This window comes from Streptomyces sp. H27-H5 (assembly GCF_026627505.1).
In the GTDB taxonomy this organism is placed as follows: domain Bacteria; phylum Actinomycetota; class Actinomycetes; order Streptomycetales; family Streptomycetaceae; genus Streptomyces.
Map to the genome: position 1 here is coordinate 1 of NZ_JAPNLK010000047.1, position 57671 is coordinate 57671.

The 57671-nt window shown below is 72.2% G+C and carries 50 protein-coding genes, 1 pseudogene and 1 riboswitch (1 of these 52 running past the window's edge); of the genes and pseudogenes, 39 read left to right on the plus strand and 12 right to left on the minus strand.

Features of this window, described 5'->3' with window-relative positions; all coding sequences use genetic code 11:
• The first annotated feature begins 182 nt into the window (after positions 1-182).
• From OTB19_RS23050 to OTB19_RS23070, 5 genes are read left to right on the plus strand one after another with little or no spacing between them, the layout of a single operon-like run.
• Positions 183-1355, plus strand: a complete 1173-nt coding sequence (locus OTB19_RS23050) for a CaiB/BaiF CoA transferase family protein (RefSeq protein WP_267800255.1) — start codon at positions 183-185, stop codon at positions 1353-1355.
• Complete coding sequence (locus tag OTB19_RS23055) at positions 1355-2380, plus strand: LLM class F420-dependent oxidoreductase (protein WP_267800256.1); 1026 nt, start codon at positions 1355-1357, stop codon at positions 2378-2380. Before OTB19_RS23050 ends, OTB19_RS23055 begins: the two co-directional genes overlap by 1 nt.
• 11 nt (positions 2381-2391) lie before the next feature.
• Positions 2392-3534: an acyl-CoA dehydrogenase family protein gene (locus OTB19_RS23060; RefSeq protein ID WP_267800257.1), complete on the plus strand. Its 1143-nt coding sequence runs from the start codon at positions 2392-2394 to the stop codon at positions 3532-3534.
• A 59-nt stretch (positions 3535-3593) separates the two neighbouring features.
• A complete protein-coding gene (locus tag OTB19_RS23065) occupies positions 3594-4808 on the plus strand; it encodes an acetyl-CoA C-acetyltransferase (protein ID WP_267800258.1) in 1215 nt (404 codons plus the stop codon).
• A gap of 56 nt (positions 4809-4864) precedes the next feature.
• Positions 4865-7036 (plus strand): 3-hydroxyacyl-CoA dehydrogenase NAD-binding domain-containing protein, encoded by a 2172-nt coding sequence (locus OTB19_RS23070; RefSeq protein ID WP_267800259.1) that lies wholly within the window; start codon positions 4865-4867, stop codon positions 7034-7036.
• Positions 7037-7108: 72 nt separating this feature from the next.
• Here OTB19_RS23070 and OTB19_RS23075 read toward each other — a convergent pair whose 3' ends face one another.
• A complete protein-coding gene (locus OTB19_RS23075) occupies positions 7109-7786 on the minus strand; it encodes a maltokinase N-terminal cap-like domain-containing protein (protein WP_267800260.1) in 678 nt (225 codons plus the stop codon).
• A gap of 10 nt (positions 7787-7796) precedes the next feature.
• Entirely contained in the window at positions 7797-8522 is a 726-nt protein-coding gene (locus OTB19_RS23080; protein ID WP_267800261.1) for a MerR family transcriptional regulator, read from the minus strand.
• Between the two features lie 143 nt (positions 8523-8665).
• On the opposite strand from OTB19_RS23080, the gene OTB19_RS23085 reads away from it, so the two are divergent.
• On the plus strand, positions 8666-10498 hold the full coding sequence (locus OTB19_RS23085; protein WP_267800262.1) for an AMP-dependent synthetase/ligase: 1833 nt from the start codon (positions 8666-8668) through the stop codon (positions 10496-10498).
• A 204-nt stretch (positions 10499-10702) separates the two neighbouring features.
• Here OTB19_RS23085 and OTB19_RS23090 read toward each other — a convergent pair whose 3' ends face one another.
• Positions 10703-11092, minus strand: a complete 390-nt coding sequence (locus OTB19_RS23090; protein WP_267800313.1) for a hypothetical protein — start codon at positions 11090-11092, stop codon at positions 10703-10705.
• Here OTB19_RS23090 and OTB19_RS23095 point away from each other — a divergent pair.
• Entirely contained in the window at positions 11076-11654 is a 579-nt protein-coding gene (locus tag OTB19_RS23095; RefSeq protein ID WP_420716891.1) for a hypothetical protein, read from the plus strand. The two genes, OTB19_RS23090 and OTB19_RS23095, sit on opposite strands and share 17 nt — an antisense overlap.
• On the plus strand, positions 11647-12225 hold the full coding sequence (locus tag OTB19_RS23100) for an HD domain-containing protein (protein WP_267800263.1): 579 nt from the start codon (positions 11647-11649) through the stop codon (positions 12223-12225). The genes OTB19_RS23095 and OTB19_RS23100 overlap by 8 nt, the downstream gene beginning before the upstream one ends.
• 78 nt (positions 12226-12303) lie before the next feature.
• Here OTB19_RS23100 and sph read toward each other — a convergent pair whose 3' ends face one another.
• Positions 12304-13293 carry a sphingomyelin phosphodiesterase gene (sph, locus tag OTB19_RS23105; RefSeq protein WP_267800264.1) on the minus strand — a complete coding sequence of 330 codons (990 nt, stop codon included), beginning with the start codon at positions 13291-13293 and terminating at the stop codon, positions 12304-12306.
• 130 nt (positions 13294-13423) lie between these two features.
• On the opposite strand from sph, the gene OTB19_RS23110 reads away from it, so the two are divergent.
• Positions 13424-14320 (plus strand): oxygenase MpaB family protein, encoded by an 897-nt coding sequence (locus OTB19_RS23110; protein WP_267800265.1) that lies wholly within the window; start codon positions 13424-13426, stop codon positions 14318-14320.
• Between the two features lie 96 nt (positions 14321-14416).
• Here the strand turns inward: OTB19_RS23110 and OTB19_RS23115 are convergent, their stop codons facing one another.
• A complete protein-coding gene (locus OTB19_RS23115) occupies positions 14417-15919 on the minus strand; it encodes a M1 family metallopeptidase (protein ID WP_267800266.1) in 1503 nt (500 codons plus the stop codon).
• Between the two features lie 382 nt (positions 15920-16301).
• Here OTB19_RS23115 and OTB19_RS23120 point away from each other — a divergent pair, with 382 nt between their 5' ends.
• The 5 genes from OTB19_RS23120 (at position 16302) to OTB19_RS23140 (ending at position 22573) form a co-directional block, all read left to right on the plus strand.
• Positions 16302-17165, plus strand: coding sequence for an SCO6745 family protein (locus tag OTB19_RS23120; RefSeq protein WP_267800267.1), 864 nt, complete (start codon positions 16302-16304; stop codon positions 17163-17165).
• 117 nt (positions 17166-17282) lie between these two features.
• On the plus strand, positions 17283-19820 hold the full coding sequence (locus OTB19_RS23125) for a Tex family protein (RefSeq protein ID WP_324290536.1): 2538 nt from the start codon (positions 17283-17285) through the stop codon (positions 19818-19820).
• 244 nt (positions 19821-20064) lie between these two features.
• A complete protein-coding gene (locus tag OTB19_RS23130) occupies positions 20065-20568 on the plus strand; it encodes a hypothetical protein (protein ID WP_267800268.1) in 504 nt (167 codons plus the stop codon).
• The gene (locus OTB19_RS23135) at positions 20558-21742 is read left to right on the plus strand and encodes an MAB_1171c family putative transporter (RefSeq protein ID WP_267800269.1); all 1185 of its coding nucleotides are present in this window, start codon (positions 20558-20560) and stop codon (positions 21740-21742) included. The genes OTB19_RS23130 and OTB19_RS23135 overlap by 11 nt, the downstream gene beginning before the upstream one ends.
• Before the next feature lie 48 nt (positions 21743-21790).
• A complete protein-coding gene (locus OTB19_RS23140; RefSeq protein ID WP_267800270.1) occupies positions 21791-22573 on the plus strand; it encodes an SDR family NAD(P)-dependent oxidoreductase in 783 nt (260 codons plus the stop codon).
• A gap of 69 nt (positions 22574-22642) precedes the next feature.
• Here OTB19_RS23140 and OTB19_RS23145 read toward each other — a convergent pair whose 3' ends face one another.
• Together OTB19_RS23145 and OTB19_RS23150 are read right to left on the minus strand one after the other, a co-directional pair.
• Positions 22643-24280: an ABC-F family ATP-binding cassette domain-containing protein gene (locus tag OTB19_RS23145; RefSeq protein ID WP_267800271.1), complete on the minus strand. Its 1638-nt coding sequence runs from the start codon at positions 24278-24280 to the stop codon at positions 22643-22645.
• A 59-nt stretch (positions 24281-24339) separates the two neighbouring features.
• A complete protein-coding gene (locus OTB19_RS23150) occupies positions 24340-25602 on the minus strand; it encodes an ArsB/NhaD family transporter (RefSeq protein WP_267800306.1) in 1263 nt (420 codons plus the stop codon).
• A 279-nt stretch (positions 25603-25881) separates the two neighbouring features.
• Here OTB19_RS23150 and OTB19_RS23155 point away from each other — a divergent pair, with 279 nt between their 5' ends.
• Together OTB19_RS23155 and OTB19_RS23160 are read left to right on the plus strand one after the other, a co-directional pair.
• Entirely contained in the window at positions 25882-26847 is a 966-nt protein-coding gene (locus OTB19_RS23155) for a GlxA family transcriptional regulator (protein WP_267800272.1), read from the plus strand.
• Positions 26848-26963: 116 nt separating this feature from the next.
• Positions 26964-27602 carry a DJ-1/PfpI family protein gene (locus OTB19_RS23160; RefSeq protein WP_267800273.1) on the plus strand — a complete coding sequence of 213 codons (639 nt, stop codon included), beginning with the start codon at positions 26964-26966 and terminating at the stop codon, positions 27600-27602.
• On the opposite strand, the gene OTB19_RS23165 is transcribed toward OTB19_RS23160, so the two are convergent.
• The gene (locus OTB19_RS23165; RefSeq protein WP_267800274.1) at positions 27577-28326 is read right to left on the minus strand and encodes an enoyl-CoA hydratase/isomerase family protein; all 750 of its coding nucleotides are present in this window, start codon (positions 28324-28326) and stop codon (positions 27577-27579) included. The two genes, OTB19_RS23160 and OTB19_RS23165, sit on opposite strands and share 26 nt — an antisense overlap.
• A 298-nt stretch (positions 28327-28624) precedes the next feature.
• Between OTB19_RS23165 and OTB19_RS23170 the strand changes: the two genes are divergently transcribed.
• Positions 28625-29137, plus strand: a complete 513-nt coding sequence (locus OTB19_RS23170; protein ID WP_420716893.1) for an ATP-binding protein — start codon at positions 28625-28627, stop codon at positions 29135-29137.
• 44 nt (positions 29138-29181) lie between these two features.
• On the opposite strand, the gene idi is transcribed toward OTB19_RS23170, so the two are convergent.
• Both idi and OTB19_RS23180 read right to left on the minus strand, forming a co-directional pair.
• Positions 29182-29781: an isopentenyl-diphosphate Delta-isomerase gene (gene idi / locus OTB19_RS23175; RefSeq protein WP_267800276.1), complete on the minus strand. Its 600-nt coding sequence runs from the start codon at positions 29779-29781 to the stop codon at positions 29182-29184.
• Between the two features lie 159 nt (positions 29782-29940).
• The gene (locus OTB19_RS23180; protein WP_420716894.1) at positions 29941-31236 is read right to left on the minus strand and encodes a GNAT family N-acetyltransferase; all 1296 of its coding nucleotides are present in this window, start codon (positions 31234-31236) and stop codon (positions 29941-29943) included.
• A gap of 424 nt (positions 31237-31660) precedes the next feature.
• Between OTB19_RS23180 and OTB19_RS23185 the strand changes: the two genes are divergently transcribed.
• The 15 genes from OTB19_RS23185 (at position 31661) to OTB19_RS23255 (ending at position 49038) form a co-directional block, all read left to right on the plus strand.
• Positions 31661-33442 carry a DUF5941 domain-containing protein gene (locus OTB19_RS23185; protein ID WP_267800308.1) on the plus strand — a complete coding sequence of 594 codons (1782 nt, stop codon included), beginning with the start codon at positions 31661-31663 and terminating at the stop codon, positions 33440-33442.
• Positions 33439-34191: a phosphocholine cytidylyltransferase family protein gene (locus OTB19_RS23190; RefSeq protein ID WP_267800277.1), complete on the plus strand. Its 753-nt coding sequence runs from the start codon at positions 33439-33441 to the stop codon at positions 34189-34191. Before OTB19_RS23185 ends, OTB19_RS23190 begins: the two co-directional genes overlap by 4 nt.
• Positions 34179-35240, plus strand: a complete 1062-nt coding sequence (locus OTB19_RS23195) for an iron-containing alcohol dehydrogenase family protein (protein ID WP_267800278.1) — start codon at positions 34179-34181, stop codon at positions 35238-35240. Before OTB19_RS23190 ends, OTB19_RS23195 begins: the two co-directional genes overlap by 13 nt.
• Entirely contained in the window at positions 35218-35997 is a 780-nt protein-coding gene (locus tag OTB19_RS23200) for a CDP-alcohol phosphatidyltransferase family protein (protein ID WP_267800279.1), read from the plus strand. The genes OTB19_RS23195 and OTB19_RS23200 overlap by 23 nt, the downstream gene beginning before the upstream one ends.
• 8 nt (positions 35998-36005) lie before the next feature.
• Positions 36006-36878, plus strand: a complete 873-nt coding sequence (locus OTB19_RS23205; protein WP_267800309.1) for a glycosyltransferase family 2 protein — start codon at positions 36006-36008, stop codon at positions 36876-36878.
• 97 nt (positions 36879-36975) lie between these two features.
• Positions 36976-37905: an ABC transporter permease gene (locus OTB19_RS23210; protein WP_267800280.1), complete on the plus strand. Its 930-nt coding sequence runs from the start codon at positions 36976-36978 to the stop codon at positions 37903-37905.
• A complete protein-coding gene (locus OTB19_RS23215; RefSeq protein WP_267800281.1) occupies positions 37898-38680 on the plus strand; it encodes an ABC transporter ATP-binding protein in 783 nt (260 codons plus the stop codon). The genes OTB19_RS23210 and OTB19_RS23215 overlap by 8 nt, the downstream gene beginning before the upstream one ends.
• A gap of 371 nt (positions 38681-39051) precedes the next feature.
• Positions 39052-39981: a squalene synthase HpnC gene (gene hpnC / locus OTB19_RS23220; protein WP_267800310.1), complete on the plus strand. Its 930-nt coding sequence runs from the start codon at positions 39052-39054 to the stop codon at positions 39979-39981.
• Positions 39978-40937 (plus strand): presqualene diphosphate synthase HpnD, encoded by a 960-nt coding sequence (hpnD, locus tag OTB19_RS23225; protein WP_420716892.1) that lies wholly within the window; start codon positions 39978-39980, stop codon positions 40935-40937. Before hpnC ends, hpnD begins: the two co-directional genes overlap by 4 nt.
• Positions 40938-41067: 130 nt before the next feature.
• Entirely contained in the window at positions 41068-42441 is a 1374-nt protein-coding gene (gene hpnE, locus OTB19_RS23230) for a hydroxysqualene dehydroxylase HpnE (protein WP_267800283.1), read from the plus strand.
• A gap of 56 nt (positions 42442-42497) precedes the next feature.
• Complete coding sequence (locus OTB19_RS23235) at positions 42498-43592, plus strand: polyprenyl synthetase family protein (protein WP_385638184.1); 1095 nt, start codon at positions 42498-42500, stop codon at positions 43590-43592.
• Positions 43593-43971: 379 nt separating this feature from the next.
• Entirely contained in the window at positions 43972-45924 is a 1953-nt protein-coding gene (gene shc / locus OTB19_RS23240) for a squalene--hopene cyclase (protein WP_267800311.1), read from the plus strand.
• Positions 45921-46589 carry a 1-hydroxy-2-methyl-2-butenyl 4-diphosphate reductase gene (locus OTB19_RS23245; RefSeq protein WP_267800285.1) on the plus strand — a complete coding sequence of 223 codons (669 nt, stop codon included), beginning with the start codon at positions 45921-45923 and terminating at the stop codon, positions 46587-46589. The genes shc and OTB19_RS23245 overlap by 4 nt, the downstream gene beginning before the upstream one ends.
• Positions 46590-46594: 5 nt before the next feature.
• The gene (gene hpnH, locus OTB19_RS23250) at positions 46595-47626 is read left to right on the plus strand and encodes an adenosyl-hopene transferase HpnH (protein ID WP_267800286.1); all 1032 of its coding nucleotides are present in this window, start codon (positions 46595-46597) and stop codon (positions 47624-47626) included.
• On the plus strand, positions 47623-49038 hold the full coding sequence (locus OTB19_RS23255) for an aspartate aminotransferase family protein (protein WP_267800287.1): 1416 nt from the start codon (positions 47623-47625) through the stop codon (positions 49036-49038). The genes hpnH and OTB19_RS23255 overlap by 4 nt, the downstream gene beginning before the upstream one ends.
• Before the next feature lie 39 nt (positions 49039-49077).
• Here OTB19_RS23255 and OTB19_RS23260 read toward each other — a convergent pair whose 3' ends face one another.
• On the minus strand, positions 49078-49893 hold the full coding sequence (locus OTB19_RS23260; protein WP_267800288.1) for a tyrosine-protein phosphatase: 816 nt from the start codon (positions 49891-49893) through the stop codon (positions 49078-49080).
• A 311-nt stretch (positions 49894-50204) separates the two neighbouring features.
• Positions 50205-50392, plus strand: a riboswitch (cyclic di-AMP (ydaO/yuaA leader).
• A gap of 4 nt (positions 50393-50396) precedes the next feature.
• Between OTB19_RS23260 and OTB19_RS23265 the strand changes: the two genes are divergently transcribed.
• The 7 genes and pseudogenes from OTB19_RS23265 to OTB19_RS23295 all read left to right on the plus strand — a co-directional run bounded on the left by OTB19_RS23265 (position 50397) and on the right by OTB19_RS23295 (position 57357).
• Positions 50397-51431, plus strand: coding sequence for a LysM peptidoglycan-binding domain-containing M23 family metallopeptidase (locus OTB19_RS23265; RefSeq protein WP_267800289.1), 1035 nt, complete (start codon positions 50397-50399; stop codon positions 51429-51431).
• Between the two features lie 162 nt (positions 51432-51593).
• Positions 51594-52379, plus strand: coding sequence for an SGNH/GDSL hydrolase family protein (locus OTB19_RS23270; protein ID WP_267800290.1), 786 nt, complete (start codon positions 51594-51596; stop codon positions 52377-52379).
• Positions 52380-52549: 170 nt separating this feature from the next.
• Positions 52550-53764: an MBL fold metallo-hydrolase gene (locus OTB19_RS23275; protein WP_267800291.1), complete on the plus strand. Its 1215-nt coding sequence runs from the start codon at positions 52550-52552 to the stop codon at positions 53762-53764.
• Between the two features lie 274 nt (positions 53765-54038).
• Complete coding sequence (locus OTB19_RS23280; RefSeq protein WP_267800292.1) at positions 54039-55805, plus strand: sensor histidine kinase; 1767 nt, start codon at positions 54039-54041, stop codon at positions 55803-55805.
• Positions 55806-55876: 71 nt separating this feature from the next.
• Positions 55877-56311 carry a roadblock/LC7 domain-containing protein gene (locus OTB19_RS23285; protein ID WP_267800312.1) on the plus strand — a complete coding sequence of 145 codons (435 nt, stop codon included), beginning with the start codon at positions 55877-55879 and terminating at the stop codon, positions 56309-56311.
• On the plus strand, positions 56308-56727 hold the full coding sequence (locus OTB19_RS23290) for a DUF742 domain-containing protein (RefSeq protein ID WP_267800293.1): 420 nt from the start codon (positions 56308-56310) through the stop codon (positions 56725-56727). Before OTB19_RS23285 ends, OTB19_RS23290 begins: the two co-directional genes overlap by 4 nt.
• Positions 56728-56780: 53 nt before the next feature.
• A pseudogene (locus tag OTB19_RS23295) lies at positions 56781-57357 on the plus strand (GAF domain-containing protein).
• Between the two features lie 143 nt (positions 57358-57500).
• On the opposite strand, the gene OTB19_RS23300 reads toward OTB19_RS23295, so the two are convergent.
• Positions 57501-57671, minus strand: partial view of a hypothetical protein gene (locus OTB19_RS23300; RefSeq protein WP_267800294.1) — the final stretch only. 1740 nt of this gene lie beyond the right edge of the window; only the last 171 of its 1911 coding nucleotides appear in the window; the start codon falls outside the window, past its right edge; it ends in the stop codon at positions 57501-57503.

The following is a 57671-nucleotide window of genomic DNA, read 5'->3' on the forward strand; positions in this document are numbered from 1 at the left end:
CGCCAAGATGGACGACTACATGATCAAACGGAACGAGACCGCCCGCCCCTTCAAGTGGACCTACGCCGCCAGCCCCCTCCAGGAAGCCTGAACCCCCCTCCACGAACTTTCGCGGAGCAGCACTAGCATCGCTGGTGTTACATCAGTTGTGTCACACCACGCACCAGGATGCTGGGGGCTCGATGGCAGCGACAGGTACCGGGCACGGGACCGCCGAGGGGACCGGCGACGGTGGCCGGAACGGCCCGCTCGCGGGCGTGCGCGTCGTCGAGCTGGCCGGCATCGGGCCGGGGCCGTTCGCCGCGATGGTCCTCGCGGACCTCGGGGCGGACGTCGTCCGGGTGGACCGGCCCGGGGGCGGCGGTCTCGCCGTCGACCCGGCCTACGACGTCACCAACCGCAACAAGCGGTCCGTCCTGCTCGACCTGAAGTCCGCCGAGGGCCCCGCCCGCGTCCTGGACCTGGTCGAGCGGGCCGACGTGCTCATCGAGGGGTTCCGTCCCGGGGTCGCCGAGCGCCTCGGCGTCGGCCCCGACGCGTGCCTCGCCCGCAACCCGCGACTGGTCTACGGCCGGATGACCGGCTGGGGCCAGGACGGGCCGCTCGCGCACACGGCCGGGCACGACATCGCGTACATCGCCGTCACCGGTGCGCTCGGCATGATCGGGAACCCGGGCGAGCCCCCGGCCGTCCCCGCCAACCTCGTCGGGGACTACGCCGGCGGCTCCCTCTACCTGGTCATCGGGATCCTCGCCGCGCTCCGCCACGCGGGCACCCCCGACGGCACCGGGCAGGTCGTCGACGCGGCCATCGTGGACGGCACCGCCCACCTCACCTCGATGATCCACGGGATGATGGCCGCCGGCGGCTGGCAGGACCGGCGCGGGGCCAACCTGCTCGACGGCGGCTGCCCCTTCTACGGCACCTACGAGACCTCCGACGGGCAGTACATGGCCGTCGGCGCGCTGGAGCAGCAGTTCTACGACACCTTCGTCGAACTGCTCGGCATCGAGGACCGGGCCCCGGCCCGCAAGGACCTGGCCAGCTGGGGCGAACTCCGCGAGACGGTCGCCGCCCGCTTCAAGTCCCGTACCCGGCAGGAGTGGACGGCCGTCTTCGAGGGCAGCGACGCCTGCGTGGCGCCGGTCCTGTCCCTGGGCGAGGCCCCCGCGCACCCGCACCTCGCCGCCCGCGGCACCTTCACCGAAGTCGGCGGGATCACCCAGCCCGCGCCCGCACCCCGCTTCTCGGCGACCGGCACGGCCGTCACCCGCGGGCCCGCCCTGCCGGGCGCGCACACCGAGTCCGTGGCGGCGGACTGGGACCTGCCGGCCCTGCTCGGGAAGGACGCCTGATGGAACTGTCCATGATGCTCGACTACGCGGGCGACCCGCGCCGGGCCGCCGACGAGGCGGCCGCGCTGGAGTCGGCCGGACTCGACGCCGTCTGGGTCGCGGAGGCCTGGGGCTTCGACTCGGCCACGATCATGGGGTACCTGGCCGCCCGCACCGAGCGGATGAAGATCGGCTCGGCGATCCTCAACGTCTACTCGCGCACCCCCGCCCTCATCGCCCAGACCGCGGCCGGACTCGACGCGATCTCCGGCGGCCGGGCCCTGCTGGGCCTCGGCGCCTCCGGCCCGCAGGTGGTCGAGGGATGGCACGGGAAGCCGTACGACAAGCCGATCGGTCGGACCCGCGAGACCGTCGAACTGTGCCGCCGCATCTGGCGCCGCGAGACGATCGACCACCACGGGATCACCGACATGCCGCTCCCGCCCGAGAAGGGCGGCCGACACGGCAAACCACTGAAGATCCTCACCCGACCGGTCCGCGACACCGTCCCCGTCTACGTGGCCTCGCTCGGCCCCGCCAACGTGGCGATGACCGCCGAGATCGCCGACGGCTGGCTCCCCACGCTCTTCCTCCCCGAGAAGGCCGCGGACGTGTGGGGGAGCGCCCTCGCCCGGGGCGCGGCCACGCGCTCCCCGGACCTCGGTCCGCTGGAGACCGTCGCGGGCGGCCTCCTCGCCATCGGCGAGGACGCCGCCGCCGTACGCGACCTGGCGCGCCCGCAGATCGCCCTGTACGTCGGCGGGATGGGCGCACCCGGCAAGAACTTCTACAACGACCTGGCCGTCGCCTACGGGTACGAGGAGGAGGCCCGGAAGATCCAGGAGCTGTACCTCTCCGGGCGCAAGCGCGACGCCGCGGCGGCCGTGCCCGACGAGTTCTGCGAGCTGATGACGCTGTGCGGCCCCGAGGGCTACGTGCGCGAGCGCGTCGAGGCCTTCCGCGCCGCCGGGGTCACCATGCTCAACGTGACGCCCGTCGGACCCGAGCCGGCCCGGCTCATCGAGACCGTCAAGAACTGGCTGTGAGGAGTCCATCCATGAAGCGCCGGATCTTCGACGCCGACCACGAGGCGTTCCGCGACACGGTGCGCACCTTCCTGAACAAGGAGGTGCTGCCGCACTACGACGCATGGGAGAAGGACGGCATCGTCAGCCGGGAGGCCTGGCTCGCGGCCGGCCGGCAGGGCCTGCTGGGCCTCGCCGTCCCGGAGGAGTACGGCGGCGGTGGGAACACCGACTTCCGCTACGCCGCCGTGATCGCCGAGGAGTTCACCCGGGCGGGAGCCGCCGGACTCGCGATCGGCCTGCACAACGACATCATCGGCCCGTACCTGACCTCGCTGGCCACCGAGGAGCAGAAGCGCCGGTGGCTGCCGGGCTTCTGCAGTGGCGAGATCGTCACCGCCATCGCGATGACCGAACCGGGCGCCGGCTCCGACCTCCAGGGGATCCGGACCACGGCCGAGGACGCCGGCGACCACTGGGTGCTCAACGGCTCCAAGACGTTCATCTCCAACGGGATCCTCGCCGACCTCGTGATCGTGGTCGCCAAGACCACCCCCGAGGGCGGAGCGCACGGCATGTCCCTGCTGGTCGTCGAGCGGGGAGCGGAGGGCTTCGAGCGCGGCCGCAACCTCGACAAGATCGGCCAGAAGGCCCAGGACACCGCCGAACTGTTCTTCCACGACGTCCGCGTCCCGAAGGAGAACCTCCTCGGGGAACTCAACGGCGCGTTCGTCCACCTGATGACCAACCTCGCCCAGGAGCGGATGGGCATCGCGATGGCCGGCATAGCCGCCGCCGAGTACCTGCTGGAGATCACCACCGCGTACGTCAAGGAACGCGAGGCCTTCGGCCGGCCGCTCTCCAAGCTCCAGCACATCCGGTTCGAGATCGCGGAGATGGCCACCGAGTGCGCCGTCACCCGTACCTTCCTCGACCGCTGCATCACCGACCACTCCAACGGGGAACTGGACCACGTCCACGCCTCGATGGCCAAGTGGTGGGCCACCGAACTGCAGAAGCGGGTCGCCGACCGCTGCCTGCAACTGCACGGCGGCTACGGATACATGACCGAGTACCGGGTGGCACGGGCCTTCGTCGACGGCCGCATCCAGACGATCTACGGCGGCACGACCGAGATCATGAAGGAGATCATCGGCCGCTCCCTGCTGGGCTGACGCTCCTCTCCGACCGACCTCCCCGACCCACCCCTCCGGACCCTCGAAAGGCTTGACCAGTGAGCACCGAAGCGTACGTATACGACGCGATCCGCACGCCGCGCGGACGCGGCAAGGCCAATGGCTCCCTGCACGGCACCAAGCCGATCGACCTGGTCGTCGGCCTCATCCACGCCCTGCGCGAGCGCAACCCCGGCCTGGACCCGGGCACCATCGACGACATCGTCCTCGGTGTCGTAGGCCCGGTCGGCGACCAGGGATCCGACATCGCCCGCATCGCGGCCATCGCCGCCGGGCTGCCGGACACCGTCGCGGGCGTCCAGGAGAACCGCTTCTGTGCCTCGGGCCTCGAAGCCGTCAACATGGCCGCCGCCAAGGTCCGTTCCGGCTGGGAGGACCTGGTCCTCGCCGGCGGCGTGGAGTCCATGTCCCGCGTCCCGATGGCCTCCGACGGCGGCGCCTGGTTCGCCGACCCGATGACCAACTGGGACACCGGCTTCGTCCCGCAGGGCATCGGCGCCGACCTGATCGCCACCATCGAGGGCTTCTCCCGCCGCGACGTCGACGAGTACGCGGCCCTGTCCCAGGAGCGCGCCGCCGCCGCCATCAAGGACGGCCGCTTCGCCAAGTCGGTCGTGCCCGTCACCGACCGCAACGGCCTGGTCGTCCTGGACCACGACGAGTTCGTCCGCCCGGGCACCACGGCCGACACCCTCGCCAAGTTGAAGCCGTCCTTCGCGGACATCGGCGACCTCGGCGGGTTCGACGCCGTGGCCCTGCAGAAGTACCACTGGGTCGAGAAGATCGACCACGTCCACCACGCCGGCAACTCCTCCGGCATCGTCGACGGCGCCTCCCTCGTCGCCATCGGCTCCCGCGAGGCCGGCGAGCGCAACGGACTCGCGCCCCGCGCCCGGATCGTCTCCGCGGCGGTGTCCGGCTCCGAGCCCACCATCATGCTCACCGGTCCCGCCCCGGCCACCCGCAAGGCCCTCGCCAAGGCCGGCCTGAGCATCGACGACATCGACCTCATCGAGATCAACGAGGCCTTCGCCGGCGTCGTGCTGCGCTTCGTCAAGGACATGGGCGTCTCCCTCGACAAGGTCAACGTCAACGGCGGCGCGATCGCGCTCGGCCACCCGCTGGGCGCCACCGGCGCGATGATCCTCGGCACGATCGTCGACGAGCTGGAGCGCCAGGACAAGCGCTACGGCCTCGTCACCCTCTGCGTGGGCGGCGGCATGGGCGTCGCCACCATCGTCGAACGCCTCTGAACCGTCCCTGTATCCCAGACCCCGCCCCTGACACGGCCGACACGGAAGTAGCGAACATGAGCGAGTCCACCACGATCCGCTGGGAACAGGACGAGACCGGCGTCGTCACCCTCGTCCTCGACGACCCGGACCAGTCCGCCAACACGATGAACCAGGCCTTCAAGGACTCCATCGCGGCCATCGCCGACCGCGCCGAGGCCGAGAAGGACTCCATCCGCGGCATCGTCTTCACCTCCGCCAAGAAGACCTTCTTCGCCGGCGGCGACCTCAAGGACATGATCCGGCTCCGCCCCGAGGACGCCGGACTGGCCTTCGACACCGGCACCGAGATCAAGCGCTCGCTGCGCCGCATCGAGACCCTCGGCAAGCCCGTCGTGGCCGCCATCAACGGCGCGGCCCTGGGCGGCGGTTACGAGATCTGTCTGGCCTCCCACCACCGGATCGCACTCGACGCCCCCGGCTCCAAGATCGGCCTGCCCGAGGTCACCCTCGGCCTGCTTCCCGCCGGCGGCGGCGTCACCCGCACCGTGCGGCTGATGGGCATCGCCGACGCGCTCCTCAAGGTGCTGCTCCAGGGCACCCAGTACAACCCGCGGCGCGCCCTGGAGAACGGTCTCGTCCACGAACTGGCCGCCACGCCCGAGGAGATGCTCGCCAAGGCGCGCGCGTTCATCGACGCGAACCCCGAGTCGAAGCAGCCCTGGGACGTACCCGGTTACAAGATCCCGGGCGGCACGCCGTCCAACCCGCGCTTCGCCGCCAACCTCCCGGCGTTCCCCGCGAACCTCAAGAAGCAGCTGGGCGGCGCCCCCTACCCGGCGCCGCGCAACATCCTGGCCTGCGCCGTCGAGGGCTCCCAGGTCGACTTCGACACCGCGCTGACCATCGAGGCCCGCTACTTCACCGAGCTGGTCACCGGACAGACCGCCAAGAACATGATCCAGGCGTTCTTCTTCGACCTCCAGGCCGTCAACGCGGGCCGCAGCCGCCCGCAGGGCATCGGGCCGCGCACGGTCCGCAAGGTCGCCGTCCTCGGAGCCGGGATGATGGGCGCGGGCATCGCCTACTCCTGCGCCCGCGCGGGCATCGACGTGGTCCTCAAGGACGTCACCGTCGAGGCCGCCGCCAAGGGCAAGGAGTACTCGCGCACGCTGCTGGACAAGGCGGTCTCCCGGGGCCGGACCACCGAGGACCAGCGCGCCGAGCTGCTGGCCCGGATCACCCCGACCGGCGACGCCGCCGACCTCGCCGGCTGTGACGCCGTGATCGAGGCCGTCTTCGAGGACACCTCCCTCAAGCACAAGGTGTTCCAGGAGATCCAGGACGTCGTCGAGCCCGACGCGCTGCTCTGCTCCAACACCTCCACCCTGCCCATCACGGGCCTGGCGGAAGGGGTCTCGCGCCCCGACGACTTCATCGGCCTGCACTTCTTCTCGCCCGTCGACAAGATGCCGCTGGTCGAGATCATCAAGGGCGAGCGCACCGGAGACGAGGCCATCGCCCGCGCCTTCGACCTGGTCCGCCAGATCAACAAGACCCCGATCGTGGTCAACGACTCGCGCGGCTTCTTCACCTCGCGCGTCATCGGCCAGTTCATCAACGAGGGCGTGGCGATGGTCGGCGAGGGCATCGAGCCCGCCTCCGTCGAACAGGCCGCCGCCCAGGCCGGTTATCCGGCCAAGGTGCTCTCCCTCATGGACGAGCTGACCCTGACCCTGCCCCGCAAGATCCGCAACGAGACCCGCAAGGCCTTCGAGGCCGAGGGCCGCGCCTGGGCCGAGCACCCGGCGGACACGGTCATCGACCGTATGGTCGACGAGTTCGACCGCCCCGGGCGCAGCGGTGGCGGCGGCTTCTACGAGTACGACGAGGCGGGCAAGCGGGCCCGGATCTGGCCCGGCCTGCGCGAGCACTTCACCAAGCCCGGCGCCGAGATCCCCTTCGAGGACATGAAGGAGCGGATGCTCTTCTCCGAGGCGCTGGACACCGTCCGCTGCCTCGACGAGGGCGTGCTGACCTCGATCGCCGACGCCAACATCGGCTCCATCATGGGCATCGGATTCCCGGCCTGGACCGGCGGCGTGATCCAGTACGTCAACGGCTACGAGGGCGGGCTGCCGGGCTTCGTCGCCCGCGCGCGGGAACTCGCCGAGAAGTACGGCGAGCGCTTCACCCCGCCGGCGTCGCTGGTGGCGAAGGCCGAGCGCGGCGAGACGTACGCCGACTGATCGGCCGCCGACTGATCGGCCGCCGCGCGGCCGCGGGGCGACACCCCGGGGCCGCGCGGCGCGTTGCCCGCGTCAGGCGTCCTCGGGTGCGGGGGAGTCCAGCGAGGCGAACACGCCCCGGTGCGCGGCGCCGTCCGGCGCGGTCCACCCCGCGGTGACCCCGCCGGTGGCCTCGGCCGGTCCGGCGTCCGGGGCCAGTGGTGTCAGGACCCGTGCGACGGCGAGCCGGGTCCGCCCGGGGCCCGCCACCCGTACCCGCGTGCCCCGCGCGGAGTCGGACACCTCGGGTCGCTCCGCCGGGAGCAGCGCCGGCAGCGCCGGGCCGTCGAACCGGGCGGTGACGGACGGGTCGGGAGCGTTGGACTCGCTCTGCCGCTGTGGCACCGCGCGGCCCTGGAACAGCGCCAGCAACGCGGCGACGAGCACCGGGTCGTGGGCCCCGTCGTACACCCAACGGGTCCCGAGCACGCCGTGCTCGGAGGTGCCGATCAGGCCCGCGTCGGCGCCGTCGAGCGGCGCTCCCCGGTAGGTGAGGGGCACGTGGTACGCGATCGGGCGCTCGCCCGAGTCGTCGGTGACCACCATGAACTCGATGCCCACCTCGCCCGCCGGATCGTCGAGCCGGAAACCGCCGGCCCGTGCCAGCTCGGGTGCGGCGCCGGTGGGGAGGTACCACGGGCGGTCCGGCAGCCAGGCACCCAGGAGCTCCAGCTTGCCGGGGCTCATCGTGGTCTTGTGGATGATCGCCATGCGTTCGAACCTACCCCTCCGGTACGAACGCCGCCCGAAGTTCTTGCTTCAGTGAGCGTTGGAAAGCTGTCACCAGCGCCTGGACGACCATGGGTTGCATGTGCGCGGACAGCGCCTTCATGGACTCCACCCGCTCCGGATCGCTCTCGCCCTCGGTGAACGGACCCCACACCTCGTCGCGGAACAGCGCCGTCAACTCGTGCGCCGCGGTCCGCGCGTGCTCCAGCAGCACGGTGCGGGCGGCCAGGATCGTCTCGTACGCGATCGGCACGTCCAGCAGGGCCACCCCGAGCCGCAGCAGCCCCACGTCCACCCGGAAGCCCGCCGCGGTCGGCGCCAGCACGTTCATCGCGGTCAATCGGCGCAGGTCGGTGTCCGTGAGCGGCCGTCCGGCCCGCTTCTCCAACTCCTCCCGCGAGGACTCCAGCGGCGCGTCGGGCGCCCAGGTGGCCACCAAGGCCCGGTGGATCGCGAGGTCGTCGGCGCTGAGGTCGTCCGGCAGCGCGTCCAGGTACCGCTCGATGGCCGACAGGGTCATGCCCTGGTGCTGCAACTCCTCGATCAGGGCCAACCGGGACAGGTGTTCCGGCCCGTAGTGGCCCACCCGACGGGGGCCGATCACGGGAGGGGGCAAAAGCCCGCGCGTGCTGTAGAAACGTACGGTGCGGACGGTCACACCCGCCCGGGCGGCCAGCTCGTCGACGGTGAGCGTGGGTTCCGGTGCCTGGGTGGTCATGGTCGCCGCCTCGCTCTCTGATCAGCACAGCCTGTTTGGCACGACCCGTTCATGCACAGCCTGCTTTCGGCACAGCCCTTTCGGTACCGAGGTTCAACAGTATTGCTGTCGCACCAACGATGTGAAACGGCCAGGAGCTGCCCATGACCACGAACCTGCGACTGCCCGGACGACCCGAGGAACTCACCCTCCCCACCCTGCTGGCCCGCAACGCGGCCGAGCACGGCGACCTGCCCGCCCTCTCGTGGCGCGAGGGCCCCGGTTGGAAGACCCTCGACTGGAGCGAGGTCCGCCGCGAGGTCGCCGTCCTCGCCGCCGGCTACGCCGCCCTGGGCGTCGGGCGCGGCGAACACGTCCTGCTCATGATGGGCAACCGCCCCGAGCACTGGCTCACCGACCTGGCACTCGTCCACCTCGGCGCGGTCCCCGTCACCGTGTACGGGACCTCCGCGCCCCAACAGATCGCCCACATAGCCCGCCACAGTCGGGCGCGGGTCGCCGTCGTCGAGGGCGCCCGCGAACTCGCCCGCTGGGAACCCCTGCTCGCCGACGGCGCCGTCCCCCTGGAGCGGCTCGTCGTCGTCGAGGCCGCGGACGCCGGCCCCCACCACACCTACGCCTCCCTGTACGCGGGCGGCGCCCGGCTGCACCGCGCCGACGCCTTCGAGAAGGCCTGGCAGGAGACCCGACCCGAGGACCCGCTGACCGTCGTCTACACCTCGGGCACCACCGGCGACCCCAAGGGGGTCCGGCTGACCCACCGCAACATCGTGCTCCAGGCCGTGCGCCTGGACGGCAACGTGGACCTGCCCGAGCACGCCGAGCACATCTGCTACCTGCCCTTCGCACACATCGCCGAACGGGTCCTCGGCATCTACCTCCCCCTCCTGCGCGCCGCGCACGTGCGGCTCTGCGCCGATCCCACCGCCGTCGCCGCGGCCGTGCGCGAGCTGCGGCCCGTGCAGTTCTTCGGGGTGCCCCGGGTGTGGGAGAAGCTCGCCGCATCCGTACGGGCCGTCCTCGCCCGGCTCCCCGAGGAGCAGCGCCGCGCCATCGAGGCCGCCAACGACCTGGCCCGGGAGCGCGCCGGCCACCGGGAGCGCGGCGAGGAGGTCCCGGCCGCGCTCGAAGCCTCGTACGCCGTCGCGAAGGAACGGGTCCTGGACCCGCTGCTGGGGACGGCCGGGATGGACCGGCTCGTCTGGACGGCCAGCGCCACCGCCCCGATGCCGATCGACGTCGTCCGCTTCTGGGCCGGGTGGGGCATCACCATCATGGACGCCTGGGGACTCACCGAGACCGCCGGCGTGTGCACCGTCAACCGCCCGGACAACTTCCGGCTCGGCTCCGTGGGCCGCCCGATCGACGGCCTGGAACTCAGGCTCGCCGAGGACGGCGAGATCCTCACCCGAGGCGCCACGGTCTTCGGCGGCTACCTGCGGCCCGACGGGACGGTGGAGAGCGCCGCCGACCCCGAGGGCTGGTTCCCGACGGGGGACATCGGCCGGCTCGACGAGGACGGGTTCCTCTGGCTGACCGACCGCAAGAAGGAACTGATCATCACCTCGAACGGCAAGAACGTCTCGCCGGCCCTGGTGGAGAACACCGTCAAGGAGCACCCGCTGATCGGCCAGGCCCTGGTCCACGGCGACGGCCGCTCCTACCTGGTCGCCCTGCTGGTCCTGGACCCCGAGCTGGCACCCGTCTGGGCGGCGGCCCGGGGCATCGAGGCCCCCACGCTCGCCGAGCTCGCCGAGCACCCCGTCGTCGTCGAGGAGATCGCCCGCGCGGTGACGGCGGCCAACGCCCGGCTCAACCGCACCGAGCAGATCAAGCGCTACCGGTTGCTGACGGGGGAGTGGGGCCCCGAGACCGGGGAGCTGACGCCCTCACTGAAACTGCGCCGCCGGGTGATCCGCGAGAAGTACGGGGAGCTGATCGAGGGGCTGTACGAGGCCCCGTCCGACACGCCCTGACCCGGATGGCCCTGGTCCGGTGGGCGCTCCCGCGACCGCCGGACCAGGGTGAGGGAACGTCGACACGGGTGGCCCCCGTCCGGGCTCGCCGGAGTGGGTGGAGGGGTCCACGGCTTGTCCGCCGGCGGACCGTTGTGCTTGCCCATGGTCCTTCTCCCCTCGTGGGGTGGACGGTGTCAGGATGCCCGCCCGGGCGGGCGGGGCTCAGCGGAAGCCGAGAAGGATGACGGTGAGGAGACCGGCGACGATCGCGACGGACACGACCTGCCGCAGCCGCTCCGTCACCGGATCGCGCTCGATCGCCGCACGGTGAGCCCTGCGGCGAGTACGCGCGCGATGCGGGCCAGGGTCCGGGCATGGTTCCAGTTCGCGTGGTCGGCGGCGCCACCCAGCGGGCCGACGTCGACGAAGTACGTCCGCCCGCGCCGCGAGTTCCTCGAAGTCCTGCATGTCGTCGAGCCGCGCGTCGCCGAGCAGCGCGCGCGGCGACACCGGCGCCGCCAACGTGGCTCCGGTGACCGAGGGCTTCGGGTCGGCGGGCTTGCTGATGCACGGCGGAGGAACCCCACTGAACGGGGTGACTCCCGAAGCCATGCGGTCGCTCCGGGCCCCGGCCCGGCCGCGCCGTGGCCCCGCCGCCACCAGGCCCGAGCTGTCGGGGGACGACCGACGCCGGTTCTTCCGGCGGATGCGGCAGACCGCCGAGGAAGCACGTCGCGATGAGTTCCTCCTGCGTCGGCAGGCTCTGTACCTCGCCGGGTACGACGACGCCTCCGACACCGCCGACTGGTTGGCCCGGCAGCAGCGCGCCGAACGGCCGGGGGACTGGCTGACGCAGTGGCTCACCGCCCGCTCCGTCGCTGCCGTCACCGCCCGCCAAGGCGACCGGGACCGCATGCGGCACTTCATCTCCACCACACTGGACGAAGACGACGCCGGCGAGTCCGCGAACCTGAACGTCCACACCCTCTGGGCTCTTCTCGCGGCACGCCCCGGACTTCTCCACACAGCGCCGGCGCCCAGACGCACGCTGCGCGACCTGCTGCCCGTGCTGTTGGATGGAACGGAGCCTCGCCACGCGCGCGCCGGGAACTCGAGGGAATCCGGTACGCGATCCGCCTCGCCGAGACGTGAGAAGGAGAACCGAAGTGGCTGACGACCTGTCCGCGGTGGCACGCTTTCTGTACGAGGCGGGGACCCTGAAGCACACGGCCCGCACGGGCTGGTGGATGGCCGGCGTCAAGCAGCCCGAGAGCGTGGCCGAACACTCCTGGCGTACCTCCTTGATCGCCTCGATCATCGCGAAGCTGGAGGGCGCGGACCCCGCCCGCGCCGCGTTCCTCGCCGTCTGGCACGACACCCAGGAGACCCGCACCGGGGACGTGAACCACCTCGGCAAGAAGTACTCGACCGCAGCCGACCCGGAAGCCGTGACCGCCGACCAGACGGCGGGCATGCCCGAGCTGCTCGCCGCGACCATCCGTGAGCTGGTGGCCGAGTACGAGGCCAAGGACTCACCCGAGGCGATGTGCGCGCGCGACGCCGACAAGTTGGAGTGCATGCTCCAGGGCATCGAGTACAAGGCCCAGGGATACGAGGCCGCGCAGCGGTGGATCGACAACAGCCGCGCACGGCTGACCACGGAGACCGGGCAGCGGCTGGCCGAGGAACTCTCCGGGCAGGGCACCCTCGACTGGTTGCGGACGGCGATCGGCGAGAAGGCCTGACGCCGGCCGCGGGCGCACGGAACGCCCCCTCCCGTTCCGAAGGAGAGGGCGCCGTCTGTCGGTCGTGGAACGACGTCGTCAGCGGCCGATCGTCGGGTAGTGGTCCGACAGGTTGGTGTACGTGTACGACGTGCCCCAGCTGGAGACGGTCCAGGGCGCCGACTGCTCCTTCACCACGTTGTTCTCCCAGGCCGCCGGGCGGGCGTTGCCCTTGCGGTAGAGCACGTAGTCCAGGTCCTCGCGGGGGTCCGTCGGGTAGCGATAGTTCGCGATCGAGTTCTGCGCCGTGTCGAAGGAGTACGGGTGGCCCGTGCGCGAGTCGGCGCCGGCCAGGTTCGCGTCCGCGAGCATCGACGCGTACTCGGGGGTGTGGGAGTCGACGTTCATGTCGCCCGCGATGATGACCTGTTCGTTCGCCGGGATGTTCTTGCCGTCGAGGAACGCGTCGATGTTCTTGAACTGGCGGCTGCGCATCTGCGCCGCCTCGCCCGCGCCGCACCCCGGGTCGGTGGACTGGGCGTGGGTGCCTATCACGTGCACCTTCGCGCCGTTCACGTCCAGGACGGCGTACGCGAAGCCCTTGTTGGACCACCAGTCGGCGCCGCAGGCGTCCTTGTAGACGACCTGCTCCTTGCGGACGATCGGCCACTTGCTCAGGATGGTGACGCCCCCGTCCTCCGGGGTGGTGGCGGAGTAGGCGCCGCCCGTGGCGTCCCAGCCGCTCTTGCTCCGGCCCACTACGGGGGTCTGGTGAGGGTACCGCGCGGCCGAGTTGGCCTTCAGCGCGTCCGAGGCGCCGTTGTCGAAGGCCTCCTGGAGCACGACCACGTCGTGGCCCTGGTAGAAGGACGCCTTGGGGATCTCCGCCGCCCGGTGGTCCTGGCCCCAGTTCGGGTACAGGTTCTTGCTCATCAGGAACACGTTGTAGGTCAGAACGTCGAGCCGGGGGGTCGCGGCGCTCTCCGCGGCCGTGGCGGCCGGCGCGGTGGTGACGGCCAGCGCGCCGGCGGCGACCGCGGCGACGGCCGTGGCGACGGCGCGACGAGAGCGGGGCGAGATCTGCAGCATGGAGGTCTCCATCATTCCTGCGGGGGAAGATCGACGCCGTCATACAAGCAGCACCAGTTACCTCTGGGTAACACCCATGCAGAGACTTTCTGTCCGGGGGACGGCCGTCCGGTGCTCGCATACTTGTGTCATGAAGCAGACGGACCCCGCATACCCCGCCGGACCGACGGCCGACCGCCGCCCCGACCCCGAGCCGCCCGCGCCCGGCGGAGTGCTGTGGACCATCGCCGGCGACGTCCGCGCGCTGCTGATGCTGCCCGCCGCCTTCACGATGCAGGTCGCCCACCCCGCCATCGGCGCCGGCGTCGACCAGTACTCGGTCTTCCGCACCGATCCCTGGGGGCGGGGCGAACGCTCGCTGCGTTCGGTCCAGCTCTGGGTGTACGGGGGCGACGAGGCCGCCGCCGAGGGCCGTCGGGTGCGCCGCCTCCACAAGGAGATCCAGGGCACCGACACCCGGGGCCGGCGCTACCACTCGCTCGACCCGGCCTGCTACTCCTGGGTCCACGCCACCGGCTTCCCGGTCTACCTGTACGCCGGGCGGTACCTGCTGCGCCGCTTCACCCCCGCCCAGGAGCAGCAGCTCTACCGCGAGTGGCTCCAGGTCGGCCGGATCCTCGGCATCCACGACCGGGACATGCCGCAGACCATCGAGGAGTACTGGGTCTACTACCACCGGATGCTGGCCGAGGAGATCGAGTCCACCCCGGTCGCCCGCGAGCTGGTCGCCACCGACGTGCCCCTGCCCCGCCCCGAGGGCGGCTCGCCGGCGGTCCGGCTCCTGCTGCGCCTGACCTGGCCGGTCCTGCGGGCGGTGTTCCTGCGCTTCCGCGCCTTCGTCACCGCCGGCTACATGCCGCCCGAGGCCCGCGCGGCCGTCGGACTGGAGTGGACGCCGGCCCAGGAGCGCCGGCTCCGGCGGTTCAGCACGGCCGTACGGCTCCTCGTACCGCTGCTCCCGGAACGGCTGCGCTACCTGCCCATCGCCCGGGAGGCCCGGGCACGCCGACGCGCCGGCGCCCACTGAGGGACGCCGGCGCGAGCGGTCGAGCAGGATCTCCGGGGATCGGTCGAGCAGGACCCGGGGACAGCCGGGCCGGATCCCGGGATCCGAGGATGAGACTCAGTGGTCGTGGATCGAGTTCGTCGCGGCGATCTTCTTCCAGGACTTCGGCTCCACCGGCTTGGCGGCCGGCGCCTTGAGCGACCGGGCCGACGGGGCGGCGGCCGGCGGGGCGAAGGCCGGCTTGCCGGGGGTGTACAGCCAGGTCTCGAAGAGCTGGGCGAGGGGCTTCTTGGAGATCTTCTCCGCGTAGCGGACGAAGTCCCCGACCTTGGCGTTGCCGTAGGCGCGCTCGGTCGGCCACCCCTTGAGGATCTGGAAGAACTTCTCGTCGCCGATCTCGTTGCGCAGCGCCTGGATGGCGATCGCGCCACGGTCGTACACGGCGCCGTGGAACTGGTTCTCCGCACCCGGGTCACCCGGCTTGACCTGCCAGAACGGGTCCTCGGCGGCGCGGGAGGCGTACGTCCACTCGGCCAGCTCCTGCGCCGTGCCCTCGCCCTCCTTCTCCGACCACAGCCACTGGCTGTACCGGGCGAAGCCCTCGTTGACCCAGATGTCCTTCCAGTTGTCCACGGACACGCTGTCGCCGTACCACTGGTGCGCCAGCTCGTGGACGACCACGGAGACGTTCGAGCCGTTGGCGAACTGCTTCGGGCTGTAGAACGGCCGGGTCTGGGTCTCCAGCGCGAACCCGCTGGGAACGTTCGGGACGTAGCCGCCCAGCGCGTTGAAGGGGTACGGGCCGAAGACCCCCTCCAGCCACTCCGCGACCTCGCCGGTCCGCTCCACGCTGGCGCGCGCCGCGCCGTCGTTGTCGCCGAGGTCCTTGCTGTACGCGTTCAGGATCGGCAGGCCGCTCGCCGTCTTGTCGGTGGTGATGTCGAACTTGCCGATGGCGAGGGTGGCGAGGTAGGTGGCCTGCGGCTTGTTCGAGCGCCAGTTGTAGCGGGTCCAGCCCAGCTTCGACGTCTGTGACTGGAGCACGCCGTTGCTGATGGCCTGGGTGCCGTCCGGGACGTTGACGGAGACGTCGAAGGTGGCCTTGTCGAGCGGGTGGTCGTTGCTCGGGAACCACCAGATCGCCGAGTCGGGCTCCTGCGCCGCGACGCCGCCGTCCGGGGTGCGCTGCCACGCCGACCAGCCGTCGACCTTGAACTCCGAGGGCTTTCCGGCGTACTTGACGACGACGCTGGCCTGCTTGTTGCGCTGGAGCGGCTGGGCCGGCGTCACTTCCAGCTCCTGGGTGCCGGAGGTGGCGAACTTCGCCTTCACCCCGTTGACCCGGATCTCGCTCACCTTGAGACCGAAGTCGAGGTTGAAGCGGGACAGGTCCTGCCGGGCGGTCGCCAGGAGGGTGGCGGTGCCCTCCAGGAGGTCCGTCTTCGGCTGGTACTGCAGGCGCAGGTCGTAGTGCGAGATGTCGTACCCGCCGTTGCCGCTCGCCGGGTAGTAGGTATCGCCGATACCCGCGGCGCCCGGGACGGAACTCGCCGCGGACGCCGGGATCACCAGCAGGAGGGAGGCGGCGAGCACGCTCGGGGCGATGACTTTCCGATGCACGAAGAGCTCCAAGGGGTAGGGGAGACAGTTCCGTTCAGGGGTCTCGTCGTTCGACCGTATTCACGCGCGGTGCCCCACGTCATGTCCATGGCCCCTGCTGTCACATGATCGCCATTCGGCCGTCACAGGCCGCCGAGTGCGGCCTCCGGCGTGTCGGGCCCCGCCCGCCCGGCGGCGACCGCCCCAGCTCGGCGCGGCCCATCCCACCGGGGCGGGGCGCGCACGGCGGCGCGCGACCCCACCGGCCCGCCGCGCGAGAAAGTCCGGAAAGGGTCGGGAGCCACGGGGCGGGGGAGTGCAGGGAGGCGGGTGGGAGGGATTGGGCACCGGACGCGCCACCGACCACTTTCCGCCATACTAAGCAGTCGGTAACCTGCCGGGTATGACTCTTCCCCCACGCGCCGCCCGACACTGCTGGCATGCGGTGGTCAACCCGCTGCACGCCCTCATCTACTTCTCCCCGGACCTCGGGAAGGAGTTCGCCGCCCTCGGGGTCACCGACCGCGTCGCGGTCAACCTCGCCGGCCGCTCGGCCGCCATGGGCGCCGTCGGACCCGGCACCGTGACCGCCACGTTCTACAACTACCGCCACGACCTCGTCGCCCGGCACCTGCCCGCCGTCTGGGACACCCTCACCCCCGAGCAGGCCCTCGCCGCCCGGCTCCGCGCCGCCGACGCCACCCTGCGCCGCCTCCTCGGCACCGAGACCATCGAGTCCGCCGAACTCGCGGAGACCGCCGACCTCGCCCTGCACGCCGCCGAGGGCTGCACCCGACACGCGCGCGTCCTGTACTCCGCCCACGCCGACCTCCCCGTCCCCGAGGAACCGCACCTGCGGCTGTGGCACGCAGCGACCCTGCTGCGCGAACACCGCGGCGACGGCCACCTCGCCGCCCTGCTGCTCGCCGGCCTCGACCCCGTCGAGGCGCTGATCAGCCACACCGCCACCGGCCGCGGCATGACCCCGAAGTGGCTCAGGGCCACGCGCGGCTGGGAACCCGCCGACCTGGAAGCCGCGGCCGACCGGCTGCGCGCCCGCGACATCCTCGACGCGGACAACGAACTCACCGCACACGGCAAGGCCGTACGGGAGGCACTGGAGGCCGACACCGACCGTCTCGACGCCGCCCCGTACGAACACCTCGGCGCGACCGGCCTGGCCCGCCTGAACGAGCTCGGCGGAGCCCTCGCCGCGAAGGCGTTCGCCGCCGGCGCCTTCCCCCCGGACCTCATCGGCAAGGCCTGAGGGCGCCGCGGCGACCGGCGCCGGACACGGCTCCCGGCGTCCGTCACCGGCACCTGCCACAATTGGCAGCCTTCCGCGCAACCCACGCAGACGTACGAAGGCAGGCAGGACCGCACCGTGACGATGTCCATCGAAGGCAGGATCGCCGAGGAGCTCGGCGTACGGGAGCGGCAGGTCAAGGCCGCCGTCGAGCTGCTCGACGGCGGCTCCACCGTCCCGTTCATCGCTCGCTACCGCAAGGAGGCGACCGAGATGCTCGACGACGCCCAGTTGCGCACCCTGGAGGAGCGACTGCGGTACCTGCGCGAGCTGGAGGACCGCCGCGCGGCCATCCTCGATTCCGTGCGGGAGCAGAACAAGCTCGACGCCGAGCTGGAGGCCCGGATCAACGCGGCCGACACCAAGGCCCGGCTGGAGGACATCTACCTGCCCTTCAAGCCCAAGCGGCGCACCAAGGCGCAGATCGCCCGCGAGGCCGGCCTGGCGCCGCTCGCCGAGGGGCTGCTGGCCGACCCCTCCGTCGAACCGGCCGTCGCCGCCGCCGCGTTCGTGGACCCCGACAAGGGCGTCGCCGACCCGGCCGTCGCCCTGGAGGGCGCCCGCGCCATCCTCACCGAGACGTTCGCCGAGGACGCCGACCTCATCGGCGAGCTGCGCGAACGCATGTGGGGGCGCGGCCGGCTCGCCTCGAAGGTCCGCGAGGGCAAGGAGGAGGCGGGCGCCAAGTTCGCCGACTACTTCGACTTCGCCGAACCCCTCACCGCGCTGCCCTCGCACCGGGTCCTGGCCATGCTCCGCGGCGAGAAGGAGGACGTCCTCAGCCTCGACCTGGAGCCGGAGGAGCCGAGCGACACGCCCGGCCCCTCCACGTACGAGGGCATGGTCGCGCGCCGCTTCGGCGTGGGCGACCGGGGCCGCCCGGGCGACAAGTGGCTCGCCGACACCGTCCGCTGGGCCTGGCGCACGAAGATCCAGGTCCACCTGGGCATCGACCTGCGGACCCGCCTGCGGGCCGCCGCCGAGGACGAGGCCGTACGGGTCTTCGCCGCCAACCTGCGCGACCTGCTGCTCGCCGCGCCCGCCGGCACCCGCGCGACGCTCGGCCTGGACCCGGGCTTCCGCACCGGCGTCAAGGTGGCCGTCGTGGACGCGACCGGCAAGGTCGTGGCCACGGACGTGATCCACCCGCACGTCCCCGCCAACAAGTGGGACGACTCCCTGGCGAAGCTGGCGCGACTGGCCAAGGAGCACACGGTCGACCTGATCGCCATCGGCAACGGCACCGCCTCCCGCGAGACCGACAAGCTGGCCGGCGACCTCATCACCCGCCACCCCGAACTGGGGCTGACCAAGGTGATGGTGTCGGAGGCCGGCGCGTCCGTGTACTCCGCCTCCGCGTTCGCCTCGCAGGAACTCCCGGACATGGACGTGTCGTTGCGCGGCGCGGTCTCCATCGCCCGCCGCCTCCAGGACCCGCTGGCCGAACTCGTCAAGATCGACCCGAAGTCGATCGGCGTCGGCCAGTACCAGCACGACCTGTCCGAGGTGAAGCTCTCCCGTTCCCTCGACGCGGTGGTCGAAGACTGCGTGAACGGTGTCGGCGTCGACGTCAACACCGCCTCCGCGCCACTGCTCTCACGGGTTTCGGGCATCAGCGGCGGCCTCGCCGAGAACATCGTGGCCCACCGCGACGCCAACGGCCCCTTCCGCAACCGCAAGGGCCTCAAGGACGTGGCCCGGCTGGGCCCGAAGGCCTACGAGCAGTGCGCGGGCTTCCTGCGGATCCGCGGCGGGGACGACCCGCTGGACTCCTCCAGCGTGCACCCCGAGGCGTACCCGGTGGTCCGGGCGATGGGCAAGACGGCGGGCGGCGAGGTGGCGTCCCTGATCGGCAACGGCGCGGTCCTGCGGTCGCTGCGCCCGGAACAGTTCGTCACCGAGACCTTCGGCCTGCCGACCGTCACGGACATCCTGCGCGAGCTGGAGAAGCCCGGGCGCGACCCGCGACCCGCCTTCAAGACGGCGACCTTCAAGGAGGGCGTCGAGAAGATCGGCGACCTGGCACCCGGCATGATCCTGGAGGGCGTCGTCACCAACGTGGCCGCCTTCGGGGCGTTCATCGACATCGGCGTCCACCAGGACGGGTTGGCACACGTCTCCGCGCTGTCGAAGACCTTCGTGAAGGACCCGCGGGACGTGGTGAAGCCGGGCGACATCGTCCGCGTGAAGGTCATGGACGTGGACATCCCGCGCAAGCGGATCTCGCTCACCCTGCGCCTGGAGGACGAGGCCGGGGCCGACCGTTCCGCCGGGGCGCCCCGGGAGCGCGAGGAGCGCCGGGGCGGCGGCCGGCCCCCGCAGCAGCGGGGAGCGGCCCCACAGGGCGGCCAGGGCGGCCAGAGCCGACGGGGCCAGGGCGGCGGCCAGGCGGCCCAGGGCGGTCAGCGCCAGGGCGGCGGCCAAGGCCAGGGCCAGGGCGGTCAGGGGGGTCAGCGCCAGGGCGGCGGCCAAGGCCAGGGCCAGGGCGGTCAGGGGGGCCGGCGTCAGGGCGGCGGCGGGCAGGGATCCGGAGCGCCGGCGCCCGCCAACAGTGCGATGGCCGACGCCCTGCGCCGGGCCGGCCTCACCGGCAAGGAGGACCGTCGCGGCCGCTGACGGGGGCAGCGCGTGAGATCACGCGGAGGATGGCCGAATAGGTTCCCCACATGGGGACATACCTTGCCAAGCACTCCAACTGATCTGTAGGGATGGTGGAACGCCCGTTCGTGACGCGCGGACGGGCTTCCGCATTTCCCTCAGGGGCCGAACTCCTCGGGGCCGTCCCATGCCACAGGATGTAATGCCCATGCCCACGCACGCCTATGAACGCTGCCCGAGAAAGGGTCCGAAGAGGGAAGACATGCCCTATCGGAATCTCAGCCTGCGCAAACGGTGCGAGAACATTCTCGGCCATCTGGACCTGGCGCATCCTTTTTCACTCGACGGCCTGTGTGCCCGGATGGCGGAGCAGCGCGGCCGCCCGATCCGACTGCACCCGCTGCCCAAGGAAGCCGCCGAGTCCGGGGTCTGCGGACTGTGGGTGGGCACCGCCAGCGTCGACTACGTCTTCTACGAGGCCCAGACCACCCGCCTCCACCGCGAGCACATCGTGCTCCACGAACTGGGGCACATCCTCTTCGGGCACCACTCCCTGGAGGGCGAGGAGAGCGACGGGCAGGCCCCCGTGGTCCTGGGCCGCACCAACTACACCACGCGTCAGGAGCGGGAGGCCGAGATGCTCGCGAGCATGATCCGCATGCGGGCCGCCGGCCCCGGCCCGCGGCCCGGCACCCTCCACCGCGGCGCCCTCGCCCGGCTGGAGTCCGCCATGGGCTACGCACAGGGTGTGCGCGATGGCAGCTGAGCTGACCGCCGTCGGCGACTGGCTCGCCGTCCCCAGCGTGGTGATCCTGTGGGTCGCCGTCCTGCTGCGGGCCCCCGGCGCCCTGCGCTCCCCGCAACAGCGCGGCCTGTGGCTCGCCGTCGCCACCGCCGCCGCGGCGATGACCCTGAACCTCCCCGCCGTCGTCACCTACGCCACGAGCCGCGACCCCGACTACGCCCACACCATCGGCCTGGTGCGCAACCTCATCGGCGTCCTCTCCGCGGGAGCCGTCCTCTACTTCGTGGCCGCCGCCACCCGCGGCCGCAGGCTCCAACTCGCCGCCTGGGTCGGCACGTCGGCCTGGCTCGCCACCCTCGTCGCACTCGACGCCGCCGCGCCCGAACACGGCACCCACACCATGCCGCCGGTCGGAGACCCCGTACCGTCCCTCGCCTATTGGCTGGTGCTGATCTCCGCCCACCTCGTGGCCAACACCGTCTGCGTGTACGTCTGTCGGCGCTACAGCCGCCGGACCGAGAGCCGCGGACTGGCCCTGGGCCTGCGGCTGTTCGGCCTGGGCACCGCGCTGGCGGGCCTGTTCTGGTTCGCGTACCTCCTCAAGGCCCTGTTCGCCAACACCTGGGCCATGCCCGCCCTGCCGCTGATGATGAACCTGCACGGTCTGCTGCGCGCCGCCGCGATCCTGGTGCCGACCCTCTTCGCGCTGCGCCGCACCACCGCCGACATCGCCACCGCCTGGCGGCTGTGGCCCCTGTGGCGGGACCTGGTCCAGGCCGTGCCGCACGTGGTGCTCTCGACCTCGCGGGCCGGGCGCGTCATGGAACTGCTGTGGCCGCCCATGCCGCGCCACCTGCTCGTGTACCGCAAGGTCATCGAGACGCGCGACGCCATCCTGATCCTGGGGGAGTACGTGGCCCCCGGCATACCGGAGCTCGCCCGCAGCCACGTCGCCGGGAGCGGGATCCCCGAACAGCGGCGCACCGCAGCCGCGTTGGCGTGCGTACTCAAGGAAGCCCGACAGACCAAACTCGCGGGACTGCCCGGCCGGCAGCCGGGGGACACGGCGGTGCTGGAACTGCCGGCCGCGATCCAGACCTCCGCCGAGGCGGGCGATCTGGAGGAGGAGGCCCGCTTCCTCGTGGACGTCGCGGAGGCCTACGCCTCACCGTCGACCACCGGCTTCGCCCCCTGACCCCACCCGCCCCACCCGCACGTTCGACGACACGGAAGTGACGCTCTCTTGACCACCGTTCTGATCACCGGGGCCAACGCCGGCCTCGGCGCGGCCTTCGCGCGCGGTTTCGCCGCCAAGGGCTGCGACCTGGTGCTCGTGGCCCGCGACAAGGACAGGCTCGACGCCGTCGCCGCGGAACTCGGCCGGGAGTTCGGCGTGACCTGCGAGGTGCTGCCCGCCGACCTGCTCGACGCGGAGGAACGCGCGACGGTCGAGGACCGCCTCGCGGACCGGGACCACCCCGTGGACATCCTGGTCAACAACGCCGGCTTCGGGCTGCCCGCACCCTTCCCGTACAGCCCGATCGCGGACGAGGAACGGATGCTGGACCTCCTCGTCAAGGTCCCGCTGCGCCTCACCCATGCCCTCCTGCCCGGGCTGCGCGAGCGCCGCCGGGGCGCGGTCCTCAACGTCTCCTCCGTCGCCGGACTGCTGCCGACGGGGACGTACGGGGCGGCCAAGGCCTGGGTCACCGCGTTCAGCGAGTCCCTGCGCGTCGACATGGAGCCGTACGGGGTCCGGGTGCTGGCGGTGGTCCCGGGCTTCACCCGCACCGAGTTCCAGGAACGCGCCGGAATGGACGTCAGCGCCCTGAGCGAAGCCGTGTGGCTGGAGCCGGACGCGGTGGTCGCCAAGGCCCTGCGGGACCTGGCCCGCCGCCGGCCGGTCAGCATCACGGGCCGGCGCTACCAGGCGTACGCGCTCGCCGTACGCCACCTCCCGCGCGGTTTCGTCGCGCGGAAGATGGCCCGCGAACGGCGCGCACCCGGGCAGGGCGCCGCGCGGTGAGGCCCGCGGCCGGGTAGCCGGGCCGCGTCCGCGCGCCCGGCCCCGTCGGCGGCGGGACGGCCCTGCGGGCTACAGCTCGGTGACCCTGCCGTCCGCGACCTCCAGGCGGCGGGTCACCTGGACCGCCTCCAGCATCCGGCGGTCGTGGGTGACCAGCAGCAGGGTCCCCTCGTACGACTCCAGCGCGGCCTCCAACTGCTCGATGGCGGCGAGGTCGAGGTGGTTGGTGGGCTCGTCGAGCACCAGCAGATTCACCCCGCGACCCTGGAGCAGCGCCAGGGCCGCCCGGGTCCGCTCGCCGGGCGAGAGGGTGGCGGCCGGGCGCAGCACGTGCACCGCCTTCAGGCCGAACTTGGCGAGCAGCGTGCGGACTTCGGCGGGCTCGGTCTCCGGAACCGCCGCGCAGAAGGCCTCCAGCAGCGGCTCGTCGCCGAGGAACAGTCCGCGAGCCTGATCGACCTCGCCGACCAGGACACCCGAACCGAGCGTGGCCGAGCCGGAGTCGGGGGTGAGCCGGCCCAGCAGCAGGGCGAGCAAGGTGGACTTCCCGGCGCCGTTGGCCCCCGTGATCGCGACCCGGTCCGCCCAGTCGATCTGCAGGTGCGCCGGACCGAAGGTGAAGTCCCCCCGCCGGACGCTCGCCTCGCGCAGGGTGGCGACCACCGAGCCGGAGCGCGGCGCCGCGGCGATCTCCATCCGCAGTTCCCACTCCTTGCGGGGCTCGTCCACCACCTCCAGCCGCTCGATCGCGCGCTGCGTCTGGCGGGCCTTGGAGGCCTGCTTCTCGCTGGCCTCGCTGCGGAACTTCTTCCCGATCTTGTCGTTGTCCGTGGCCTTGCGACGGGCGTTCTTGACGCCCTTGTCCATCCAGCCGCGCTGCATCGCGGCCCGGCCCTCCAGCGCGGAGCGCTTGTCGGCGTACTCGTCGAAGTCCTCGCGGGCGTGGCTGCGGGCCCGCTCGCGCTCCTCCAGGTACGCGTCGTAACCGCCGCCGTACAGGTTGACCTGCTGCTGCGCCAGGTCGAGCTCCAGCACCTTGGTGACGGTGCGGGTGAGGAACTCGCGGTCGTGGCTGATGACCACGGTGCCCGCGCGCAGGCCCTTCACGAACCGCTCCAGCCGCTCCAGACCGTCCAGGTCCAGGTCGTTGGTGGGCTCGTCCAGCAGGAACACGTCGTAGCGGGACAGGAGCAGGGACGCCAGGCCGGCGCGGGCCGCCTGCCCGCCGGACAGCGCCGTCATCGGAAGGTCCAGGCCGATGGAGAGACCGAGGTCGTCGGCCACCTCCTGGGCCCGCTCGTCGAGGTCGGCGCCGCCGAGGTTCAGCCACCGGTCGAGGGCCTCCGCGTACGCGTCGTCCGCGCCGGGCGTGCCGTCCACGAGCCCCTGCGTGGCCGCGTCCAGCTCGGCCTGCGCGTCGGCGACACCGGTGCGGCGGGCGAGGAACTCCCGGATCGACTCACCGTCGCGACGCTCGGGCTCCTGCGGGAGGTGCCCGACGGCGGCGGTCGGCGGCGACAGCCGCAGCTCGCCCGTCTCGGGGCTGTCCAGCCCGGCGAGCAGGCGCAGCAGGGTGGACTTTCCGGCGCCGTTGACGCCGACGAGGCCGATGACGTCCCCGGGGGCGACGACGAGGTCGAGATCGGCGAACAGCGTGCGCTCACCGTGCGCGGCGGTGAGCTTCTTGGCGACGAGGGTTGCAGTCATGATCTGCCGATCCTATCGGCGCCCGCGCCCCGGCCGGCCGCTCGGTGGCCCGCCCCCGGTCAGGTGCCGAGGACTCGCAGGCCCGCCCACAGCGCGGTGACCGCCGCCACGATCGCCGTCGGGGTGGTCAGGAGGCCCAGGCGGGTGAAGTCGCCCAGGGCCACCCGGTCCCCGTGCACGTGCAGCAGGCGCCGCCACAGCAGGGTGGCCAGCGAGCCCGCGTAGGTCAGGTTCGGGCCGATGTTGACGCCGATCAGGACCGCCAGCACCGGGCCCGCCCCGCCCGGCGCGGCCAGCGGGAGCAGGGCCAGCACCGCGGGCAGGTTGTTGATCAGGTTCGCCAGCACCGCGGCCACGGCCGCGACCGCGAGTAGCGCCGGCAGGGAGTCGCCGGCCGGCAGCACCGCGGCCAGTCCGTCGCCGAGCCCGTGGTCCACCACCCCCACGACCACCACGCCCAGCGCGAGGACGAACAGACAGAACGCGGGCGCCGCGGAGACCACGACCCGCCGCGGGGTGGTCTCCCGGCGCCACAGCGCCCGTACGGCCAGGACCACCGTGCCGGCCAGCGCCGCCCAGACCGGGCTCGCCCCCGCGAAGGAGGCCACGGCGAAGCCGGCCAGGGTCAGCGCGAGCACCACCAGCGCGAAGCGGGGCATCGGCGCCTCCTCGGCCGCCTCCGGCACGTGCTCCGGCGGGGCGCTCAGGTCGGCGCGGAAGTAGCGCCGGAACACCGCGTACTCCACCCCGATGGCCACCAGCCACGGCAGGGTCATCAGCGCGGCGAACCGGGTGAAGCTGAGCCCGCTCGCCGCGAAGGCGAGCAGATTGGTCAGGTTCGACACGGGCAGCAGCAGGGACGCCGTGTTCGCGAGGTGCGCGGTGGCGAAGACGTGGGGCCGCGGCCGTGCGCCGAGCCGGGCCGCCGTCGCCAGCACCACCGGCGTCAGCAGCACCACCGTCGCGTCCAGGCTCAGCGAGGCCGTGACCACCGAGGCGATGACGAAGACCCCGCCCAGCAGGGTCACCGGCCCGCGCCCGGCCGACCGGCGGGCCACGGCCGCCCCGGCGGCCCGGAAGAGCCCCTCGTCGGCGCACAACTGGGCGAGGGCCAGGATCACGGCGAGGAACCCGACCACGGGCAGCAGTTCCCGGACCTGCGTCCACGCCTCGGCGGGCGGCACCACCCCGACGGCGATCAGCAGGCCGGCCGCCGGCACGGCGGCCGTGGCCTCGGGCAGGCCGCGCGGGCGGACCACGGCGAAGGCCAGCACGGCGAGCAGCAGCGCGATCGAGAGGGTTTCGGCGAGGACGGTGTTCAGGGGACTGCTCCGGACGGTTCGGCTGGTTCGGGTGGTTCAGGCGCTACGGATTCTTCGGGTGCAGCAGGTGCGTCAGGTGCTGCGGATGGTCCGGGCGGTGCGGACGGTCCGGGCGGTGCGGACGGTCCGGGCGGTGCGGGCAGGCGGGGTGACGCGGGCAGGCGGGGTGACGCGAACCAGCCATGACGCCCCGGACAGGATCGCATCCCGCTCGGAGGTGTCCGGATAGGTGGGATGCCCGTCATTGCGGCCATCACGCGCGCGTCACACCATGGAGCCATGTCGTCGCGAAACGTGCTGGTCGTCCTCTACGACGGCGTGCAGAGCCTGGACGTGAGTGGTCCCGTGGAGGTGTTCGCCGCCGTCGCGCGCTTCCCGGACCGCCGCGGGTACGCGATCCGCACCGTCTCCCCGGGCGGGGCGCCGGTCCGCACCAGCAGTGGCCTCACGCTCGTGCCGGACGGGGACCTGGAGAGCGCCCGGCCCGACGGGGAGACCACCCTGCTGGTGCCCGGAGGGCGGTACACGGGTGACTTCGAACCCCGGATCACCGAGTGGCTGCGCGTGTACGGGGGTCACGCGGGGCGCCTGGTGTCGGTGTGTACGGGGGGACTGCTGCTGGCCGAGGCGGGCCTGCTGGACGGGCGCCGGGCGACGACGCACTGGATGGTGTGCGAACAGATGGCCCGGGACCATCCGGCCGTCACCGTCGAGCCGGACCCGATCTACGTGCGGGACGGACGGGTCACCACCTCGGCCGGGGTCACGGCCGGGATCGACCTCGCGCTCGCGCTGGTCGAGGAGGACCACGGGCGGGACACGGCGCTCGTGATCGCCCGGCACCTGGTGGTGTTCCTGCGCCGCCCCGGCAACCAGGCCCAGTTCAGCGCCCAACTCGCGGCGCAGACGGCTCGACGGGAGCCGTTGCGGGACGTGCAGCAGTGGATCACCGAGCACCCGGGCGAGGACCTCGGAGTGGAGGCGCTCGCGGCCCGCGCGGCCCTGTCGCCGCGGCACTTCGCGCGGGCCTTCCGGGCCGAGACGGGGGTGACCCCCGGACGGTACGTCGAGCGGGTGCGGGTGGAGCACGCGCGGCGTTTGCTGGAGGAGGGCGCGGAGGGCGTGGCGCAGATCTCGCGGGCCTGCGGCTACGGCACGCCGGAGGCGCTGCGCAGAGCCTTCGTGAAGACCCTGGGCCAGTCACCGGCCGAGTACCGCCGCCGCTTCGGCGGAGCCCCGGCGTGACCACGCACCACGGACGTGACCACGCGGCACGGGCGTGACCACGCGGCACCGGCACGACCCACGAGTTTGGCGGGTGCGGGACCCCGCGCCCGGACGATCACCGCTCAGGAGGAGCCATGCAGATCGCCGTACTGCTCTACGACGGGTTCACCGCCCTCGACGCCATCGGACCCTTCGACACCCTCGGACGCCTCCAGGGCGCCGAGACCGTCTTCGTCTCCGAGCGCCCGGGGCCGGTGCGCACCGACAACGGGTCCCTCGCCCTCGTCTCCGACAAGTCGCTGGGCGAGGTGACCCGACCGGACATCGTCGTCGTTCCCGGCGGGCCGCACCCCGAGAAGCAGATGGGCAACCCCGCCGTGCTCGACTGGCTGCGCGAGGTCGACGCCGGCACCACGTGGACCACCTCCGTCTGCACGGGCTCGCTCCTGTTGGCCGCGGCCGGCCTGCTCGACGGGCGGCGGGCCGCCGGGCACTGGCTGTACCTGGACCGGTTGCCGGCGTTCGGGGCCGAGCCCACCGGGGAGCGGGTGGTCTTCGACGGGAAGTACGTGACGGCCGCCGGGGTGTCCTCCGGCATCGACATGGGGCTCACGCTGCTCGGCCGGATCGCCGGGGACGCGTTCGCGCAGACCGTGCAGTTGATGACCGAGTACGATCCGCAGCCGCCCTACGACGCCGGTTCCCCCGAGAAGGCCCCGGCCGAGATCGTCGCGATGCTGCGCGGGCTCAACGCGGCGGAGGCGTCCAGGTGAAGTCGGGGGTCCGACGTTCCAGGAACGCGGCCACGCCCTGCGCGGTGTCCCCGCTGCCGGCGGCCTGGGCCGACCAATGGGCGTCCCGGTCCTCGCGGCCGTTCGCGAACTCCTTCGCGGCCGCCTGGGTGAGCGCGGAGCGTGACGTCAGGGTCCGGGTGAACTCGGCGACCCGCTTGTCCAGTTCGCCGGCCGGCAGGAGTTCGTCGAGGAAGCCGGTGCGCAGCGCCCGATCGGCGTCGATCAACTCCGCCGAGAAGAGCAGGTACTTGGCCGTCGCGGGCCCCACCAGGGCGGCCAACCTCCGTGTCGAGGAGGCCGGGTAGACGATGCCGAGCTTCGCCGGGGTCACCCCGTACGAGGAGCCCTCCTCGGCGAAGCGGAGGTCGCAGGCGGCCGCCAGTTGGCTGCCGCCGCCCACGCAGAAGCCCCGGATCGCGGCGAGCGTGGGTTTGGGGAAGGCGGCCAGGGCCTCCTCGGCCGCGACGGCCAGCGCCTGCGGATCGTCGGACCCCGTCAGCGAGGAGATGTCGGCGCCCGCGCAGAAGGTCGCCCCGGCCCCGGTCAGCACGAGGACCCGTACGGCCGGGTCGGCCGCCAGGCCGGACAGCAGGTCCGGCAGGGCCCGCCACATGTCGGCCGTCATGGCGTTGCGCTTCGCGGGATGGGAGACGACGACGGTGGCGACCCCGCCGGCCACGCTGTGAAGGAGGGCTGCGTCCATGCGCCGGATGCTATCCCGGGCCGTCGATCCGATGATCGGGGGAGTCGGTCCGGCCCCCCCGGCTTGGCCAGGGAGGACGGGCGGGCGGCGGGGCCGGTTGCGGCGGGCGGGACGCGCGAGACGTCCGAGAAGAGCGCCTCGGGAGATCAGGAACGGTCGCAGAACTGACTCCGTCATACGCCATCGGTCAGAAAGCGTCCGATTGGCGCTGACTTATGGTCAGCGACGCGGTGCGGACCAGGCCGGTGCCCACTCTTGACGCGTGGAGACGATCGAGCGCGAAGACGGGGGTCGGAAGATGGACGACAGCGGGAACACCCCGCCGGCAGAGGGGGGTGAGCCGGAGGCTCCGGCCGACCCCCTCGCGTACGAGGGAGTGTGGCGATTCACCGCACCCGCGGTAGAAGAATCCGTTCCTCAGGCCCGCCGGGCGGTCCGGGACCTGCTCGGCCGGCAGGGGGTGCCGGCCCACCAGGACCTGGTGTACTCCCTGCTGCTGATCGTCTCCGAACTGGTGACGAACTCCGTCCGGCACGCGGCCCTGCTCTCGCCCGAGGTCGCGGTCGAGGTCGCGGTGGGCCGTGAATGGGTACGGGTGGCCGTCGAGGACAACCACCCGTACCGCCCCAAGGCCCTGGAGGCCGATTTCGGCCAGACCGGCGGACGGGGCCTGCTGCTGGTCCGGGAGATCACCCTGGAGGCCGGCGGGGTCTGCGACGTGGAGCACACCTCGACCGGCGGCAAGGTGATCTGGGCGGCGCTGCCGCTGACCGTGCCCGTCGGCCCGCCGACCCCCGCCCCGCTCGTGTGACCCACGTGCGCGGCGGGCGCCGCGTCCGTGCGCCGGCGCACGGACTACCAGCCCGCGGCGTCCCCGGTCAGCTCGCGGATCGCGGGCCGGGCCGCATCGAGCACCGTCGTGAACCACGCCGAGAACGGCGCCTCGGCATGCCGCTTCACCAACTCGTCGGCGGTGACGAACGCCGTCTCCCCGACCTCTTCCGGATCGGGCCGCAGCGCCGCCTGGGCGAGTCCCACGAACAGGTGGTTGTACTCCTGCTCCACCAGACCCGACGCGGGGTCGGGATGGTTGTAGCGCACCGTTCCCGCCTCGGCGAGCAGCGAGGGGGACAGCCCCAACTCCTCGTGGGTGCGTCGGGCGGCGGCCGCGAACGGCGACTCCCCGGGGTAGGGGTGACCGCAGCAGGTGTTCGACCAGACGCCGGGGGAGTGGTACTTCCCCAGGGCCCGCTGCTGCAACAGCAGCCGACCCTGCGCGTCGAAGAGGAACACCGAGAACGCGCGGTGCAACAGACCGGGGGCCTGGTGGGCGGAGAGCTTCTCCGCCGTGCCGATGGTGTTGCCGGACTCGTCGACCAGTTCGAGCATGATCGCTTCTTGAGTCCCGGTGCCGGCGGACGCGCTGTTCGCGGCGGTGGCTGGTGTGGTCGGCATACCCATCCTTCGCTTCGGGCTTCGGCCTTCAAGTCTGCCGTACAAAAGCGGCTTGTCCCCACTTCGGACATCAGCGCATGTCCACCCCCCGTGGCGTGATAGGACCTCCACACGACGGAGGGCGGACCGCTCGGGCTCCGGCCGGGCCGGGCCGCCGCGTCAGATGCCGAACGGCGCCGGATACGTGATCGTGCCCGCCGGGACCGGCACGGTGTCGTCCAGCACGAGCGCCATCATCGCCTCGTCGGGGACCTCGAACGGCGCCCGGATCCCGAACCGGGACGCCGGCACGAAACCGAAGCGCGCGTAGTACGCCGGATGCCCGAGGACGAGCACCAGCGCCTCCCCGCGACGCCGGGCGTCCGCGAGGAGCGCCCGTACGACCGCGCTGCCCGCGCCCGAGCGTTGGACCGCGGGGTCGGCCGCCACCGGGGCGAGCGCGAGCGCCGGCGTACCGGACACCTCGCAACGGGTCAGCAGGGCGTGCGCGGCCGGCGACCCGTCCGGGCGCTCGGCCACGTACGACAGCCCCGGCAGCCAGGAGGCGTCCGCGCGCAGGGCGTCCACCAGATCCGCCTCCAGGGGGGTCTCGAACGCCGCCAGGTTGACTTCGCGCACCCCCGGGACGTCCGCCGGGGTCTCCGGGCGGGCCCGCCAGGCGCCGCCGTCCCCGGCGGTCACCGGGCGCAGCACGAAGCCCGTGTACCCGTACTCGTGCCCGTGCCGTTCCCGTACGTCGAGCTCCTCGCGCACGGCGGCGATCGCGGCGCGGGCCGGGGCGGCGGCGGTCGGGTCGTCGCAGGCGCGCACCCGCTCGCCGAGCGGGCCGTAGTACTCGGCCCAGTCGGAGTCGGGCTGGTGATGGACGCCCGACACCCGGTACCCGGCGACCTGGACGGCCGCGAGGTTGCGGGCGGTGGAGCGCAGCGGGTACTGGGGGTCCCAGAAGGCGCGTGCTCCCGCCGAGGGTTCCTCGACGGTCCACTCGCACTCCGTCATGACGAGGGCGCCGCCGGGTGCGAGCAGGCGCTTCCACGACGCGAGCGCGCGGTCGAAGCCGACGACGTAGGCCGAACCCTCGGCCCAGATGAGGTCGAAGGAGCCGTCCTCGCAGGTCAGCGCCCCCATGTCCGCGTTGACGGCGTGGACGCGGTCGCCGAGCCCGCGGGCCTCGACCGCCTCGCGGAGCTCGTCGAGGAAGCCCTCGTACAGATCGACCGCGGTCACCTCGGCGCCCGCCTCCGCGGCGAGCAGCAGGGCGCTGCGGCCGGGACCGCAGCCCAGGTCCAGGACCCGGGGGCGCTCGGGCAGCGGCCCGCACAGGGACAGCAGGTGCCGGGTGGTCGCGTCGGAGCCGGGGGCCTGCCGGGGCAGCCGGCGGTGGAGCGTGAGGAAGGCCTCACGGAAATCGGGGTCGCCGAAGTCGGGTGGGGAAGAGGAGGAGCCGGAAGGAATGGAACCGGTGCGGTCGGTCAACGTGAACCCTCGGAAGCGGGGGCTCCGGCCGACGGGGCCGATCGGGGTGATCAGGCCTGGCCGGACGCCCGGAGGAAGACGGGGATGTGTCGGAGCGCGTCGCTGCCCGTGGCGGCGACCTCTGCGACGGTCATCAACCCACCTCTTTCTCGTCCGGTTCCGGTCGGGACGTGTGCGCGAGAGCTGTACACGTCTGCGAGAACCCTAACAGTCACGCGGTTTGTGATCCCCGAGCCTTCTCGTCGATGATGATCGTCACAGGGCCTCCAAGCCCGGGAACATTCGGCTTGTCGGAGCGCAAACGGGTGGTGAACCCCCGCTTCCATTCATCCGATAGCCTCTGCCGACGTGCCGCCGCCCCACGTGGCGGCCGTCCCGTGTTCGCTGCAAGGAGTGGGTTCGACTGCCGACCGTCATCCTCACCGGCCTGCCGGTCCCCGGATCGCCGCTCGCCGACGAGCTGCGCACGTTGGGCTTCGACGTCCGCTCCGTCACCAGGCCCGAGGACACCGCCACCGCGCTGGCCGACGTACCGGCCGAGCAGCGGGTGGCCGTCGTCGACAGCGCGTTCGTCGGGCACGTGCACGCCCTGCGGCTCGCGCTCACGGACCCGCGCTTCGACGCCTGCGCCGTGACCGGCGCCTTCGCCGTCCAGTCCGGTGCCCGCGCCGCCCTGGACCTGGCCGCGGCCCTCCCCGAGGACGGCGCCGGCCCCTACCCCGACCGGCTCGCCGCCGCGGTCGAGGCCGCCGGGATCCCCGTACAGCGGCCCGAACTCGGCACCCTGGTCGCCGCCGTCCCCGCCACCGGGCCGGAGCGCGCGAGCGCCGTCGCCGCCGTCGCCGCCGTGGACGACGAGGCCGTGCGCCTGCGGACCGCCGTGAAGTCCCGCGACGGGTTCTTCACCACCTTCTTCATCAGCCCGTACTCGCGCCACGTCGCCCGCTGGTGCGCGCGCCGCGGCCTGACCCCCAACCAGGTCACCACCGCCTCGCTGCTCACCGCGCTCGTCGCGGCCGGCTGCGCGGCCACCGGCGACCGCTGGGGCTACGTCGCGGCCGGTGTGCTGCTCCTCCTCTCCTTCGTACTGGACTGCGCGGACGGGCAGCTCGCCCGCTACTCCCTCCAGTACTCGACGCTGGGCGCCTGGCTCGACGCGACCTTCGACCGCGCGAAGGAGTACTCCTTCTACGCGGGCCTCGCGCTCGGCGCGGCCAGGAACGGCGACGACGTCTGGGCCCTGGCCCTCGGCTCGATGATCCTGATGACCTGCCGGCACATCGTCGACTTCTCCTTCAACGAGGCGAACCACGACGCCACGGCGAACACGAGCCCCACCGCCGCCCTCTCCGACCGGCTCGACAGCGTCGGCTGGACGGTCTGGGTCCGCCGGATGATCATCCTGCCGATCGGCGAGCGCTGGGCGATGATCGCCGTGCTGACCGCCGTCACCACCCCCCGGATCGTCTTCTACGCCCTGCTCATCGGCTGTGCCTTCGGCGCGCTGTACACCACCGCGGGCCGCGTGCTGCGCTCGCTGACCCGCAAGGCGAAGCGCACCGACCGCGCCGCGCAGGCGCTGGCCGACCTCGCCGACTCGGGCCCGATCGCGACCCTCACCGGCCGCATCGTCGGCCGGATGGCGCCCGGCGCCGGCATCGCCGCCGCCCTCGTCGGCTCGGTCGCGCTGCTGTGGGCGGCCTGGGCGTACGAGTTCGGTGCCCGTCAGGTCGTGATCGCCGCCCTCTTCTACGCGGTCCTCGCCGGTGCCGCCGTCGCCCGCCCCCTCAAGGGCGCCCTCGACTGGCTCGTCCCGCCCGTCTTCCGGGCCGCCGAGTACACCACCGTCTTGATCCTCGCGGCCAAGGCGGATGTCCCGGGAGCCCTCCCGGCGGCATTCGGACTGGTCGCGGCGGTCGCCTACCATCACTACGACACGGTCTACCGCATCCGCGGTGGCACCGGGGCGCCCCCGCACTGGCTGGTGCGGACGATCGGCGGGCACGAGGGCCGGGTGCTGCTCACCGCGGCACTGGCCGCCGTCCTGGCCGAGCGCCCCGCGGACTTCCCCGTCGCGCTCACGGCCATGGCCGTGTTCGTGGCACTCGTGGTGCTCTCGGAGAGCATCCGGTTCTGGGTCTCCTCCGGAGCACCCGCCGTACATGACGAAGGAGAACCAGCATGATCGGCCTTGTACTCGCTGCCGGTGCCGGACGCCGTCTGCGTCCCTACACCGACACCCTGCCCAAGGCCCTCGTGCCCGTCGGTCCCGAGGGGGACGAGGAGAGCCTGACCGTCCTCGACCTGACCCTCGGCAACTTCGCCGAGGTCGGACTGACCGAGGTCGCGATCGTCGTCGGCTACCGCAAGGAGGCCGTGTACGAGCGCCGCGAGGCCCTGGAGGCCAAGTACGGCGTCAAGATCACGCTGATCGACAACGACAAGGCCGAGGAGTGGAACAACGCCTACTCCCTGTGGTGCGCGCGTGAGGTCCTCAAGCGCGGCGTGATCCTCGCCAACGGCGACACCGTCCACCCGGTCTCCGTCGAGAAGACCCTGCTGGCCGCCCGCGGCCAGGGCCAGAAGATCATCCTCGCCCTCGACACGGTCAAGCAGCTGGCCGACGAGGAGATGAAGGTCATCACCGCCGACGGCCAGGGCGTGCGCAGGATCACCAAGCTCATGGAGCCGTCGGAGGCGACCGGCGAGTACATCGGCGTCACCCTGATCGAGCCGGAAGCCGCCGAGGAGCTGGCGCAGGCGCTCCAGACCACCTTCGAGCGCGACCCCGACCTCTACTACGAGGACGGCTACCAGCAGCTCGTCAACGACGGTTTCACCATCGACGTGGCCCCCATCGGCGACGTCAAGTGGGTCGAGATCGACAACCACGACGACCTCGCCAAGGGCCGGACCATCGCATGCCAGTACTGACGCGGCTGATCCCTTCGCCCGTCGTCGTCGACATCAGCTGCGGCGCGATGGACGACCTGGCCGGCCTGCTGGCCGACCAGCGCGTCTCCGCGTCCGGCAAGCTCGCGATCGCGATCAGCGGGGGATCCGGCCAGGTGCTGCGCGCCAAGCTGGAGCCCGTCCTGCCGCACGCCGACTGGTACCCGGTCGTCGACGGCACCATCGACTCGGCGGTCAAGCTCGCCGACGACATAAAGGGCCGCCGCTACGACGCGGTCGTCGGACTGGGCGGCGGCAAGATCATCGACGTGGCGAAGTACGCCGCGGCGCGGGTCGGGCTGCCCATGGTGGCCGTCGCCACCAACCTCTCCCACGACGGCATCTGCTCGCCGGTGTCCATCCTGGACAACGACAACGGCCGCGGTTCCTACGGCGTCCCCATGCCGATCGCGATGGTCATCGACCTCGATGTGATCAAGGACGCCCCGGCCCGCTTCGTCCGCGCGGGCATCGGCGACGCGATCTCCAACATCTCGGCCGTCGCCGACTGGGAGCTCTCCCACCGCCTCAACGGCGAGCCCGTCGACGGCCTGGCCGCCGCCATGGCCCGCACCGCCGGCGAGTCCGTGCTGCGCCACCCCGGCGCGGTGGGCGACGACGAGTTCCTGACCGTGCTCTCGGAGGCCCTCGTGCTCTCCGGCATCGCCATGTCGATCAGCGGGGACACCCGCCCGTCGTCCGGTGCCTGCCACGAGATCAGCCACGCCTTCGACCTGCTCTACCCGGGACGTTCCGCGCTCCACGGCGAGCAGGTCGGCATCGGGGCGGCCTTCGCCATGCACCTGCGGGGAGCCAAGGAGCACTCCGCGCTCTTCGTCGAGGTGCTGCGCCGCCACGAGCTGCCCGTGCTGCCCGAGGAGATCGGGTTCAGCGTGGACGAGTTCGTCGCGGCCGTCGAGTACGCCCCCCAGACCCGACCGGGACGCTTCACCATCCTGGAGCACCTCAACCTGTCCGCAGCCGAGATCAGGGACGCTTACGCCGACTATGTCCAGACCATCCGTAGCTGAACTCCGGCCCGTCGTTCACCCGCCGGGCGTCAAGGACCGACGCAGCGGCGAACACTGGGGCGGACGCCTCTACATGCGCGAGATCTCCTTGCGCATCACCCGCGTCCTGGTCTCCACCAAGGTCACGCCCAACCAGCTGACCTACGTGATGACCGTGGCCGGAGTCCTCGCGGCCCCGGCCCTGCTGATCCCGGGCATCTGGGGCGCCGTCCTCGGCGTGATCATGGTCCAGCTCTACCTGCTGCTCGACTGCGTCGACGGCGAGGTCGCCCGCTGGAAGAAGCAGTTCTCGCTCTCCGGGGTCTACCTGGACCGGGTCGGCGCCTACCTGTGCGACGCCGCGGTGCTGGTCGGCTTCGGCCTGCGCGCCTCGGACCTGTGGGGCAGCGGGCGGATCGACTGGCTGTGGGCCTTCCTGGGCACGCTGGCGGCGCTCGGCGCGATCCTGATCAAGGCCGAGACCGACCTGGTCGGCGTCGCCCGCCACCAGGTCGGCAAGGCGCCCGTCAAGGAAGAGGCGTCGGAACCGCGCTCGTCCGGCATGGCGCTCGCGCGCCGGGCCGCCGCCGCGCTCAAGTTCCACCGGCTGATCCTGGGCATCGAGGCCTCGCTGCTCATCCTGCTGCTGGCCGTCGTCGACCAGGTGCGCGGCGACCTGTTCTACACCCGGCTCGGCGTCGCCGTGCTGGCCGGCATCGCGCTGCTGCAGACCCTGCTGCACCTGGTGTCGGTCCTGGCCTCCAGCAGGCTCAAGTGACGACGCCGATGCGGCTGGGCGCCGTGATCATCACCATGGGCAACCGTCCCGACGAGCTCAAGGCGCTCCTCGACTCGGTGGCGCGCCAGGACGGCGCCCCCGTCGAGGTCGTCGTCGTCGGCCAGGGCGTCAAGGTCACCGGCCTGCCCGAGGGGGTCCGTACGGTCGACCTCCCCGAGAACCTGGGGATCCCCGGCGGCCGCAACGTCGGCATCGAGGCCTTCGGCCCCGGCGGCACCGACGTGGACGCCCTGCTCTTCCTGGACGACGACGGGCTGCTGGAGCGCACCGACACCGCCGAACTGTGTCGGCAGGCCTTCGCCGAGGACCCCTCGCTCGGGATCGTCAGCTTCCGGATCGCCGATCCGGACACCGGCGAGACCCAGCGGCGCCACGTGCCGCGGCTGCGCGCGTCCGACCCCATGCGGTCCTCCCGCGTGACCACCTTCCTGGGCGGCGCCAACGCCGTCCGCACGAGGGTGTTCGAGCAGGTCGGAGCGCTGCCGGGGGAGTTCTTCTACGCCCACGAGGAGACGGACCTGGCCTGGCGCGCACTCGACGCCGGGTGGCGGATCGACTACCGCGCGGACATGGTGCTGCTGCACCCGACGACGGCCCCGTCCCGGCACGCGGTCTACCACCGTATGGTGGCTCGTAACCGGGTGTGGCTGGCCCGCCGGAACCTGCCCGCCCTCCTGGTACCGCTCTACCTGGGCGTCTGGGTGGCCCTGACGTTCCTGCGCAAGCCGTCGGGACCGGCCCTCAAGGCCTGGTTCGGCGGGTTCAAGGAGGGCTGGACCACCCCGTGTGGTCCCAGACGCCCCATGAAGTGGCGTACGGTCTGGCGGCTGACCCGGCTCGGCCGACCACCTGTCATCTGACAAGCTCGCGTCTGGAAGCATGGGGCCCGATCAAGGCCCCGTACTCCGGGTCCGATCCCCCCTTCTGCCGCATCTTGAAGACGGAAAGTTTCAACTTGTGAGTGACACAACCCACGACGGCGCCCTCGCCACGAGCAAGCCGCCGTCCGAAGACGCGGGGCTCGCCCCCGCGGAGCTCGCCAGGAAGTACGGCCTGTCCGTCAGCGGTGCCCGGCCCGGCCTGGGCGAGTACGTGCGGCAGCTCTGGGGCCGACGCCACTTCATCATGGCCTTCTCCCGGGCCAAGCTGGTGGCGCAGTACAGCCAGGCGAAGCTCGGGCAGATCTGGCAGGTGGCGACCCCGCTGCTGAACGCCCTGGTCTACTACCTGATCTTCGGCCTGATCCTGAACGCGGGTCGGGGCATGGAGAAGGGCGTCTACATCCCGTTCCTGGTGATGGGCATCTTCGTCTTCACCTTCACCCAGAACTCCGTGATGGCGGGCGTCCGCGCGATCCCCGGCAACCTCGGTCTGGTCCGCGCCCTGCACTTCCCGCGCGCCTCGCTGCCCATCTCCTTCTCGATGCAGCAGCTCCAGCAGCTGATGTACTCGATGATCGTGGTGGTCATCGTCGCGGTCGCCTTCGGGAACTACCCGCAGTTGTCGTGGCTCCTGGTCATCCCGGCGCTGTCGCTGCAGTTCGTCTTCAACACCGGGCTGGCGCTGGTCTTCGCGCGAATGGGGTCCAAGACCCCCGACCTCGCGCAACTGATGCCGTTCCTCACGCGAACGTGGATGTACGCCTCGGGCGTCATGTTCTCGATCAACGAGATGCTGAAGGGCAAGCCGGCCTGGATCGCCGACGTCCTCCAGTGGAACCCCGCGGCCATCTACATGGACCTGATCCGCTTCGCGCTGATCGACGGCTACGGCCCGGAGAACCTGCCGCCGCACGTCTGGGGCTTCGCGGTCGGCTGGGCCGTCCTCATCGGCATCGGCGGCTTCGTGTACTTCTGGAAGGCTGAGGAGCGTTACGGCCGTGGCTGAGATCAAGAAGGGGCACGTCCCCACCGTCATCGCCGACGAGGTCCACATCGTCTACCGGGTCAACACCGGCAGCTCCGGCAAGGGCAGCGCCACGGCGGCGCTGAGCAAGATCCTCCGCCGGGGCAAGGGCGACTCCCCGGGCGTGCGCCGGGTCCACGCCGTGCGCGGCGTGTCCTTCACCGCGTACCGCGGCGAGGCCATCGGCGTCATCGGCTCCAACGGCTCCGGCAAGTCCACCCTGCTGCGCGCCATCGCGGGGCTGCTGCCCTGCGAGTCCGGCAAGGTCTACACGGACGGCCAGCCCTCGCTGCTGGGCGTCAACGCCGCACTCATGAACGACCTGACGGGCGAGCGCAACGTCGTCCTCGGCGGTCTGGCGATGGGCATGACGCGCGAGCAGATCAGGGAGCGCTACGACGAGATCGTCGACTTCTCGGGGATCAACGAGAAGGGCGACTTCATCTCGCTGCCGATGCGCACGTACTCCTCGGGCATGGCGGCGCGCCTGCGTTTCTCGATCGCCGCGGCCAAGGACCACGACGTCCTGATGATCGACGAGGCGCTGGCGACCGGTGACCGCAAGTTCCAGGTCCGCTCGGAAGCCCGTATTCGCGAGCTGCGCGAGACGGCCGGAACGGTGTTCCTGGTGAGTCACAACAACAAGTCCATCCGCGACACCTGCGACCGCGTGCTGTGGTTGGAGAAGGGCGAACTGTTGATGGACGGGCCCACCGAGGAAGTCGTCTCGGCATATGAGAAGGCCACCAGTCACTGACGGGACGACGCGCCTGTCATTGCCCGGTAATACCGCAGGCCCCTGCCGCTCCGTGCGGCGGGGGCCTTGGTGTGACGGCGATTATTTCCGCCTTCCGACATTCGCCCGCGAAGCGAATACCCGATAGGCCTTCGCGACGTTGTACAGCGTAGGCTGGGGCGGTTCTCCATCTCGTCAAGAGGGGACGTTTCCCCACAGCCGAATGGCAGGGGGCACCCCGGGTAAAGTCCGGCGGCGTGTCCGAAATAGGATGACTTGGTTCGGCAGTGTAGAACGGGAGATGTGACGGCAATGGCTACGGGAATTCTCCGGCCCCCAAACACTGTGGCCGTCCCCGCCCCGGGCGGCGGGCGGTGAGCCCCGGGCGCGGCATCCGTGGTCGTCGGCACCCGGTCCCGGCGACGTCCGACGCCCACACGAGCCTCACGCTCGACAAGGCCCGGACGGAGAACTTCCCCGTCGCCCCCGTGTTCCTGCCCCGCGCCTGGCGCGAGGGGCTGACGGCGGTGTACGGCTACGCCCGGCTCGTCGACGACATCGGCGACGGCGACCTCGCCCCCGGTGGCCGCGACGCCGTCCTGCTCGGCCTCGAACCCGACGCATCCGACGACCGGCTCGCCATGCTCGACGCCTTCGAGGCCGACCTGAAGCGCGTCTTCGCGGCCGGCGGCGGCTCCCCGCGACACCCCCTGTTGCAGGCCCTGCGGCCCGTGGTCCGCGCGCACGAGCTGACCCCCGAGCCCTTCCTCGGTCTGATCGAGGCCAACCGCCAGGACCAACGGGTCGCCCGCTACGAGACGTACGGCGACCTGCTCGCCTACTGCGAGCTGTCCGCCAACCCCGTCGGCCGGCTCGTGCTCGCCCTCACCGGCACCGCGACCCCCGAGCGGATCCGACGCTCCGACGCCGTCTGCACCGCACTCCAGATCGCCGAGCACCTCCAGGACGTCGCCGAGGACCTCGGCCGCGACCGGATCTACCTCCCGGCCGAGGACATGCGCCGCTTCCACGTGTCCGAGGTCGACCTCAAGGCGCCGACCGCCGGAGCGTCCGTACGCTCCCTCATCGCATTCGAAACCGTGCGCGCCCGGGACCTCCTGAATGAAGGCACCCCCCTCGTGGGTAGCGTGCACGGCAGGCTCCGACTGCTGCTCGCGGGGTTCGTGGGGGGTGGGCGCGCCGCCCTGCGGGCCGTCACCGACGCCGGGTTCGACGTACTGCCCGGCCCGCCCAAGCCCACCGGGAGCGGCCTGCTCCGCGAGGTGGCCGCCGTCCTGCGCACAGCGCCGAGAAAGGGGTGAGCCCCAACGTGGAGGGCCCCACACACGCGTCCACACCGTCCGCGCCGGTCCAGGCCGCCTACGGCTACTGCGAGGCCGTCACCGGCTCGCAGGCACGCAACTTCGCGTACGGCATCAGGCTGCTGCCCAACGACAAGCGGCAGGCGATGTCCGCGCTGTACGCGTTCTCGCGCCGCGTCGACGACATCGGCGACGGCACGCTGGCGCCCGACGCCAAGCTCGTCCGGCTGGAGGAGACCCGCGCCCTCCTGGGCCGGATCCGAGCCGAGGAGGTCGACGAGGACGACACCGACCCCGTCGCCGTCGCCGTCGCCCACGCCGCGCGCCGCTTCCCGATCCCCCTGGGCGGACTCGACGAACTCATCGACGGCGTCCTGATGGACGTGCGCGGCGAGAGCTACGAGACCTGGGACGACCTCAAGGTCTACTGCCGCTGCGTCGCGGGCGCCATCGGACGCCTCTCGCTCGGCGTGTTCGGCACCGCCCCCGGCGCGCGCGACGCGGAGCGCGCCGGCGAGTACGCCGACACCCTCGGCCTCGCCCTGCAACTCACCAACATCCTCAGGGACGTTCGCGAGGACGCCGGCAACGGACGCACCTACCTGCCGGCCGAGGACCTCGCCAAGTTCGGCTGCTCCGAAGGCTTCCGCAGCGAGCGGATGTCGGCCGGCGCCGACTTCGCCGGACTCGTCCACCACGAAGTCCGGCGCGCCCGCGCCCTGTTCGTCGAGGGCTACCGACTGCTGCCCATGCTCGACCGGCGCAGCGGTGCCTGCGTCGCCGCCATGGCCGGCATCTACCGCCGCCTCCTCGACCGCATCGAGCGCGAGCCCGACGCCGTGCTGCGCGGACGCGTCTCGCTGCCCACGCACGAGAAGGCGTACGTCGCCGTACGCGGCCTCTCCGGCCTCGACGCCCGGACCATCTCCCGGCAGAGCACCAGGAGGCGGCCTTGACGGCGCGGGGCCCCCTCGACCGTGACGGCCGCGCCCGGACCCCGCGCGGGGCAACCCCGCCGCCCGCGGGGACGTCTGTCGAGGTAATGGACCGGACCAATGGGGACCCGAAGGTCGACGAGGAGGACGCATGACCGCCAACCACGCGGTGGTCGTCGGCGGCGGCCTGGCCGGCGTCACCACCGCCCTGGAACTCGCCGACGCCGGCATGCGGGTGACACTCCTGGAGAGCCGCCCCCGACTCGGCGGACTCGCCTTCTCCTTCAAGCGCGGCGAGCTGACCGTGGACAACGGCCAGCACGTCTACCTGCGTTGCTGCACCGCCTACCGGTGGTTCCTCGACCGCGTCGACGGCGCCGCCCTCGCCCCCCTCCAGGACCGCCTCGACGTACCCGTACTCGACGTCGCGCACCCCCGGGGGCCGCGCCTGGGCCGGCTGCGCCGCAGCGCTCTGCCCGTGCCCCTGCACCTGGCCTCCTCCCTGGCCCGCTACCCGCACCTCACCCTCGCCGAGCGGGCGAGCGTCGGGCGGGCCGCCCTCGCGCTGCGCCGCCTCGACCCGGCCGACCCGGCCCTCGACGGCCTGGACTTCGCCACCTGGCTCGGCCGGCACGGCCAGTCCCCGCGCACCATCGAGGCGCTGTGGGACCTCGTCGGCATCGCCACCCTCAACGCCACCGCCGACCAGTCCTCCCTGGGGCTGGCCGCCATGGTCTTCAAGACCGGCCTGCTGTCCGAGAACGGCGCCGCCGACATCGGCTGGGCCCGCGTCCCCCTCGGCGACCTGCACGACGTCCTCGCCCGCAAGGCACTCGACGCGGCCGGCGTGCGCACCGAGCTGCGGACCCGCGTCACCTGCCTGTCGCGGCTGGAGTCCGGCAGTTGGCGGGTCGACACCGAGAGCGAATCGCTCGACGCGGACACCGTGGTCCTGGCCGTCCCGCAACGCGAGGCGCACGCGTTGCTGCCGCCCGGGGCGCTCGCCGACCCGGACAAGCTCCTCGACATCGGCACGGCCCCCATCCTCAACGTCCACGTCGTCTACGACCGCAAGGTGCTGCGGCAGCCCTTCTTCGCCGCCCTCGGCACCCCCGTCCAGTGGGTCTTCGACCGCACCGACGCCTCCGGGCTGACCGACGGCGGCCAGTACCTGGCCCTGTCCCAGTCGGTGGCCCAGGACGACATCGACGAGCCCGTCTCGGTCCTGCGGGCCAAGTACCTGCCCGAGTTGGAGCGGCTGCTGCCCGCCGCACGCGGCGCGAAGGTACGGGACTTCTTCGTCACCCGGGAGCGGACCGCCACCTTCGCCCCCACCCCCGGAGTCGGCCGACTGCGGCCCGGCGCCCGGACCGACACGCCGGGACTGTTTCTCGCCGGTGCGTGGACCGCCACCGGTTGGCCCGCGACCATGGAGAGCGCCGTCCGAAGCGGACTGGCCGCGGCGCACGCCGCGCTCGCCGGTCTCGACCGCCGGCGCGAACACCCGCTGCAGGAGGCGGTATGACGAGCATCGACACCACCGCCGCAGCACGTACACGTACAGGAACCAGAGGAGAGCCAGTGAACCCGGGGAATCCGGCTGTCGAGAACGCGGATGCCAGTGTGGGCACGGCCGGTGGGGAGAAGGCGGACACCGTCGCCCTGCTGGAGCGTGGCCGCGCACTGTCGACGCCCGCGCTCCGCGCCGCCGTGGAACGGCTCGCATCGCCCATGGACACCGTCGCCGCCTACCACTTCGGCTGGATCGACGCCCACGGCAACCCGGCGGACGGCGACGGGGGCAAGGCGATCCGCCCCGCCCTCGCCCTGCTCTCCGCGGAGGCCGCGGGCGCGGCGCCCGAGGTCGGCATCCCGGGCGCCGCGGCCGTCGAGCTCGTCCACAACTTCTCGCTGCTGCACGACGACCTGATGGACGGCGACGAACAGCGCCGCCACCGCGACACCGTGTGGAAGGTGCACGGCCCGGCCCTCGCGATCCTCGTCGGCGACGCGCTCTTCGCCCTCGCCAACGAGATCCTGCTGGAACTGGGCACCGTCGAGGCCGGGCGCGCCACGCGCCGGTTGACCACCGCCAGCCGCAAGCTCATCGACGGCCAGGCCCAGGACATCTCGTACGAGCACCGCGAGCGCGTCAGCGTCGAGGAGTGCCTGGAGATGGAGGGCAACAAGACCGGCGCCCTGCTCGCCTGCGCCGTCTCGATCGGCGCGGTGCTCGGCGGCGCGGACGACCGCACCGCCGACAAGCTGGAGGAGTACGGCTACCACCTCGGCCTCGCCTTCCAGGCCGTCGACGACCTGCTCGGCATCTGGGGCGACCCGGAGAGCACCGGCAAGCAGACGTGGAGCGACCTGCGCCAGCGCAAGAAGTCCCTGCCGGTCGTCGCCGCCCTCGCGGCCGGGGGCCCGGCGGCCGAGGAACTCGGCGAACTGCTCGCCGCCGACGCCAAGAGCAACGACTTCGAGAACTTCTCGGAGGAGGAGTTCGCGGCCCGCGCCGCCCTGATCGACGCCGCGGGCGGCCGCGAGTGGACCGCCGAGGAAGCGCGCCGCCAGCACACGATCGCCATCCGCGCGCTCGATGACGTCGACATGCCCCAGCGGGTGCGCGAACAGCTCGTCGCCCTCGCCGACTTCGTCGTCGTGCGCAAGAGGTGATCGCCACCCGTACGTGGATATGAATCGCGAGTCGCCGGCCGGCGCCGCCGTCTAACGGGCATCACGCCCGGGCGCGCACCGGCCGACGGCAGACCCCAGCACAGCAGAGGACACTGCAACGTAAGGGGAAGCCATGACAGCGACGACCGACGGTGGTGCGGGTTCCCGCGGCACCGGACCGGACCACGGCACCGCGACGCACACGGCGGCCGCCACCACGGGGCCGCCTGGCCCGGCACCGGCCGGGGTCCGGGAACGCCCGAACCCCGGGACACCCCCCGGCCCGACACCGACCGGATCCGCGACGACGACGGGATCCACGACATCGACCGGATCCGTGACATCGCCCGGATCGGTCACGACGGGACCTTCGACACCGATCGGGTCCGCGTGGCCCGGTGGGGTCGAGGACGCACGGGAGGCCGCACAGCGCGCCGTCCGCAACCTGCTGGGCCGCCAGGACCCGGCCGGCTGGTGGAAGGGCGACCTGGAGACCAACGTCACCATGGACGCGGAGGACCTGCTGCTGCGGCAGTTCCTCGGCATCCGGGACGAGGCCACCACCCAGGCCGCGGCCCTGTTCATCCGCGGCGAGCAGGAGAGCGACGGCACCTGGGCCACCTTCCACGGGGGCCCGTCCGACCTCTCCGCCACCATCGAGGCGTACGTGGCCCTGCGCCTCGCCGGCGACGACCCGGACGCCCCGCACATGGCCCGCGCCTCCGCCTGGATCCGGGGCCACGGAGGCATCGCGGCCGCCCGGGTCTTCACCCGGATCTGGCTCGCGCTCTTCGGCTGGTGGAGCTGGGACCACCTCCCCGAACTGCCACCCGAGTTGGTCTTCCTCCCGTCCTGGATGCCCCTGAACATCTACGACTTCGGCTGCTGGGCCCGCCAGACCATCGTCCCGCTCACCGTGGTCTCCGCACTGCGGCCGGTGCGCCCGGCGCCATTCGCGCTGGACGAACTGCACGCCGATGCCCGGGCGCCCTACCCGGCGGTGAAGCTCGCCCCGGTGGCGAGTTGGGACGGGCTCTTCCAGCGGATGGACAAGGCCCTGCACGTCTACCGGCGCTTCGCACCGCGCCGGGTGCGCGAGGCGGCGATGGCCGCCGCCGGCCGGTGGATCGTCGACCGGCAGGAGAGCGACGGCTGTTGGGGCGGCATCCAGCCGCCCGCCGTGTACTCCGTCATCGCCCTCCACCTGCTCGGCCACGACCTCCGGCACCCGGTGATGCGGGCGGGGCTGGAGTCGCTCGACCGGTTCGCCGTCTGGCGCGAGGACGGCGCCAGGATGATCGAGGCCTGCCAGTCGCCGGTCTGGGACACCTGCCTCGCCGCCATCGCGCTGGCCGACGCGGGCGTACCGCCCGACCACCCGGCCCTCGTCAAGGCGGCCGACTGGATGCTCGGCGAGGAGATCACCCGCACCGGTGACTGGGCCGTGCGGCGCCCCGGACTCGCCCCCGGTGGTTGGGCGTTCGAGTTCCACAACGACAACTACCCCGACATCGACGACACCGCCGAGGTGGTCCTGGCCCTGCGCCGGATCCGCCATCCCGAGCCCGCACGCGTCGAGGCCGCCATCGCCCGAGGGGTGGCCTGGACGCTCGGCATGCAGTCCCGCAACGGAGCCTGGGGCGCCTTCGACGCCGACAACACCAGCCCGTACCCCAACAAGTTGCCGTTCTGCGACTTCGGCGAGGTCATCGACCCCCCGTCGGCCGACGTCACCGCCCACGTCGTGGAGATGCTCGCCGTCGAGGGGAGGTCCGCCGAGCCGCGCACCCGGCGTGGCATCGCCTGGCTCCTGGCCGAACAGGAGCCGGAGGGCGGCTGGTTCGGCCGCTGGGGCACCAACTACGTGTACGGAACCGGCTCGGTGGTCCCCGCCCTGACGGCCGCCGGGATGCCCGTCTCGCACCCCGCGATCAGGCGGGCGGTGGGCTGGCTGGAGACCGTACAGAACGAGGACGGCGGCTGGGGCGAGGACCAGCGGTCCTACCACGACCCGTCATGGGCCGGGAAGGGCGCCTCCACCCCCTCGCAGACCGCCTGGGCGCTCATGGCGCTGCTGTCGGCCGGCGAACGCGACGGCGCGGCGGTGGAACGGGGCATCGCGTACCTGGTCCGGACCCAGGAGGAGGACGGATCCTGGGACGAGCCCTACTTCACCGGCACCGGCTTCCCCTGGGACTTCTCCATCAACTACCACCTGTACCGGCAGGTCTTCCCGCTCACCGCTCTCGGCCGCTACCTGTACGGCGAACCCTTCGGCCCGGACGGCCGGTCGGACGGACCGGCCGGGGCCCTCGCGCGGGAGCCCCGATGACCGCGGCCCGGCCCCCCGGGACCGACCCCGCGTTGCTGGTCGCCTGCGCCCTGCACATCGAACGCCTGGCCCTGCGCGGCGGCGACGAACGCGGCTCGCCCGCCCCGTACACCGTCCTGCGGACCGGCATGGGCCCGCGCGCCGCCGACGAGGCCGTCGGCCGGGCGCTCACCGGCCCCGGGATGGAACGGGCCGCCGTGCTCGCCACCGGCTTCTGCGCCGGACTGGTACCCGGCATGAACCCGGGCGACCTCGTCGTCGCCGAGGAGACCCGGGACCCTCGCGGCACCGTCGCCTGCGACGGCACCGCCCTGCTCGCCGAGGCACTGGCCCGGGCCGTACCCGGCCGGACCGTGCACCTCGGCGCGTTGACCGGATCCGACCACGTGGTCCGCGGCCAGGAGCGCGCGCACCTGCGCGCCACCGGCGCCGTCGCGGTCGACATGGAATCGGCGGCCACCCTGTGGACCGCCGCCCGCGGCCCCACCGCGGAACCCGGCGCGAACCGCCCGGTTGCGGCCGTCCGGGTGATCGTGGACGCTCCGGAGCACGAGCTCGTCCGTATCGGCACGGTGCGCGGAGGAATATCGGCTTTCCGCGTGTTGCGTGCCGTACTGCCCGCGTTTCATGACTGGCACCGTTCTTTGCTGCTCCCCAGGAGGTGAGCCAGATGGCCATGCCGTTGCGACAGTCCATCAGGGTCGGGACCTATCTTCTCGAACAGAAGCTCCGCAAGGTCGAGAAGTTCCCTTTGATCGTCGAACTGGAGCCGCTCTACGCCTGCAACCTGGCCTGCGAGGGGTGCGGGAAGATCCAGCACCCGGCCGGCGTCCTCAAGCAGCGCATGCCGGTCGCCCAGGCGGTCGGCGCCGTCCTGGAGTCCGGGGCGCCCATGGTCTCCATCGCGGGTGGCGAGCCCTTGATGCACCCGCAGATCCACGAGATCGTCCGTCAATTGGTGGCCAAGCGGAAGTACGTCTTCCTCTGCACCAACGCGATGCTCCTCCGCAAGAAGATCGAGAAGTTCACCCCGTCCCCCTATTTCGCGTTCGCCGTGCACATCGACGGCCTGCGCGAGCGCCACGACGAGTCCGTGGCCAAGGAAGGCGTCTTCGACGAGGCCGTGGCGGCCATCAAGGAGGCGAAGAAGCGCGGATTCCGGGTCACCACGAACTCCACCTTCTTCAACACCGACACCCCCCAGACCATCATCGAGGTACTGAACTACCTCAATGACGACCTGGAGGTGGACGAGATGATGATCTCGCCCGCCTACGCCTACGAAAAGGCGCCCGACCAGGAACACTTCCTCGGAGTGGAACAGACCCGCGAACTCTTCAAGAAGGCCTTCGCGGGCGGCAACCGGCGTCGCTGGCGGCTCAACCACTCGCCGCTCTTCCTGGACTTCCTGGAAGGCAAGGTCGATTTCCCCTGCACCGCGTGGGCCATTCCGAATTACTCCCTCTTCGGATGGCAGCGCCCCTGCTATCTGATGAGCGACGGATACGTCCCCACGTACCGGGAGCTGATCGAGGACACCGACTGGAACAAGTACGGCCGGGGCAAGGACCCGCGCTGCGCGAACTGCATGGCGCACTGCGGCTACGAACCCACCGCGGTCCTCGCCACCATGGGCTCCCTCAAGGAATCCCTGCGCGCGGCCCGGGAGACCATCGGCGGCAACCGGGGCACGTCGGCATGAGCGCCGGCCAGGCGGGGGAGGGCGGCCGGGGCACGGGCTTCGACCTCGGCGCCCTGCTGGCCGAACGCGGCGGAGAGCGGTACGAGCTGCACAGCCGCCACCTCAACCACCAGCTGCCCCGGATGCTGCGCACCATCGGCTTCGACAAGGTCTACGAGCGGGCCGAGGGAGCCCACTTCTTCGACGCCGAGGGCAACGACTACCTGGACATGCTGGCCGGGTTCGGGGTGATGGGTCTGGGTCGCCACCACCCCGTGGTCCGGCGTGCCCTGCACGACGTGCTGGACGCGCAGCTCGCCGACCTCACCCGCTTCGACTGCCAGCCGCTGCCCGGACTGCTCGCGGAGAAGCTGCTGTCGTACAGTCCGCACCTGGACCGGGTCTTCTTCGGCAACAGCGGCACCGAGGCGGTGGAGACCGCCCTGAAGTTCGCCCGATACGCCACCGGGCGGCCCAGGGTCCTCTACTGCGACCACGCCTTCCACGGGCTCACCACCGGCTCGCTCTCGGTCAACGGGGAGGACGGCTTCCGGGACGGTTTCGCCCCGCTGCTGCCCGACACGAAGATCGCGCTGGGAGACCTGGCCGCCCTGGAGCGCGAACTGCGGCGGGGCGACGTGGCCGCCCTCGTCGTCGAACCGATCCAGGGCAAGGGCGTGCTGTCCGCCCCGCCCGGGTTCCTGCTCGCCGCACAGGAACTGCTGCACCGGCACAAGGCGCTGCTGATCGCGGACGAGGTGCAGACCGGTCTCGGACGTACCGGTGACTTCTACGCCTATCAGCACGAACCCGGCGTGGAACCGGATCTGGTGTGCGTGGCCAAGGCCCTCTCCGGGGGCTACGTGCCCGTCGGCGCCACCCTCGGCAAGGATTGGATCTTCAAGAAGGTCTACTCCTCGATGGACCGGGTCCTGGTGCACTCCGCCAGCTTCGGATCCAACGCGCAGGCGATGGCGGCCGGACTGGCGGTGCTCTCCGTCATGGACGACGAGGCGCTCGTGGCCCGTGCGCGATCGACGGGCGACCTGTTGCGCGGGCGGCTCGCCGCCCTGGTGGACGAGTACGAGCTGCTGCACGAGGTGCGCGGCCGCGGCCTGATGATCGGCATCGAGTTCGGCCGACCGTCCTCGCTGGGGCTGCGCAGCCGCTGGACGATGCTCCAGGCGGCCCGCAAGGGGCTCTTCGCGCAGATGGTCGTGGTGCCGCTGCTCCAGAAGCACCGGATCCTCACGCAGGTCTCCGGGGACCACCTTGAGGTCATCAAGCTCATTCCGCCGCTGATCGTGGACGAGCGGGACGTCGACCGGTTCGTCGGCGCCTTCCGTGAGGTCATGGACGAGGCGCACGGCGGGGGCGGGCTGATGTGGGAGTTCGGCAGGACGCTGGTGAAGCAGGCCGTCGGCAACCGCTGACGGCCCGCTCCCACCCGGCGGTGTCCGGCGTCGACGGAATCAGACCGGCTCTTCGAGGAGCCGGTCCCGCAGCCGGTCGAGGGTCTCGGGCGTCAGCCCGAGACCCTCCGCCAGATAGCCGTCCACGCCGCCCCAGGTCGCGTCGATGACCTCGAACGCGGCGACCAGGTACTCGGCGCGGGCGTCGAAGAGCGGCGCGAGAAGCGCCATGACCTCGGGCGAACGGGCCTCCGGCGCGTCGCTGCCCCGGCGGACCCGGTAACGGTTGTGCGGGGCGTTCGACTCCAGGTAGTCCGCCACGATCACCTCGCGTTCCACCCCGAGCGCGAGCAGGGTGACGGCGATCGACAGGCCGGCCCGGTCCTTGCCCGCCGCGCAGTGCATCAGCGCGGGGAGGCTCTCCTCGGCGAGGGCGCGGACGACCCGACCGTGTTCGACGGTCCGGTTCCGGATGATGCCGCGATAGGAGTTCTCCATCCGGGCGACGGCCTTTCCGTTGCCCAGTACGGCATTCAGTCGGTCGAGGTCGCCGTCGCGGACCATCGTCCAGAACTCCCGACCGTCGGCGGGATCCGAGAGCGGGATGTTCACGTTCCGCACGCCGGGCAGTTCCACGTCCGGCCCTTCCAGCGCGTGATCGGCGTCGTTGCGGAAGTCGAAGACCGTGTGCAGACGGAGCGATACGAGGAACTGTGCATCGGTTTCGGTGGCATGTGCCAGATGTCCGCTTCGGAAGAGTCGTCCTGACCTGACCCTCCGTCCGTCGGTGGTCGTCAGCCCGCCCACGTCACGGAAGTTGCGCACTCCGGACAGTTCGGGCGTCACGGACGGGGTTCGGGGTATCTGCCGGGTCAAGGGGGTTCCTCCGCGTCGTCGTGAAGTGTCCGAATTACACTACTTGGGACCAACTTGCCATCAGGGGAGGCGAGATCGCGCCAGGCTCCGTGAGCCAGATCATACGGTGACCGTGCGTGCCTGATCGCGAAACTCGAATTGCCATGTGGCGCGGGTTGTTGATGGTCCGGAATGGACAGAGGGTGACGGGAATTCCGGCGGCCCCCCATGTCTGGGATTCCGTCAGGAAATTCATGGCTTGTTGTGCGTGGCAGGACTCGATTACCTTCGCGATCGATCCGGGTGGACCGCCTAATCCTGCCGCCGCCCGGGAACCCCACCCGACTATTCACGCGCGCGGCAGGAGCGGGGGAACCAGGTAAGCCGCCGTTCCGGGGCCTCGTCTCCGGGACGGCTAGGGGTGAAGCCGCACTTCGGCCGTCGTCACCGACGCCGATGCGCGACCGGACATCTCCAGTCCGAACCCGACAGCTCACCTCGCAGGCGACGGAGAGGAATTCGCCATGCCCGCAAAGGGTAAGCACCGCCGTCCGAAGACCAGTTCCCTGTCCCGCGGGTTCGCCGCCGCGGGAACCGGCGGCGCGGCACTCGCCCTGCCGCTGATCGGAGCCGCCGGCGCCCACGCTGCCGGTGCTCCCGCGACCGCCCCCGTCGCCGCGCCCGTGTCGGCCCCGGACGCCGCGCCGGCGGCCGCCCCGCAGGCCCCGGTGTCCCTCCAGGCCGCCCCCATCGCCGCGAAGGCCGCCCCGACCGTCTACACCGTCGTGTCGGGCGACTACCTCTCGAAGATCGCCGCCGACCGTCAGATCTCCGGCGGTTGGGAGCGTCTGTACGCCGACAACCGGCAGGCCGTCGGCTCCGACCCCTCGCTGATCCACCCCGGCCTGAAGCTGACCCTCGGCGCGGCGGCTCCCGCCACCCGGTCCGCTCCGGCCCCGTCGGAGTCGCAGACGCAGTCGCGCTCCGGCAAGGGTGCCCCCTCCGCTCCGAAGTCGACCGAGCGGTCCGCCGGCGCGGCTCGGGCCGACTCCGAGGCCGGCTCCGCCGCCAAGGCCCCCGCCAAGCGGCCCGCGGCCTCCGCCGGCCAGGGCGGCGACACCTCCGGCGACACCTCCGCGAACACGGGCACGGGCACCGGCTTCGTCGCCCCGGTCGGCGGCGGGATCTCCACCCAGTACCGCGCCTCCGGCGCCATGTGGTCCTCCGGTTACCACACCGGCGTCGACTTCATCGCGAGCTCCGGCACCACCGTCAAGGCCGTCGGCGCGGGCACCGTGGTCTCCGCCGGATGGGGCGGCGCGTACGGCAACGAGGTCGTGATCCGGCACGCGGACGGCAGGTACTCGCAGTACGGCCACATGTCCTCGCTGTCCGTCTCGACCGGCCAGGGCGTCACGCCCGGACAGCGGATCGGGCTCTCCGGCTCCACCGGCAACTCCTCCGGCCCGCACCTCCACTTCGAGATCCGCACCGGCCCGTCCTACGGCTCGGACGTCGACCCGCTGGCCTACCTGCGCTCGAAGGGCGTCAGCATCTGACGCACCGCTCGCAGGAGCACGGACACGCGTGAGGCCGGGACCCGAGGGGGTCCCGGCCTCACGCGATTCTTATTCCGCGTATGCATGGTGGGATAGATCACGGTCCGTCAACCCCTCATTACGTTGGCGTAGGTCGCCCGCGGGGGTGAAGGATGTCGAACTGTGGCAGCGACGAAGACGACACTCAAGACCATCGGCTCGTACGCGGCGATCGGGGACAGCTTCACCGAGGGCGTGGGGGACCCGGGACCCGGGGATGCACATCTCGGCTGGGCGGACCGGCTGGCCGTACTCCTGGCCGATCGGCGCGAAGAACACGATTTCCGGTACGCCAACCTGGCCGTGCGCGGAAAGCTCCTCGACCAGATCGTGGCCGACCAGGTGCCCCGGGCCAAGGCCCTCGCCCCGGACCTGGTCACCTTCTGCGCGGGCGGCAACGACATCATCCGGCCGGGCAGCGACCCGGACGCCACGGCGGAACGCTTCGAGGCGGCCGTGGCCGACCTCGTCGGCTCCGTCGGGCAGGTCATGATCACGACCGGGTTCGACACCCGGGGCGTACCGGTCCTGCGGTACATGCGGGGCAAGATCGCCACGTACAACGCGCACGTGCGAGCCGTGGCCGACAAGTACGACTGCCCGGTCCTCGACCTCTGGTCCCTGAAGTCCGTACAGGACCGACGGGCCTGGGACGGCGACCGACTGCACCTCTCGCCCGAGGGCCACACCCGCGTCGCGCTGCGCGCCGCGCAGGTGCTCGGCCTGGACGTGCCGACCGACCCGGACCAGCCGTGGCCGCCGGAGCGCCCGCGCGGATCGGTGGACGTGACGCGGGACAACATCCAGTGGGCGCGCGAACACCTGGTCCCGTGGATCGGCCGACGGCTGCGCGGGGAGTCCTCCGGGGACCACGTCGAGGCGAAGCGCCCCGACCTGCTGCCCCTGTAGGACCCGGCCCGCAGGGCGGAGCCCTTATGACCAAGGGGGATCGGCCGACCGGGTCGCGGGACGACGGGCCCGACGAGTCGGTCGGCGGTGGCGGAATCCTTCGGGGCCGGTGTGCGTTGGGATGGTCGTAGACGTACGACCGTCCCGCCCCGATCCACCCAGGAGGCGCCTTGACCGGCTCCCGTCCCCTGCGTCCCCGGCTGCGCGCCCTGCGGCCCGAAGCCTTCGGCGCGGATCCGTCCGGCGCGCGCCTGGAGCGGATCCGCCGCTCGCCGAACTTCGCCGACGGCGTCTTCCAGAACCCGGTCGGTGCCCGGACCAGGCCCTCCGGTTCGATGGCGGAGTTCGCCAAGATCTACTTCCACAAGGAACAGCGGGTCCGACGCAGCCCCGCCGGCGCGATCCCGGTCTATCCGACGACCCTCGCCGAACTGGCGAAGCCGCCGGTCAGCGGGTTGCGCCTGACCTGGATGGGCCACTCCACCGTGCTCGCCGAGATCGACGGCCGCAGGGTGCTCTTCGATCCGGTGTGGGGCGAGCGGTGTTCCCCCTTCCCCTTCGCCGGACCCAAGCGGCTGCACCCCGTGCCCGTGCCGCTGGCCTCCCTCGGCGACGTCGACGTGGTCGTGATCTCACACGACCACTACGACCACCTCGACCTCCCGACGATCAAGGCACTGGCCGGGCGGGACATCGTCTTCGCGGTCCCGCTGGGCGTCGGAGCCCACCTGGAGCGCTGGGGAGTCCCCGCCGACCGGATCCGCGAGCTCGACTGGAACGAAACCACCGAGGTCGCCGGGCTCTCGCTGACGGCCACCCCGGCCCGGCACTTCTGCGGCCGGGGACTGCGCAACCAGCAGTTCACCCTGTGGGCCTCCTGGGTCGTCGCGGGGGAACGCCACCGGATCTACCACAGCGGTGACACCGGCTACTTCCCCGGCTTCAAGGAGATCGGCGCGACGCACGGCCCCTTCGACGCCACGATGATCCAGATCGGCGCGTACTCCGAGTACTGGAGCGAGATCCACATGACGCCGCAGGAGGGCATGCAAGCCCACCTGGACCTCCAGGGCGGCATCCCGCACGGCACGATGCTGCCCATCCACTGGGGCACCTTCAACCTGGCCCTGCACCCCTGGGACGAGCCCGGCGAGGGCACGGTGACCGCCTCCCGGGAGACCGGCTCCGCCATCGCCCTCCCGGTACCGGGCCAGCCGTTCGAACCGGGCGCCTCCGACGCGCCGGCCGAACCGTGGTGGCGGCCCTTCGTCGTCGCCGAACCCGCCCCCGCCCGGATGACGACGGCCGCGCCGACGGCCCCCGCGCGGACCGCCCTCGCCCCGGCCGTCACCGGCCGGGAGGAGTCGGAGGCCGTCGGGGCGTAGCTCCTGTCACCACCCGGGGCCCGGGGCGGCTCCGGTCCTCGCCGGGAGCGCGAACGCGCGCTCGGACGGCGTACGCCCGGTTCCGCCCGGGCGTACGCGCTCCCGGCGGATTCGGGCTGTCGTACGAGCGCTCCGTCGCAAGCGGGAAGCACCCCCGCCAAGTTCCCCGAGTGACGGTCCCGGGCGGGAGAGTGCGGTCTAGCGTGGGTATCCGGTGATCAACGCCGGGCCTCGGCACGACCGGGGGCCCGGGCCCCACGTACCGAGGACGCCGATGTCCGGACTCCGCGCCGCCCGCCACTCCCCGTCGAGACACGCCGCCACCGGTCCCGGCCGGCAGATACGCCCCCAGATGCTCCGCGCCACGGTCCTGCCCACCCTCGCCGCCGGACTCAGCGGCACCGCCGCTGTGATCTTCACGCTCCAACTCGGCGGAGGCGCCGGCGACCGGGACGCCCGACTGTGGCCGGTCCTCGGCGGCTGCGCCCTCCTCGTGGTCGGTGCGCTCGCCGCAGCCCTGCTCGGCGGACAACGCGCGGCGAAGGCCGTCCGCGACCGGTGCGAGGCCCTGCGCCGCTCCAGCGTGCGCGGCCGGCAGGAACTGCGGACGGCCGCCGACCGGCTGGAACGGGGCGAGGCCGCGCCCCGCCCGGTGCGCGGCGGCCCGAGCGGGCCGCCGCACACCGATCCGGCGGGGGTGGACGAGTTCTGGCTGCTGTCCCAGGAACTCCGGGGTGCCCGGGAACAGGCGCACACGACGCTCGTCCGGCTGGCCGGCCCGGTCACCCCGTCCGACAGCGACCGCAAGGTCGAGGTCTTCGTCAACCTCGCACGCCGCCTCCAGTCCCTGGTACACCGGGAGATCGCGCTCCTCGACGACCTGGAGGACACCGTCGAGGACCCCGATCTGCTCAGGCAGCTCTTCCACGTCGATCACCTCGCCACCCGGATCCGCCGCCACGCCGAGAACCTCGCCGTCCTCGGCGGCGCCCCCTCCCGGCGCCAGTGGACCCGCCCCATCGATCTGAGCGAGGTGCTGCGCTCCTCCGTCGCGGAGGTCGAGCAGTACACGCGGGTGAAGGTGGTACCCCCGGCGGGCGGCACCGTCCGGGGGCACGCCGTAGCGGACGTCGTGCACCTGCTGGCCGAACTCGTCGAGAACGCCACCGTCTTCTCCGCCCCCGACACCGACGTGACGGTGCGCGCCGAGCGCGTGACCGCCGGGGTGGCGGTCGAGGTGGAGGACCGCGGGCTGGGCATGCCGGTCGGGGAACAGCACCGGATGAACGCCCTGCTGGGCGATCCCGACCAGGTCAACGTCCGGCACCTGCTGGGGGACGGTCGGATCGGCCTGTTCGTGGTCGCGGCGCTGGCCCGGCGGCACGGCATCGCCGTCGAGCTCAAGTCCAACATCTACGGCGGGGTGCTCGCCGTGCTCGTGTTGCCGCAGGAGCTGTTGGGCGCCGAGGCGCCGAGCGCCGCCGACGCACAGGGGGGCGGCTCCCGGGCCGGCTCGTGGGGCTCCGGGGAAACGGACACGATGCCGGCGCCCGCGCCCGTACGGGCGTCCGCCCAGCCGCACCGGCCCGAGAGCCACGCGTCCGAGAGCCACCGGTCCGAGACCGTCGATCCGCGTCCGGCCGTTTCGCCGTGGGACCCGCCCGCCCCGGGGCACTCGGCCGCTCCCGTCCCGGCGCCCGATCCGGAACCGTCGCGGGCGGAGGTCGTGCCGAGTCGGATCGTGTCGCCCGGGGTCGTGCCGACGTGTGCGGCGCCGCCCGCGTACGCGGGCGAGGCCCCCGAGGTGCTCCTCGGCACGGTCGTCCCCGCGACCGGCCTCACCACCGTTCCCGTGAGCGGCGCGGACGCGGACCCGCCGCCGCTGCCCCGACGCCACGCCCGCGCACACCTTGTTCCCGAGCCCAGCGAGGCCACCGGCCCGAGCCGTGCCCCGGATGCCGAACCGCCCGTGCACGACCCAGGGTTGATGGCGGCCTTCCAACGGGGCTTCGGTCTCGCCCGATCGGAGGGGCCCGCATGACCACGATCCCCACCCCCACCCCCACCCCTCTCACCAGTCCCACCCCCCACCTCGGCAAGGAGCACACCCCCATGGGCGGCGAAGCGGCGACGAAGACGGTCAGGCTCTCCGATCTCGACTGGCTGCTCAGCGGGCTGGTCCAACGGGTCCCGTACACCCGCGGCGCCGTCCTGCTCACCGCGGACGGACTCGTCACCTGCGTGTACGGCCTGGACGCCGACGACGCCGACCACATGGCCGCGCTGGCCTGCGGGCTCTACTCCCTGGGGCGCGGGGCCGGTTCCCGCTTCGCGGACGGCGCGGAGGTCCGACAGGTGGTGGTCGAACTGGACACGGCCCTCGTCTTCGTCTCGGCGGCCGGCTCCGGGACCTGTCTGGCCGTGCTCGCGGACGGGGCGGCCGACGCCGGGGTCCTCGGCTACGAGATGGCGATGCTGGTCAAGAGCGTCCGCCCGTACCTGTCGGCGCCGCCGAGGCGGCCCGTCACCGCCGACGCGGAGCGATGAGGACCCGGATCGGGGGGACGCACACCGTCGGCGCGGGACGGGACACCCCGTGGCTGGACGACACCGCGGGCCGGGTGACGCGCCCGTACACCGCGAGCGGCGGACGGACCCGACCGGCCGTCGCACTCGACCTGCTCTCGCTGGTGGCGGCGACCGGCGTACGTCCGCGTGCGCCGCTCGGGCCCGAGCACACCCTCGTCCTGCGCCTGTGCGCGGGCGTGGCGGCGGTCACGGTCGCCGAGATGGCGGGGCACCTGCGGCTCCCGACGACGGTGGTGAAGGTGCTGCTCGGCGACCTCCTCGAACACGGGGCCGTCACGGCGCAGGCGCCGCGGCACCTGGACGGCGGTGCACTGATCGCCGACGACCAGACCCTGCTGCGGGCGGTCCTCGAAGGCCTGCGCCGGTGCCGGTGACGACCGCCCGACCCCGCCCCGACCCATCACGCTCTCGGATCCGGGGGAACCGCATGACCCTGTACGCATCGACCGGCCACCTGCTCCTCACCCCCGTGGACCGGGAGGCGCCCGCGCGCACCCCGCGCCTGCGCGAACTGGACCTCGGGGAGCGGGCGGACCCGGAACTCGACGCCTTCGCGCAACACGTCGCCGAGACACTGCAAACGCCCTACGCGGGGGTCAACTTCATGGGGGAGGAGCGGCAGTTCTTCGCCGGCCTGCACCACGGGCCGGACGCCCCGCGGCGCGGCTACCCGGCCCGTTCCCTGCCCCGGGACCACGGGCTACTGCCCGCACGTGGTCGTCCGGCGGCGGGCGCTGGCCCTGGAGGACGTACGGGACTACGCGCGCTTCGCCGGGAACGCGGTCGTGGACGGCAGCGGCGTACGGTCCTACCTGGGAGCCCCGTTGACGGACCGGCGGGGCTTCGTCCTGGGGACGGTGTGCGCCGTGGACCTGGTGCCGAGGCGCTGGGGACTGGACGGACTGGCGACGGTGAAGGGCCTCGCGGCGGAGCTGATCGAGCTGGTCCACACGCGCGAGGACGGACGAGGCGCCCCCAGGCCCATTGACCCGCAGGGTTGTTGACTCGGGTGATGGGTGGGTGTCCGTCGAGTGCGGCCGGTTGAAGGTGTGAAGCGTCAGACAGGGGCCCGGTGGCCGGGAGGGCGGACACGGATACGAGGGGGCCCGGCCCCCCTCCGTGCATGGAGGGGGGCCGGGGCCGTGTGTCAGGGTGTGCCGGGCGCCGCGTAGGGCAGCGGCTGGGTGCTCACCCGGTCCAGCAGGACGATGTTCGGGTTGCAGTCCGCCGCCTGGACGTTCACGGAGCCGTCCGGCCTCCGCTCCACCACCAGCAGGCTGAAGTCGGCCAGCGCCTGGAGTTGTGTCGGCTCGACCGC

Bases quoted from the DNA above. Each gene is read 5' to 3' on its own strand.
- OTB19_RS23085 (WP_267800262.1), top strand. From the start codon at position 8,666: ATGACCACGAACCTGCGACTGCCCGGACGACCCGAGGAACTCACCCTC.
- OTB19_RS23170 (WP_420716893.1), top strand. From the start codon at position 28,625: ATGGACGACAGCGGGAACACCCCGCCGGCAGAGGGGGGTGAGCCGGAG.
- OTB19_RS23155 (WP_267800272.1), top strand. From the start codon at position 25,882: ATGTCGTCGCGAAACGTGCTGGTCGTCCTCTACGACGGCGTGCAGAGC.
- OTB19_RS23160 (WP_267800273.1), top strand. From the start codon at position 26,964: ATGCAGATCGCCGTACTGCTCTACGACGGGTTCACCGCCCTCGACGCC.
- idi (WP_267800276.1), bottom strand. From the start codon at position 29,781: ATGCCGACCACACCAGCCACCGCCGCGAACAGCGCGTCCGCCGGCACC.
- OTB19_RS23190 (WP_267800277.1), top strand. From the start codon at position 33,439: ATGATCGGCCTTGTACTCGCTGCCGGTGCCGGACGCCGTCTGCGTCCC.
- OTB19_RS23120 (WP_267800267.1), top strand. From the start codon at position 16,302: ATGACTCTTCCCCCACGCGCCGCCCGACACTGCTGGCATGCGGTGGTC.
- OTB19_RS23050 (WP_267800255.1), top strand. From the start codon at position 183: ATGGCAGCGACAGGTACCGGGCACGGGACCGCCGAGGGGACCGGCGAC.
- OTB19_RS23255 (WP_267800287.1), top strand. From the start codon at position 47,623: ATGAGCGCCGGCCAGGCGGGGGAGGGCGGCCGGGGCACGGGCTTCGAC.
- OTB19_RS23200 (WP_267800279.1), top strand. From the start codon at position 35,218: ATGTCCAGACCATCCGTAGCTGAACTCCGGCCCGTCGTTCACCCGCCG.
- OTB19_RS23195 (WP_267800278.1), top strand. From the start codon at position 34,179: ATGCCAGTACTGACGCGGCTGATCCCTTCGCCCGTCGTCGTCGACATC.
- OTB19_RS23205 (WP_267800309.1), top strand. From the start codon at position 36,006: ATGCGGCTGGGCGCCGTGATCATCACCATGGGCAACCGTCCCGACGAG.
- OTB19_RS23055 (WP_267800256.1), top strand. From the start codon at position 1,355: ATGGAACTGTCCATGATGCTCGACTACGCGGGCGACCCGCGCCGGGCC.
- OTB19_RS23110 (WP_267800265.1), top strand. From the start codon at position 13,424: ATGAAGCAGACGGACCCCGCATACCCCGCCGGACCGACGGCCGACCGC.
- OTB19_RS23245 (WP_267800285.1), top strand. From the start codon at position 45,921: ATGACCGCGGCCCGGCCCCCCGGGACCGACCCCGCGTTGCTGGTCGCC.
- OTB19_RS23060 (WP_267800257.1), top strand. From the start codon at position 2,392: ATGAAGCGCCGGATCTTCGACGCCGACCACGAGGCGTTCCGCGACACG.
- OTB19_RS23265 (WP_267800289.1), top strand. From the start codon at position 50,397: ATGCCCGCAAAGGGTAAGCACCGCCGTCCGAAGACCAGTTCCCTGTCC.
- OTB19_RS23070 (WP_267800259.1), top strand. From the start codon at position 4,865: ATGAGCGAGTCCACCACGATCCGCTGGGAACAGGACGAGACCGGCGTC.
- hpnE (WP_267800283.1), top strand. From the start codon at position 41,068: ATGACCGCCAACCACGCGGTGGTCGTCGGCGGCGGCCTGGCCGGCGTC.
- OTB19_RS23075 (WP_267800260.1), bottom strand. From the start codon at position 7,786: ATGGCGATCATCCACAAGACCACGATGAGCCCCGGCAAGCTGGAGCTC.
- OTB19_RS23145 (WP_267800271.1), bottom strand. From the start codon at position 24,280: ATGACTGCAACCCTCGTCGCCAAGAAGCTCACCGCCGCGCACGGTGAG.
- OTB19_RS23090 (WP_267800313.1), bottom strand. From the start codon at position 11,092: ATGGCTTCGGGAGTCACCCCGTTCAGTGGGGTTCCTCCGCCGTGCATC.
- OTB19_RS23290 (WP_267800293.1), top strand. From the start codon at position 56,308: ATGAGGACCCGGATCGGGGGGACGCACACCGTCGGCGCGGGACGGGAC.
- OTB19_RS23080 (WP_267800261.1), bottom strand. From the start codon at position 8,522: ATGACCACCCAGGCACCGGAACCCACGCTCACCGTCGACGAGCTGGCC.
- sph (WP_267800264.1), bottom strand. From the start codon at position 13,293: ATGCTGCAGATCTCGCCCCGCTCTCGTCGCGCCGTCGCCACGGCCGTC.
- hpnH (WP_267800286.1), top strand. From the start codon at position 46,595: ATGGCCATGCCGTTGCGACAGTCCATCAGGGTCGGGACCTATCTTCTC.
- OTB19_RS23130 (WP_267800268.1), top strand. From the start codon at position 20,065: ATGCCCTATCGGAATCTCAGCCTGCGCAAACGGTGCGAGAACATTCTC.
- OTB19_RS23285 (WP_267800312.1), top strand. From the start codon at position 55,877: ATGGGCGGCGAAGCGGCGACGAAGACGGTCAGGCTCTCCGATCTCGAC.
- OTB19_RS23135 (WP_267800269.1), top strand. From the start codon at position 20,558: ATGGCAGCTGAGCTGACCGCCGTCGGCGACTGGCTCGCCGTCCCCAGC.
- OTB19_RS23280 (WP_267800292.1), top strand. From the start codon at position 54,039: ATGTCCGGACTCCGCGCCGCCCGCCACTCCCCGTCGAGACACGCCGCC.
- OTB19_RS23165 (WP_267800274.1), bottom strand. From the start codon at position 28,326: ATGGACGCAGCCCTCCTTCACAGCGTGGCCGGCGGGGTCGCCACCGTC.